Origin of the sequence: Nostoc paludosum FACHB-159, from assembly GCF_014698835.1 — a bacterium.
GTDB lineage: Bacteria > Cyanobacteriota > Cyanobacteriia > Cyanobacteriales > Nostocaceae > Nostoc > Nostoc paludosum.
Genome location: NZ_JACJTU010000011.1, coordinates 115,344 through 173,014, shown reverse-complemented (window position 1 = coordinate 173,014; position 57,671 = coordinate 115,344). Strand labels below are relative to the sequence as shown.

The window sequence follows — 57,671 nt, the reverse complement described above, 5'->3', positions numbered from 1 at the left end:
GGAGGTGAATAAGGCTTAGCACCCAAGTTCTCAACTCTAATGTTGCAGCCGTTTTTATGCTTTGAAACAGGTAGCATTAAAGCTATAGATGAAAAGCTACTTTATAGATATTAGCAAACAAGGCATTTGAAAATTGCTATAATCTATTGTTCCATCTAAATTCATTTATATTATTAGGTGTAAATTTGTATGGGTTCTCCAATGAATCGTCTGTCTATTTTTGTAGACGGAAACAATATGTTCTATGCTCAACAAAAAAATGGGTGGTTTTTTGACCCGCGACGAGTCTTAGAATACTTTAAACACGAGCAGTCAGAAACAACATTAATTAATGCATTCTGGTACACTGGCTTAAAAGACCCACAAGATCAACGAGGTTTTAGAGATGCTCTAATTAGTCTGGGATATACAGTTAGAACTAAAATTCTTAAAGAATACTATGATGATACTTCTGGTCGTTACTCACAAAAAGCTAATTTAGATATTGAAATTGTTGTCGATATGTTCAATACAGTAGACCAGTACGATCGAGTGGTATTATTTAGTGGTGATGGTGATTTTGAAAGAGCAATAGAACTATTACGTTCCAAAAATACACATATTACAGTAGTATCAACAGAAGGAATGATTGCTAGAGAACTACGGAATGCTACGGATAGATATATAGATTTAAATGATATCAGAGATCAAATAGAAAAAACCGATGGCTAATAGATTTAACAATTATTTACAAAGGTAAAAGTAAAAATTAAGTTTGAAGATATTTTGCTCGATAACTAAAAACTAAACAAGAAAGTGCAAATGACAACTAAAACTGATAAAATCCTGATTTTTGATACCACATTGCGAGATGGAGAGCAGTGTCCGGGAGCAACCCTGAATATAGACGAAAAATTAGTCATTGCCAAGCAATTGGCAAGGCTGGGCGTGGATATAATTGAGGCGGGGTTTGCCTTCGCCAGTCCGGGAGATTTTGAAGCCGTTAGCAAGATTGCAGAAATTGTAGGAACAGAAAATGGGCCTGTAATTTGCAGTTTGGCAAGGGCAATTAAGGCGGATATTGAAGCTGCTGCCCAAGCATTAAAACCAGCAGCTAAAGGTAGAATTCACACATTTATTTCGACTTCAGATATTCATTTAGAATATCAGTTGCGGAAGTCACGGGCAGAAGTTTTAGCGATCGCCCAAGACATGGTAGCTTATGCTAAATCCTTCATGGCAGATGTGGAATTTTCGCCAATGGATGCAGCTCGTTCCGATCCGGAATTTCTGTATCAAGTTTTAGAAGCTACCATCGCCGCTGGTGCAACAACAATTAATATCCCCGATACAGTTGGTTACATCACCCCCAGTGAATTTGGAGCGATTATTAAAGGCATTAAAGAAAATGTCCCCAACATCGACCAAGCGATTATTTCAGTTCACGGTCATAACGATTTAGGCTTAGCAGTTGCTAACTTTTTAGAAGCCGTAAAAAATGGCGCACGCCAACTAGAATGCACGATTAATGGCATTGGCGAACGCGCTGGAAATGCATCACTAGAAGAATTAGTGATGGCGTTGCATGTGCGGCGACAATATTTTAATCCTTATTTGGGAAGACCAGAAGAATCTCAAGAATCCCTGACAAATATTGACACCCGTGAAATTTACAGAACTTCACGCCTAGTTTCTAATTTGACAGGAATGCTAGTGCAACCAAATAAAGCGATCGTTGGGACAAATGCCTTCGCCCATGAATCAGGCATTCACCAAGATGGCGTATTAAAAAATAAACTCACCTACGAAATTATGGATGCCCAATTGATTGGCTTAACAGACAATCAAATAGTTTTGGGCAAACATTCAGGCAGAAATGCTTTTCGTACCCGGTTAAAAGAATTGGGTTTTGAATTGTCGGATAGCGAATTAAATAAAGCATTCGTCAGATTCAAAGAAGTTGCAGATAAAAAGAAAGAAATATCCGATCGCGACTTAGAAGCGATCGTTAACGATGAAATCCAACAAGCGCCAGATTTGTTCCGTGTAGAACTGGTGCAAGTTTCCTGTGGTAGCAACGCCCGTCCCACCGCTACAGTTACTCTGCGTACCCCAGAAGGGCAAGAATTAACCGATGCAGCGATCGGTACTGGGCCAGTGGATGCAGTCTACAAAGCAATCAACCGTGTAGTAAACGTGCCCAACGAATTGATAGAGTTTTCTGTGCAGTCAGTAACAGCAGGTATTGACGCTATTGGGGAAGTAACAATTCGTTTGCGTTATGAATCCAGAGTGTTTTCTGGTCATGCAGCGAACACAGATATCATCGTGGCATCAGCGCAAGCTTATGTAAATGCCCTAAATAGGTTGTATGCAGCATTGCAAACTCAACAAAAACCAGAAGGTGTATCTGCACAGAAAGTGTAAAAACACTTGTGTTTTAATTTGCAGTTAATTGAAAAGCGTAAATAGGGTAGCACAGTTAGCTGTGCTACCCTAGTTATTTTATGTATCCTGAATTACTAGCTATTATGAATATTTTTTAATTTATATATTTTCTGATTTGTTTAATATCGAGAAAATTTTATTCTTAAAAGCGATGTTTATTATCAATCAAATTGTATGGTTAGCGAGAAAACGACAGAATTGCCACTTTGGGTACAAGATAGAGAGATAGTCATTGCTCATGATGAAGAAGTACAGTGGCGGGAAGGAAAACGTCCAGATTATTCAGGCACCAATGAAGTTCTTCATCAAGAGAGAAAATTTCATCATCCCGAAGGTTCTTTAGAAGCGATCGCTCAAAATTTAGTCCGCACTTTTGAAATGGAAGCTTCTCATAAATCTAATCCCCAACAATGGCTTTCCATTGTTACTGATAAATTTAAAATGAGTAGCAATGGTGGAGAACAATATACTGCCCAAGAAGTTGCAGAACAAGGAACTTATAACTTATTTATTGGTGAAACAGAGCAGTATAGCTCCAAATCTGAAACCTTTGAATCTTCATTTGAACTTTTTCACACAGCTTTTCCTAATGGCTTTCTTTGGGAATTAACAGAAGTGCTTTCGGGGCCACCTAGTGTCACCTTTAAATGGCGACATTGGGGAACATTTAGTGGTTCCTATAAAAACTATGCACCTACTGGCGAAACAGTAGAAATAGTAGGAGTTAGTATTGCTCGTGTCACTGATGATTTGAAAATTGAGTCTTTAGAACATTATTTTGATAATAATGTTTTTCTGCAAAAATTAACGAGTGGTGGTTGTCCCTTCCATTCCTAAAATTAGAATCATTCCTAATTTTGATTTAGATGCCTTTGCTCTGGGGGCAAACCCCCCTCCAACAAAACTTGTATACTAAGAACATAAGTGTAAAAAGCATCGATTTACTTCACTAATAGCAATAGCACGATGACAGTAGCTTAATGCATCTTTACGTCGCCCAAGTTTAATCAAAGTCTCAATTAAAACTGGAAGTACAATTTCAATCCCTCTTTGGTTTCTAATTTTTTCTTCAATTTCAAAGCCTCTACCTAGTTCTTTAATTGCATCATCAAGGCGCTTTTGTTTCAAAAAAGCCTTACCAAGAGTAGTATGAACTATGGCAGAACTTCGTTCATCATGCAAAGTTTCCTCAAAGATACTTATACTGTCTTTTAAATACTTCAAAGCTAAATTAAATTGATTTTGCTGTAATAACAATCTGCCAAAGCTATGGAGTTGAATTGCTTTTCCTTTAACATCTCCAACTTCTTCTTTAATACTCAAACTAAGTTGAAAATTTTGTTTTCCTTCTTCTATATTGTTTAATTTTATTTGAACTTCTGCCAAGCTGTTTAATACCATCCCCTCACCTTTTCGATTTTTCCTTTCTTTTTCAAGATTTAAACTTTCTTTGAAGATATTCTCTGAGTCAGAGTATTTCTGTTGTTGATAAAAAACTCCACCCAAAGTAGTTAATGCTTTTGCTAAGTGCGCTTTATTGTTTAAACGCTTACCAATTTCAACACTACGGCTAATATTAGCTATACCATCATCCCACCTTTTTTGTTCAATCTGTAAAACCCCCAAGCTATTATATGTAATACCTAATCCCAATAAATCATTTAATTCTTCTTTAAGGTGGATACTGTCTAAAAACTTCTGCTCTGCATTATGAAATTCACCTTGTCTGTGCAATGACACTCCCAAAATTTGAAAAATTTTTGCCTTAGCATGATTACGAAAATCTAAATCATCAACATCATCTAAAAGATTCTCAGCAAGCTGTAGTATATTTTGAGCAGTTTTATGGTCGCCATCAAGGCTCAAATATTTTGCCTGCTGCATCAAAAGATTAACAGCAATTTTATCGTGCTTCAAAAATCTTGCTAATATCTGGAATCCTTCTATAAGCTTTACGGCTCGTTTCCAATAGCCACGTTTTTCAAAATACGGTAAAAGAGCATCAATAAGCTTATATTCTGGGATTTTATATTTGAGAAACCACTCAGCAGCTTCCAGAAAAGACTCAAAATTCGTTTCTATATTGCTCTGACTGCTATGAGTGCTAAGATGTTTATATTTTTTTAACTGGGTTAAAAATTGTAAATATCTTTTTTTAGAAGATTCAATAATAGTAGGTTCAATATTTAATTCATACAAATTAGGATATCTTGCAATATCTTGAGTAAATTTGTGAATTAGTGGTTGAAAAACATAATAATTACGTCTTCTTGATGAAGTTTTAATCAATGAAAGCTGTTCCAAGTATTCCAAATAATTCCCTGTTATTTCTTGGTCACAACCAATTGCTGCTTGTGCTTCATACGGTGAAAATTCTTCATGTTGACAAACGCTTAGTCCTACTAAAAAGTTGACTTCTTCGGTGGTTAAGAATCGCAAGCTCAAAGAAAATGAAGAGCGAATATCAAGATAATGGACTCCTGAAACACGAATTCGTAACTTTTCAATTAGTTTAGCTTGCTCCTGAGCGAGTAAATCTGCATATTCAATTAATAAGTTTATTTTTATATCTTGAGTTAGTAACACTGCATTACTATCGCGATAACGTACAAATCTTGCGTTGAGTTGTCTACCAGCAATCTCTAGAGCTAATGGTAAATTATTCAGTAACTTAACAACTTTTTTGATAGGTTCATCATCTGATAAATCTTCTTCTAAAAGCTGCTTGAAAAATTGAATAGCTTCCTCTTCAGAGAATTCCTCAATTCGAGGTAAGATACCTCTCCACGGCTGAGGAATAATTGAATTGAGTAGTTCTCGCTCACGAGTTGTTACTATAATTGCACATTGATTTCCGTCAGGAAATAAATCTTTAATTTCTGTGTTTTCTGCATTGTCAAATATGAGTAACATTCGGCGTTCTCTAAATATGTCTCGCATCATACGAACAACATTACGTTGCTCGCTTAAAGTAAATTGAACATTAGGACATTCTGCGATAAAAGCTTTGGCAATTTCATTCAATTTATCTCGACCTTTGTAATCGTTGTAAAGTCTTAAGTCAATTGCAATCACTCCCTCTGGAAAAAGTTCTTGCTGATAGTGTTGAGCAAAAAAACAAGCCAGTGCAGACTTTCCAGAACCAGGGGAGCCATATAGTCCAGCAATTCTACACCAACCTGGGTATTTTCTCAGCATTTTGCTAAGGGATTCTAAAGAGCCTTTTTTACCTACAAAGTTTGGTGTAATTTGTGTGAGCTTATAAGGTATATTCTTGTTTGCTTCAATTTGTTGCTGAAGTATTAATCTTTCTTCTTTATAATTTTGAACTCTTTGTTTAATTTCCTGAATTTGATTTTCATACTCTGTCAGTAGATGAGGCAGTCGCTCCGTTCGTCTAGCATCTTCACATCGTTTAAGTAGTTCTTGGTCTTTATGAATATTATCTTCTATATCCCTTAATCTTTGTTGTATGTGCGATGGCGGACGATCTAATTCTTCAATTAGGCTGTGCATCAACCCATATTCTCGATCCTGCTGTTTATTCATTAGTTACGATCGCCCTACTTTTAACATTACCCAATCCCAAGCATTTTTTTCATTACTGCTACTTCTAAATTCAAATTCACCGTCATATCCAATAATACCTGGAATAAACGGTATTGTTAGCATTAATTTATCCTTAATATCAATTCTTTGGTTTTGAATTACTTCCTGACTTAAGGTTGTTTGAGACAAGGAAACAGCCGGAAATTTATCCTTTAATAAAGCTAGTATTTGCTGCATTTTGAGGAGAGATTGCTCCTCCAATTCCTCAACTAGAATTTGCGCCATGTATACTTGGTTTTGATTTAACTGTTGAATTATGCTAGAAACTATTGTCCGTTGAGTAGTATCATAGTATGCTAGCAATGCTTCTCTACATTGCTCTAGCCGATTCAGAATGTCTGTTTGCCCTTTCTGTAAGATTTTAATATTTTCAGAAATATCATCTAATCGGTTATTGATGCTATTTTGTTCTTCAAAAGCTAATTTTCCTGATACTCGTACTATTTGTTCACGCACCTCATCAGCTTCCTGTTTATGTTTAATAGCAGAGGATTTCAAATCCTCAATATTTTTTTCGTAGTTTAATTGAAGAACCGGACTACGTTCTAACCTTAGAGCATCCTCGTATCTTTTGAGCAATTGAAAATCTTTATAAATATTATCTTCAAGGTCATTCAATCTTTGAGTTAAATAAGAAGGAATCATAAAATTCAATCTTAGGGTGTATATTTTGTTGTCTCAGTATAGCTTACTTATTTAGTTTCAATACAGTTGCCTTAAGCTCTAAGGAGTATTGAATCTAATATTACTCATAACTAATGCAATGAGCTACTAGCCGTGTACCAAAGCTAAAATAATCCATCAGATATTAGGTTAGCTAGGTAGTGGGTTGGACAAGTTTCCCGGCTTATACATTAGGATTGAAACGTATCATGATTCTTTCCGGCTCAGTCAAATTTTTAAACCCATAACGCCGATAAAGTCCATGAGCATCTCTTGTGCCTAACATCCACCTTTGAACATCTTGTAATTCTGGATATTGTAAAATATATTCTACAAACCATTTGCCTAAACCCTGTCCTCGGTAAGGCTGCAAAATAAAAACATCTTTTAATAACGCAGAAGTCGCATAATCAGTAATGACTCTTGCAAAGCCAACTTGTTGTTCGCCTTCATACAACCCAAAACATAAAGAATTTTTGATTGACTTTTCTACAATCGCTAACGGGATATTTTCAGCCCAATAAGAAGTTTGTAAAAAATTATGAATCATTTCAATATCTAATTTAGACTTATCGGTATTGATATAAAATCTATGTTTTAACTCTTCGTTCATATTATGATTTAATACTTGCAAACTTAATAATTAATTATATAACAATCTTAAATCATTCGTAAAAACAACCTATTGCCTATTGCCTATTGCCTATTGCCTGTAGGTTGCAATATTCAGATGATGAAACTACTGAACCATTAGCTGCAAAGCAAAAGCTATATTCAGTGTTCAAAGATATGGGTGCATATATTGATTATGAATCAGCCAACCACAAAATCTTGGCAAGAAGTTCTCGCTGCTTTTAAAAAAATTTGGGGTTATGAAGATTTTCGACCGCCACAGGGAGAAATTGTCAGCAGTTTGTTAGCACAAAAAGATGCGCTGATTATTATGCCCACAGGTGGAGGTAAGTCAATTTGTTTTCAACTTCCCGCACTACTACAAACAGGGTTAACTTTGGTTGTTTCGCCCTTAGTGGCGTTGATGGAAAATCAAGTACAGGAACTACGAGAAAACCACCAAAAGGCAGCACTTTTGCATAGTGAATTACCTTCATCTCAACGCCGTGCAACTCTGCAAGCTTTGGAACGCCAGCAGCTAAGATTACTGTATTTATCGCCAGAAACTTTGTTGAGTGCGCCAGTGTGGGAAAGATTATCTCAGCCGCAATTGCAAATTAATGGTTTGATTTTGGATGAAGCCCATTGTTTAGTGCAGTGGGGTGATACTTTTCGCCCAGCTTACCGCAGATTAGGGGCGGTACGTCCGGCGTTGCTAAAATCAAAACCACCAGGAACGAAAATCTGCATTGCAGCTTTTACCGCTACTGCTGACCCCCTAGCGCAAAAAATTATTCAAACAGTTTTACAATTACAGCAACCAGAGATTTTTCGATTGAATCCCTACCGTTCTAATTTGCATCCCAGCGTTCGCATTGCTTGGACGCCACGAGGTAGAAAACAACAATTATTAAAGTTTATTCAAAACAGACCGCAACAATCAGGCTTAGTTTATGTTCGCACTCGGCGAGATAGTGAAGATTTAGCTCAATGGTTAGCAGACATGGGTTATGCCACAGCGAGTTATCATGCAGGATTAGGTGCAACAGAACGCCGTGCAGTGGAAGCTAGCTGGCTAAGTGGAAAAATGCCCTTTGTGGTTTGCACCTGTGCGTTTGGAATGGGGATTAATAAAAGTAATGTTAGGTGGGTTGTCCATTTTCAGCCGCCACATTTGCTTTCAGAATATGTGCAAGAAATCGGCCGCGCTGGAAGAGATGGAAAACCAGCCGAAGCGTTAACCCTGGTGAGTGAACCTACGGGGTGGTTAGATCCTGAAGATAAGCAAAGACAGCAGTTTTTTGAACAACAAATGCGATCGCAACAACAAATAGCGCAGCAACTTGTGAAAAAATTACCAAAGCAGGGAGAAGTGAACCAAGTAACTCGACAATTTCCCGAAGCTGCTACAGCCTTAGCTTTACTCCATAGCAACGGTCAGCTAAACTGGCTTGACCCTTTTCACTATACCATTGAGGAAAAAGCGAAACATCAGTCAGCGACGCAATTACACGCCGCCAAACAAATGCAACAATATCTCACAAGCAAACAGTGTCGTTGGCAGTTTTTGTTAAACGCCTTTGGTTTTGGCAAAGAAGCAGCCAGCTGGCGTTGCGGACATTGTGATAATTGTCGCTAACCTTAGTTTGGTGTCACCTGTCGGAATATTTCCCAATACACTTGGGTTAATGACACTTGTCAGAAATTTCGTGTTTGTACAGATATTGCAATGCAACCTCTCTACTTTGGGAGTATTGCGTATTTTTGAGTATCAAAGACTCGTCGCCGAGTATTAAAGACTCGTTGACGAGTATTAAAGACTCGTCGCCGAGTATTAAAGACTCGTCGCCGAGTATTAAAGACTCGTCGCCGAGTATCAAAGACTCGTCGCCGAGTATCAAAGACTCGTCGCCGAGTATTAAAGACTCGTCGCCGAGTATTAAAGACTCGTCGCCGAGTATCAAAGACTCGTTGACGAGTATCAAAGACTCGTTGACGAGTATCAAAGACTCGTTGACGAGTATCAAAGACTCGTTCGCGAGTATTAAAGACTCGTCGCCGAGTATCAAAGACTCGTTCGCGAGTATTAAAGACTCATTCACTAGTAAACGACTACGCTAGACTGGACATTATAATGCCCACCTTAAAAACAACTCATCTAAATTAAAGATACAAATCATTTTTCCGTCTTTGTTTGCCTCTTTTATTTCCCTGCTAGTTTCACCCAATAGGATGAATTGTCATTTTCAGCAGCAAGTAACAATGGGGTAGTTAGCATAATTCGTAATTGCTACCTCACTGATAAATCCGTTTCCTCGAAACTAGGAAAAATATTTGTCTTTTTCTCTAAATTTATTTAGAGGCATGAAACCTGAATAAATTAATTACGAATTATTCACTCAAGTAGAGGATAAAATATGTCATCTGCAACAGCAACCTCACTGCCACCGCTGATTCCGCGTGAAATTCTCTTTGGAAATCCCGAAAAAACTAGCCCAAGACTCTCGCCTGATGGCAAATATTTGGCATATATCGCCCCTGATGACAAAAATGTCTTGCAGGTATGGCTGCGTACTGTGGGACAAGAAGACGATCGAATACTAACTGCCGACAAAAAACGCGGTATTCGCGTTTTCTTTTGGACTTATAACACCAATGAGTTGATTTACATGCAGGACTCAGACGGTGATGAAAACTTTCACCTCTACTTAGTTAATATTGAGTCAAAGATTGTCCGCGATTTAACACCATTTCAGGGTGTAAAAGTAGGCTTTGTAGATATAGACCCTAAATTTCCAGACCAAGTACTGGTAGGTTTGAACTTAAACAATCCGCAAAAGTTCGATGTTTACCGGATCGACTTAAAAAATGGTGCAGTAGAATTCGACACTGACAATCCAGGTAATATTATCAGTTGGACAGCGGATGCTGATTTCCAAGTACGTGCAGCAATAGCTAGTACTCCTGATGGTGGTTACGATTTGTTATTACGGGAAACCACGGATAAAGAGTGGGATGTTCTCCGTCACTGGGGACTAGAAGAACAAGGGAATTCTGTTAGCTTCTCGGCTGATGGCAAAACACTTTATATTGAAGGCAGTCACGATGCTAACGCCCAACGTCTGCTAGCTGTTGACTTAGATACCCGTGAAGAAACAGCGATCGCCCAAGATGAGCAGTATGATGTTATGGGGATAGTCATTCAGCCTGTAACACGAGTTATCCAAGCAGTTTCTTTCTACAAAGATAAACAGGAGTGGCAGGTAATTGACGAAAGTATCGCCGCTGATTTTGAAGAAATTGCCAAGGTACGTTCTGGGGAGTTTTCTTTAATTAGCCGCGATTTGGAAGATAAAAACTGGCTATTAGCTTATAACACAGACGATGGTCCAGTTTATTACTATGCCTATAACCGAGAATCAAAAACTAGCACTTTCCTCTTTAGCAATCAACCCAAACTCGAAGGGTTGCAGTTAGCTTCAATGCAACCGATTTCCTACGAGGCGCGGGATGGTTTGACTATCCACGGTTACCTCACAACCCCTGTGGGAATACCTAGCCAAAATTTACCAACAGTACTGCTGGTTCACGGCGGCCCTTGGGTGCGCGATACCTGGGGTTTAGATCCGGAGGCGCAATGGCTAGCTAACCGTGGTTACGCTGTTTTGCAAGTCAATTATCGGGGTTCCACTGGTTATGGTAAAGCATTCTTGAATGCCGGAAACCGGGAATGGGCTGGCACAATGCACGATGATTTGATTGATGGTGTTAATTGGCTAGTGGAAAAAGGTATTTCTGACCCGCAAAAGATTGCAATTATGGGCGGTTCTTATGGCGGTTATGCGACCTTGGTGGGGTTGACTTTTACACCAGAAATTTTTGCTGCTGGTGTGGATATTGTCGGCCCTAGTAACTTGATTACTTTAATCCAAACTATACCGCCTTATTGGGAACCACTCAAGGCAATGTTTTATCACCGTGTTGGTAATTTAGAAACAGAAGAAGAGTTTTTGAAATCGCGATCGCCTTTATTTTTCGCTGACAAAATTCAAAAACCTTTACTCATCGGTCAAGGTGCAAACGATCCGCGAGTCAAACAAGCAGAAAGCGACCAAATTGTCAACGCAATGCAACAAGCTGGTTTACCAGTGAAATATGTACTTTATCCTGATGAAGGACATGGTTTTGCCAGACCAGAAAATCGGTTGCATTTTTTTGCGATCGCTGAAGAATTTCTCGCTAAATATTTAGGCGGCAGATTTGAACCTTTGACAGAGATTCCAGGTCATTCAGGAATAGTTAATTAAGCTCATCCCACCCGTAAAAAGGTATGGGGTTTTAGGTTGACTGTTGACCGTCAACATTCAACCTGAAATACAATTAACTTTGAGCAAGAAACTCAGTGGGGTCAACGCCCCAATTGACCCAGCAAATTGCCTCGCGGGCAGAAGTAATCTGTGGTGGTACGCGCAACACATGGATAAAGCCAGTACTGGGGCAAGTCATTTTCAACAAGTGTATAGGTTCGACATCAACCTCAGACTCAACTTGCATTAACGTGTACTCTTGCCAGCGATCGCATTCTTTGGCTTGCAACTCTTGAGAAATGCGATCGTAACCAATGCCTTGAATCAATATGCGGCGCAATTCAGCATTCCGTTCTGTTAGCAGCCACTCAGATTGCCAGTTGCGTGGATGTACTCTGCCATACTTTTCACTCAGTAAGACTCCTTGATAAACGTAAATGTTGAAGTCATCAACAAAATGAATTGCAGGAATTCCTTCGGCATGAATTCGCCCTGTACTACTCCAGCTAATTTGAGGACGGTGAATAGCGATCGCCATGCCTTCATAGGGAAACATCCAACCAACGTGTCGCATATAGCTGCAAAACAAACTGTATCGCTCTTGTTGCAGCGTCACTCCTAGCCGATGCGCTGCTTCAAACACCGCACCCGGATTTCTCACAAACTCTGAGAAAAATGGTGTAATAAATTGTTAGAATGTATATATGGTAAGTATTTCAGCAGTTATAAAGCATGACCCAACAAGCTTCGCGATCGCTCCCAAAACAGTTCAGATTTGAACAGCCAAAATCACCCCCAGTCGTAGTTAATTTCAACGGGGGACAGGTAACATCTGATGCGGGGTTAAGCTTAATTGCGGAACTAGACCGAAAACTGCAAATAACATCACGATTAGCAGGATGTTTCCAAGATTACCGTCAAGCAAACCGAATGTTGCATCCAATAAAAAGCTTAATTGCACAACGGATATACGGGTTAATCATGGGATATGAAGATTTAAACGACCATGAAGAGTTACGTCATGATCCGATGTTTGCTTTAGCATTAAAAAAAAGAATTGGATTAGAGAATGAGCCAGCAAAATTGGCCGGGAAAAGTACATTAAATCGGCTGGAACATTGTCCTGAAGATGTAGAACAAGGAGCAGATAGCCGTTACCATAAAATTGGACATTGTTCATCAGAAATTGAAAGTCTATTTGTGAAAATATTTCTAGAATCTTACGACAAAGAACCACGAAAAATTATTTTAGACTTGGATGTAACTGATGATTTAGTACATGGTAATCAGGAGCAAGTTTTCTTCAATACTTATTACGCAGGATACTGTTACGCTCCACTTTATATTTTTTGTGGTAAACATTTATTGGCAGCCAAACTACGTCCTTCTAATGTAGACCCAGCATTTGGGGCGTTAGAAGAATTGCAGAGGGTCATTAAACAAATACGTCAACAATGGCAGAATGTCGAAATTTTAGTACGAGCAGATAGTGCCTATTCCAGAGACGATATCATGACATGGTGTGAGTCACAGACTGGGGTTGACTACGTTTTTGGATTGGCGCAAAATAGTCGTCGAGGTAGATGACTACCACGACTAAAAATAGAGCCTCGCTTGAGTATGAGCAGAAATTATCAACAGTAGTTTCATTTTTAGAAACTGTATTTAAGGCAGATGAACAACTTCCGTCTCTTGGTTCTGACTTGATTGATAACTCAATTTGGTATAAGTCGTTAGACTATCAAACCCGTGAATCTTGGAGTCGTAGTCGTCGTGTTGTTTGTAAGGTTGAGTATGGAGTAAAGGGGACTAATATTCGTTTTATTGTCACTTCAATTCCTACGAATAAGATAGCTCCAGGTGAACTTTATACCCAGAAATATTGTCCGAGAGGTGAGATGGAAAATCGCTTTAAGGAACAACAACTGGAACTTTTTAGTGATAGAACCAGTACCCACACATTCGCGGGGAATCAATTACGTTTATGGTTCTCTTCTATAGCTTACGTTTTGATGAATGCATTGCGGTCACAATGTTTAGCAAAGACGGAATTAGAAACCGCTCAAGTCGGAACTATTCGTACCAAATTATTAAAACTCGGAGCGCTGATTACTGTCAGCGCACGGCGAATTTTAATTGCGATTAGTAGCTCAAGTCCTTCCAAACATATTTTTGCTGCTGCTTACAGATGCTTAAAAATGCTCCCGAATACTGCTTAATATAAACTCAAATTGTATTGAATTTCTCATAATTAATAATACTTTGGACTTGGTTTGATCTAAGTCTGGTAAAAAAAATGCTTATTTTTCTGAACAAAGCATTTTGTTTTCAGTATAAAGATAAATATAGTGATTATTCTAGCTTCATAAGTACTGGCTTATACTTAATTTTTACACCACATAAATTTGAATTCATGATGTATCAAAAAAATGTCTTATATCAGGTCATGTAAATTGATTTTTTATTGTTTGTGAGAAATGCGGGCGCAGCCCAACAGATACCCCATTCTGGTAACAAACACTCTGCAACGAAATCTTCCAAAACCTCAGACAATGCATTCAACATTAAGGTTTGAAACGAGCCTTCCAATGCCTGAGACAGAGGATTTCTCAAGCTATGGGTTAATTGATTTTGTAAACTTCCTAAGCTGTTATATAGCGATCGCCATAAGTCATCTCGTAACACATCCCATAACTCAGGTAGCAGACAGTCAGATTGCATATGTTCTTGCTCAACCTGCTCCCTAGCTGCTGCTGGACTCTCAAAAAAGCGAATCTCTGGTTGCGCCAGTCCCGCAAACTTATACAATGCTCGAATTGCGATTGTTGCTTGTTCCAAATCTAGGGGAGTACCGCTGACATCCCGCCATTGATTTTGAGTCTGAGAGATAATAAGTTCTGTTTCTGACGATGACAAGTTTTCAGTCACACTGTCTCCTTATGCGTTCAGGAAGAACTTTGCAGCCAGCCAGGTAAAGATAGCCGCACAAAACGGACTAATTATCAATGCTGCAACCAACCATATACCAAGCCATGCCACGCCACCCATCGACCCTGCCCCAGCAGGTGGTGTGTTGAGATTACTTAGCCACTCAAGTACCCCAACAAGATACATTGCAGCGATCGCCCCGAATATCGCGCCAGTTAACCAGGCGATCGGTAGCAACAGCAACATCCACGCCCAGCCCACTTTCGCCCATGCTTGATAGCCGATCCATAAAGATGGCCCCAAAAATAGCACAAGCAATACAGCTATTAGACCTAAATGCATAGTTCTTTATCTCTTAAGTAACTATCATGAACTGCGTACACCAGAACGCATGAAAAAACTTCCTTCCCTTAGAGCCTCCTGACCTCTGCCAACGCTCGCGGATTCGCTAACGCTGCGCTATCCTGCCTTCTGCCGCCTGCCTTCTGCCTTCTGCCTTCTACTTAAAATGCGCTGTCATGGACGTTAAATTCATCTTTATGCTCGGCACACTGAAACAGCAGCACAACATCATCAACCGAATATTCCAATCCCCTATTGCCTTCGTACTCAATACCCATACCTAATTGGTAGAAAAACTGCATAGGTTGAGCGCAGATGTGACAGTATTTATACTCGACGTGTTGTCCCCAGTAGCCCCACCCCGAAAGCTTATCTGCTTTTCTATTCCAAGCTAATTGAATATCTGTTTGCGTTGGTCTGTCTGGGTCGTCTTCATCATAGTAGTCAAAATCTTCCTGAGTAACATGGAAGACCAGCAGATCTTCATATTCACTGTATTCAGTGCCATAGGTTTCTTCTGCGTCTTCAGGAAAAGGGTAGTCATCAAAGGGTTGCCATCCCATAATTTGCAGCATATAGCGACCATTAAATTCATCAAAGCCATTGGTTTTAATGACATCGGCTGCCCATTTACTTAAATTGGCGGCATCATCTGTACTAATTTCTGGCTGTGATGGTGTTGGCTGACTTAGTTCATCAAGCTTCACAATTTGAGGGAAGTGTTTGAAGCAATCCCAACAAGTAAACAGTTGAAATAGCCCAGTCCCAAACTTGCCTTCTAAGCTTTCAGGGAGTTCTTGCAGATTTAGCTGAAAATGATACTTTAGGGGCTTTCCACAGTCATAACAGATAGGATGAGTTGCACCAGGACTGAACCAAGGTTTACCAAGATACTTAGATGCTAATGGAGTATCAATAGTAGGTTTAATGATGGGTTGCCAACTAGTGCGCCGGAGATGATTTAGCCCAGCGATGCGGCGATCGCCTCTAGAAATCGGTTGCTTAACGCGGTTACCCATTTCTGCACGCTCATAGCCCTTCTTGAGCTTAGAATTAACGAGCTTAGTAACTTCTGCTTCCGCTTCTTTGGCAGTATCATACAACGTGACAGTCGTTTTGCCTTTATCCCCAATTCGGCCGTAGCGTACAGTTACTTCTACATCACTAATTGTCACTTCATAGAACTTGTGCGACTTAGTATCTGAAAACTCCAGATATGTCGTTTCTTTTACCATCTGATTGCTTCTCTTTGGAGAAAAGATGAGGGTGAACTGGTTGAAAAAACTGTTTGTAAGCATGAATACCTAAGTGTAAGTATTGCACTTAGGGTTTACAAGCAATTTCTATACAGTTCTGTTATAACCAGCCCAAACAATTTTTACTAAAACCTGTTTCAGTAATCTGGGACACTGGCATAATCCGCATTGCTTTCTCCAGCGTTGAGTACTTGATCTGCGGTTAGCTGTAATTTTATTAAGGTAGTAGAAGCGATCGCTAAAGAATTTCTCGCTCAATATTTAGGTGGAAGATTTGGACCTTTGGCAGCTATTCCAGGTCATTCAGGAATAGTTAAATAAAAGTCTCAAAAGGGTGGTTAGTGTAATTCACCGACCACCCAATAACTTTCAATCTTAATACAATTGATAGTTGCATATAACTGAGTTTTATTAGGGTTAAATGATATTTAAAATATTTTATATCCCCTAATACTAATATACTACAATTACACTTATAGTTCATACTAACTTACATGTTTAAAATAAATATTAGGGATTATTCAAAGATGGACTTTGGCAATAATGTTTTGTAGCTGCACAGTTATCTATTTGATTCCGGAAATCGTCCATTATTTGTATTACTTGAGTATGTAATTCATCGTATTGCTGCTCATCTATATCAAGATAGTTACCATGAGCAATCATATTCCTTTTTTCAAGCAATTTTTTATCAATTAAAACTTCTTTTGATTGATAAAAACCGTAGTTTAGACCAAGTGTACATACTATTTCCCTAAAAACTGATGATGATAAATTAGATGTAGTAATTCTATTTTCATATTTAATTATGCTTCGTTCACTAAGCTTCGTTATAAAAAATTCAGCAATCTCACTATATATTGTTGCTTTATTTGTTTCCCTTGCTTGGTCTAATTTATCTTTCATTGCTAAAGCTATAAAATTTTTAGAAAGTTGGTTGTAAGGTAGACTCTGCATTGCAACAAATTCTAAATAACTATTAGCTGCTACTTTAATAAATCCCTCCCAATGGGCATAAAGCATAGTAATTCCACTACGAAGTAATGCTTTTTGTTTACCTGATGAAAATGATTTTGCATCAATTAAGGCTTTCAATGCTGAGAGTTCTATCTTTCGCCATGCAAGTTCTTCTGCTAGCTTATCACTTAACTGCTCTAAAGTACGTATTTTCATTCTTGGAACATTTCACGACCAAAGGGAACTAGTTTTGGAACTCTTCGTTGTGCAGTAGTACCTGAACCCGACCAATTTGTATATTCAGGACTTACCCAAATTTTCTTTACTCTCTCTTTTACATCAAAAGATAAGTGCGATATATTTTCGTAGTTATAACCAATTCCTAAAGCAATTACTTCATAAGCAGAAACTAGAAATCCTCCTAAAAACTTGTCTTTAGTAGGAGAGTATCTCCGAAAACTATCGCTTCCCATTTGCTCATACAAAATTTCAAATGTTTTGTTAAATGCAGCTTCTTCTTCAAGATAATTATAACTTTCGTTCTTTGCCATTTCTACCATTTTATCAGTCAAAAACCCACTTAAATCATTACCTATCTTCCTCATATCTTTTTCTTCAATAGTACGGAATACTAAAAACCTTAGTAGTAACTCCATATCATATTGTTCTTCAATAGGTCGTTCACTAAGAGCTATACACTCTCTAAACATTTCATTTTGGCTCAAACTTTTCATCCAATGAAACATATCTCTATTAAACATTACTAATATGCAGTTTCTTACTTCCTGCGGAGTAGCTATTGAACCACCAGTATTTAATCTTTGAAATAGTTCGTACTTTGCAATTTCGTCACTTTCTTTCAAAAGAATAGTTGCATCAATCTTTGCTCTTTTGATTAACAAACGTTGAGCTTGTGTTAAAGAATTTGGTATATCATACGGATCTTCCCATTTTTTACCTTCTAGATTGGGCAAATATTTAGTTTTTTCAAGAACCAATGGATCTAAAGTTTTTTGGTTTTCATCTTTTAGTTTGCCAATAAATTCATATATTGTAGATAACCTTTGAAGACCGTCTACAACATCCCAAACACCATCCTGACGTTGAGAAACAAAAATCGGGGGAATAGGTATACCAAGTAAAATAGATTCTATTAATCTTGTTTTTTGACTGGGCTGCCAACGAAAAAACCTTTGAAATTCAGGGTGTATGTCGATTTCCTGGTTTTCGTAGAGGCTGATCCATTCACCGATAGACATTGAATAATTATCAGCTCTGATCTCTTGCCTCATTTTGTCAATTTCTTCCTGAAGTGCCATATCATTTACTCCCAATACTTTTAGATTTGAACGTTTCAGCCAGTTAACCCAGTGAGTAATTTCCGCCCTCGAAATTGAGCATGTTGAACTTTATTATTAGTAGCTAGAGCAAACAAGGCTAACCATTGGAGCTAAATAAAAAAATTTCCAAAGCCTGCTTTCACAGGCTTTGTGAGTAGAATTCCAAGTTTCAAATCTCAAGACAATTAGTAACTTAGGCCGCAAACCTACTTTTTTGAAACCAAAACTTTAAAATTGCTGCAAAAATCGCAAATCGCTGGCATACAAACGACGAATATCATCGATTTGATGTAATACCATTGCAAAGCGTTCTACACCAAAACCAGCAGCAAATCCAGTGTAAACTTCTGGGTCATAACCCACCGATTTAAGTACATTTGGATCGACCATACCGCAGCCCATTACTTCCAACCAGCGACCATTCCACTGCAAATCGACTTCAGCCGAAGGTTCAGTAAACGGGAAATAACTGGCGCGGAAGCGAATAGGTAAATCGCCAAATATTGCTTGTAAAAATATTTTAATTGTGCCTTTGAGGTCTGTAAAAGTTAATCCTTCGTCAATGGCTAAAAGTTCTATTTGATGGAAAACTGCTGAGTGAGTGGCATCTACATTATCTCGCCGATAAACTCGCCCTGGAGCTACAACCCGAATTGGTGGTTCCTCTCTTTCCATGTAGCGAATTTGCACTGACGAAGTGTGAGTCCGCAGCAGATTGCCGTCTGGCAGGTAAAAAGTATCCTGCATATCACGCGCTGGATGGTCGGGCGGGGTATTAAGCGCCTCGAAATTGTAGTAATCTGTTTCCATCTCTGGCCCTTGAGCCACGGTGTAGCCCATACCGACAAAGATATCCAACGCCCGGTCAATAATGCCATTCAGGGGATGAATCCGACCTTGGGGGCGGTAAATTCCCGGCATACTGACATCAAGAGTTTCAGCCTCTAGCTGGGAACGAATTTGCGCGGCTTCCAAGGCGGCACGTTGTTGGTCTAGACTAGTTTGCAGGGACTCTTTGACTGTATTGGCGATCGCCCCAATTATCGGTCGTTCCTCTGCACTCAGCTGCCCCATACTTCGCAACAGCGCCCCCAGTTCCCCTTTCTTGCCCAGATAACTAACTCTGAGTTCTTCTAGACGTTCTAGGGTATCAGCGGCGGCGATCGCTTGTTCTCCTTGGTGCCGCAGTGCTAAAAGTTGAGCTTCTAAATTGCTAGTCATTAGTTATTAGTCATTAACCTATAGTCATTAGTCTATAGTCCAGTGCTTCTGGACTGCTTACAAAATAATTCTAGTGAAGATGCCGTCGATAAACCAAAGGCAACAGTCAGAATTACGCTTGTTTTACCAGTTTAGATGCCATTGGGCAGGTGAGTACATTGTTTTTGCTAATACTTGTGACGAGTGTCATTGACAAATAATAAATGACACATGACAAATAACTAAATAATTCCCAACGCCTATGAAATTACTAATTAGCAACGATGATGGTATTTCTGCTATGGGTATTCGTACCCTAGCTAACTATTTAGCACAAGCTGGTCATGATGTGACAGTAGTTTGCCCAGACCGAGAGCGATCGGCAACTGGGCATGGATTAACTATGCACCAGCCAATTCGCGCCGAAATTGTGGAGTCATTTTTCGATCCGGCTGTAAAAGCTTGGGCTTGCGATGGTACGCCTTCAGATTGCGTCAAATTGGCACTGTGGGCTTTGCTAGATACTCCCCCGGATTTTGTTCTCTCTGGCATCAATCAAGGTGCCAATTTGGGAACTGAAATTTTATATTCTGGTACTGTTTCTGCGGCAATGGAAGGTTTAATTGAAGGCATTCCCAGTGTAGCGATGAGTCTTACCAGTCATACCTCAAAAAACTTTCAACCTGCTGCTAAGTTTGCCAAAATTCTCTTAGACCAGTTAGCCCAAAAACCACTACCAGATTTGATGTTGCTTAATGTCAATATTCCTGCTGTTGAGTGGGAAGAAATAGCTGGCGTGACTCTCAGCCGTCAAGGAGTACGGCGTTACATAGATGTATTCGATAAACGAGTCGATCCTCGTGGAAAAACTTACTACTGGTTAACTGGAGAAGTGATTGAAGATGTTGAACCGCCAATGGGGTTAAATTTACCGCAAAATGTACCGATAGACGTGCATGTTGTCCGTAATAACTACATCAGTATAACTCCCTTGCAGTACAATCTTACCTACGCAACTGGATTAGATAAATTATCTCAATGGGAATTCAAATTTCCCTGAATCATTGAATTATTAGGAAAGAATTGGAATTAATTAAATGCATCACATGAAAATGTAGGCTATAACTTAGGGGCACCCTAGAGATAACGGATACACATACATCTGAAAAAGTTAAAAATGATAGCTTAGAGTACCTCATCGATATTTACACAATCCGCCGGAAACAGGGTATGCTGTTTTACCAAGAAATATTCCCTTTTATCGTCTCCCTAACAAATTCGGCCAGACAGCATAAACTCAAACCAAACACGTAACAATTTTTTCATTTATCGCCCGCTCAGTCCAGCAAGCAACACCCATGTCTAGGATAGAGAATCAATTTACCGTGCAATTTTGGGGGGTTCGCGGCAGCATCCCCAGTCCAGGGCCACACACCGTTCGCTACGGCGGTAATACCCCTTGCGTTGAGATGCAAGTGGGCGGTAAACGCTTAATTTTCGATGGTGGCACGGGACTACATGTATTGGGGCAATCTTTATTGCGCCAGATGCCGTTAGAAGCTCATATATTTTTCACCCACTCCCACTGGGATCACATGCAAGGTTTTCCCTTCTTTGTTCCAGGGTTTGTGAGGGGGAATAACTTTCATATTTACGGCGCGATCGCTCCTGATGGTTCTACCATAGAACAGCGCCTCAACGACCAAATGCTCCACCCGAATTTTCCCGTGCCTTTACAAATCATGCAGGCCAATTTAAGTTTCCACGACATTCGACCGGGGCAACCAATAGATATCGATGATATTACCGTGGAAACAGCACCTTTAAATCACCCAGGTGAAGCTGTAGGCTACCGCGTCAACTGGCGCGATGGTGCTGCTGTTTATATTACTGATACCGAACATTTTCCCGACCGACTCGACGACAATGTGCTTTGGCTAGCTCGTAATGCCGACATTCTAATTTACGATTCCACTTACACTGACGAAGAATATCACTCACCAACATCCCCGAAAATCGGCTGGGGACATTCAACCTGGCAAGAAGCTGTGAAAGTGGCACAAGCAGCTAATGTCAAAACCTTGGTGATTTATCACCACGACCCAGCCCACAATGATGACTTTTTGGATCGTGTAGGAAAACAAGCAGCTGCGAAATTCCCTGGTGCTATCATGGCACGGGAAGGAATCGTACTTCAAGTTTCCACCTCAGCTTCCTTATCAGAATCTTTTCCTGTTAGCAAATTTTCTGTGTAAAGGTTGCGATTGCAGCAATAGTAGATTTTAGATTAGATTGGCGATCAGAAGCTTTCAGCGTGAGAGCGTACCTGTTGGCTATAAATTGGTCATTGGCCAAACAGGGCATAGGGCATTGGTTATTCACTAACGATCAATGACCAATGACTGATGACTGATAGCTAAAATAAACCTAAAATCTCAAAATCCACGTGCTAAATTTGTCTCAAAATGGGTGTTCTGTGTGGGTTGCTTCTTCCAGCGAAGGGCTACTAACGCCGACTGCTGTTGCACTTGGCAAATTTGATGGCGTACATCTTGGTCATCAAAAGGTAATTGAGCCAGTATTGCACGCTGGTGGTCAGTTGTTGGTAGCTGGTAGTCCACAGTCTAATGAAAATGAACAACTGGCAAATCAACAATATATTTACTCGACAGTTGTCACCTTTCATCCCCACCCACAGGAATTTTTTACGGGGCAACCCCGGACTTTGCTAACACCACTCGATGAAAAAGTCCAGCAATTGCGATCGCTTGGAGTAGAACAACTGGTATTATTACCCTTCGACAAAGAATTATCTGCTTTGACACCTGAAGAATTTGTCGAAAAAATTCTCGTCCAACAACTCCAATGCCAGCGAATTAGTATTGGGGAAGATTTTTGTTTTGGCAAAAAACGCAGTGGTACTGCTAAAGATTTGCAATTCTTTGCCGCCAAATACAATATTCCTGTCACCATCGTTCCCTTACAAACTTATACAGGTGACTCACCTACCCAAAGCAGTTGTACCAATGATGCTTCAAGTCAGGATGCCCGCATTAGCACTTCATTCATCCGGCAAACCCTTGAGTGCGGGGATATCGAAAATGCAAATCTCTTACTAGGACGCCCCTACACCCTCCTTGGTTTAGTCGTTCAAGGACAGCAACTAGGCAGAACCATTGGCTTTCCTACCGCTAACCTCCAGCTACCAAAAGAAAAGTTTTTACCCCGCCAAGGAGTTTATGCTGTGCGAGTTTTCACTCTCAGTGAAACGCCAGATGTATCCCCCAGTAAGAACTTAGGCGTCATGAATATCGGTAACCGCCCAACTGTCAACGGTGTTTGTGCAACTGTGGAAGTACACTTGTTCGATTGGTCTGGTGATTTGTATGGTAAAAAACTGGCTGTAGAACTAGTCAAATTTTTACGTCCCGAACAAAAATTTCCCTCTCTCGAAGCCCTGAAAACACAAATTCAACTCGACTGCATAGCAGCTAGACAAGTTCTGAGTGTTGAGTGGGAACAATAGATAGGGCATTGGACATAGGGCATAGGGCATTGGGCATTGGGCATGGGTTATTAATTCATCTCTTCCACTCCCTTATCTTGCCCACTTCTCATTTCCTATTCGCTATGCCCGATGCCCCATTCACCATTCCCCACACTCCATGAGAGAAAAAATTGACGCTTTAACACAAAATCTGACTCTTACCATTGTTGGTAAAAGTGAGGCAATACGCTTAGTGCTAGTAGCGCTGTTAGGTGGCGGTCATGCCCTTTTAGAAGATGTCCCTGGCGTTGGTAAAACCCTGCTTGCTAAATCTCTAGCTCGTTCAGTTGATGGCAAGTTTCAACGGTTACAATGCACTCCCGATTTATTGCCAACTGACATCACTGGTACGAACATCTGGAACCCAAAAAGCGGTGAATTTACTTTTCTTCCTGGGCCAGTCTTTGCTAATGTGGTACTTGCTGACGAAATCAACCGCGCTACACCCCGCACTCAGTCGGCTTTGCTGGAAGTTATGGAAGAACATCAAGTAACAGTCGATGGTGTCTCTCGTGCAGTTCCCCAACCGTTTTTTGTCATCGCTACTCAAAACCCTATCGAGTATCAAGGTACTTTTCCTCTGCCGGAAGCGCAAATGGACAGGTTTATGCTGTCCTTGAGTTTGGGCTATCCTTCCGAATCAGAAGAACTCCAGATGCTGCAAAATCTCCAAAATGGCGTCAAGGTAGCTGATTTGCAGCCTTGTATTACTTTGGCAGAAGTACAGGAATTGCGTTACCTCTGTTCTCAAGTCAAAGTGGCAACCTCCTTGCAACAGTACATCCTCGAATTAGTGCGGGCGACACGCCAAGATGAGGAAATCGCCCTTGGCGTCAGTCCACGTGGCACCGTAGCATTACAACGAGCTGCCCAAGCACTAGCTTTTCTATTAGGGCGTGATTATGCTATTCCCGATGATGTGAAATTTCTCGTACCTTATGTTATTTGCCATCGCCTCATTCCCAGAGGAGGACGCAACGCTAGAACTGTTGTTGAGCGATTATTGCGCTCAGTTCCTATTCCTTAAAAATAATTTTACAGATATAGCAGGCAATAGGCTTAAAGTCCATTGGTGTTGGGATTTAACCATCGTTTTATGTCCTAACGTAGCTAGCAACTGCTATATCTTTGTAACTTTTTTCAACGCAAAGGTACGCTGAGGTTGGCGCAAAGGTACGCTGAGGTTTTCTAAAGATAATTCGCTATATCCTAAAATAATTAGCCGCATCTTCATACAGAATTGGTTAGTTAAAAACCCGATAGAAATTTTGGTTGTTGGTTTTGCGAACCTCCTGAGATTTAGCCGTGTTAAAATATCCTACAAATTCAGGTGGATAACAGATGAAAGCGATCGAAGTTACTGGCAAAATTGACTCTCAAGGAAACTTAATTTTAGATGAGCCGATTCAAGGAACTAATTATCCTCATCAGGTTCGGGTAATTGTGTTGGTTCCAGAAGCAACAAACGTAGAAGAAGTTGATCCTGACGATACACCTATTGAAGAGATTAAAGCTAGTTTGAGAAGAGCTTTGCAGCAAGCAAAAGCAGGACAAACTAGACCAATTAGTGAGCTATGGGACAGGATTGATGCAGAGTAATAATCCGGTTTCGATTCGATTTGCTGATGAATTTGAAGAAGAACTTTACAGACTATCCAAGAGATTTCGCAATATTCGCACTGATGTTCAGGCGATTATTGAGCAATTACAACAGGGAAATATTCTTGGAGATAGAATTGCTGGCATTGGTGAAGAGTATGTTGTTTATAAGGTGAGAGTTCGCAATAGTAATATCCAAAAAGGTAAAAGTGCTGGTTATCGATTGATTTATCAAGTTGAGTCAACTACAAGTATTTTGCTATTAACGATTTATTCCAAGTCTGACAGAGAAGATATTGGTGTAAATGAAATTATAGATATTTTGGCTGATTTTTCTAGTGAGTCAGGTTAAAACTGCCAAGAGATTTTTTCTGGGATAATCAGCAGTAGTATGCTGTAAAAATATTTATATTAAATTTGATGTACCCTGGAAATGCGATCGCTATATTTATTCCTGAGCAAAACTACTTAGACGTAATTTGAAACACTTCTAATACTCCGTAAGTCCTATGATTAACACAAGCGCCACTTCTAAAAATCTGGGAATGTGAGGAATGTCAATTTTTGTTAAGCGGAAATCTCGTGATGGCGAAAAGCGATCGCCCTTTAGCGATAGTCAAGTGCTACGACAAAGCGCCGATCGCGAATTCAAACGCCAATTTTTCGGTTTACTCTTGGTAATTATCACCTGGAGTCTAGCTATGGGCTGGCTTTTAGCATTGGTAACTAACGCCCAAAGTGCCACTCCTCCAGCCGAAATTGGCACAGTTGATGTCATACCTCCACAATATCAACTAGGACAAGAACTGTATTTAGAAAATTGCTCCACATGCCACATCGCCTTACCACCAGGCATTTTTCCCACCCAAACTTGGAAAAATCTTCTAGAAGACTCCCAGCACTACGGCGCACAACTCAAGCCTTTAGTCGATCCGCCCCGCATTCTAGTGTGGAAATATCTTTCGACTTTCTCCCGCGTCAAACTCAACGACGAAGAAATACCCTATCGCCTGAATAATTCCCGTTATTTCAAAGCTTTGCATCCTGGTGTTAAGCTACCACGTCCTCTCGAAATTGGTAGCTGCGTGAGTTGTCATCCCAGTGCTAGCGACTACAATTTCCGCCGCCTTAGCCCAGAGTGGGAGAAATGAGGGGGATGAAGGGAGATGGGGAAGTGTGGGGAGTGTGGGGAGAGAGGGGAGAAAGATTTTTTCACCATCCTCCCACACCTCCCACACCTCCCACACCTCCCACACCTCCCACACCTCCCACACCTTCCACACCTCCCACACCTCCCACACCTCCTGCTTCCCTCATGCCCAATGCCCCATGCCTTGGCCCCATCTGGAGGCAAAATGATACTATGAAGAAAGAGTAAATATAAGATAAGAGTTAAAACCAATCATTTAAGAAACTGATTGACTAGTTTTTCTCCTGTTTTTGAGCGAATTCTCATTTTATACCCATCCACAACTAAGACTGTTGAGTGGGTTAAATGTTTATAATCAATGCCAAATCTTTAATTGCCATCCCCCTTGATTCAGTTCGATAACCTGCCATGCTAAAACTTTTGTTGGGCGATCCCAACGCTCGTAAGCTGAAAAAGTACCAACCTTACGTTACTGAAATTAACCTTTTAGAGGAAGAAATTAATACTCTTTCTGACGAGGAGTTAAAAGGTAAAACCGCAGAATTTAAACAAAGACTCGCAAAAGGCGAAGCTCTGGATGATATTTTGCCAGAAGCTTACGCCGTTGTCCGAGAAGCAGGACGCCGAGTCTTAGGCTTACGGCATTTTGATGTCCAACTACTTGGCGGTATCATTTTGCACGTAGGGCAAATTGCTGAAATGAAAACGGGTGAGGGTAAAACATTAGTAGCCACCTTGCCAAGTTATTTGAATGCCCTTACTGGTAAAGGTGTACACGTTATTACTGTGAACGATTACCTGGCTCGTCGGGACGCTGAGTGGATGGGACAGGTGCATCGCTTCTTGGGGTTGAGTGTGGGGCTAATTCAGGCAAGCATGACTCCCACTGAACGCCAGAAAAACTATAACTGTGATATCACTTATGTGACGAACAGTGAAGTCGGCTTTGACTATCTGCGGGACAACATGGCCACAGATATGAAAGATGTGGTACAACGCCCGTTTAATTACTGCGTCATTGACGAGGTAGATTCGATTTTAATTGATGAGGCGCGGACACCCCTGATTATTTCAGGACAGGTGGAAAGACCTACAGAAAAATATCTGCAAGCTGCTGAAATAGCACTGACTCTTAAAAAAGATGAGCATTACGAGGTAGATGAAAAAGCCCGTAACGTCTTATTGACAGATGAAGGATTTGCAGAAGCAGAAAATCTTTTGGGAGTAACAGATTTATTTGACCCAGAAGATCCTTGGGCGCACTTTGTTTTTAATGCCATCAAAGCCAAAGAACTTTTTCTCAAAGACACAACCTACATTGTCCGCAATGGAGAAGTGGTGATTGTGGATGAATTTACCGGTCGGGTACTACCCGGACGGCGTTGGAGTGATGGACTACACCAGGCCATTGAAGCCAAAGAACATGTAGAAATTCAGCCAGAAACTCAAACTCTAGCGACAATTACTTATCAAAACTTGTTCTTGCTGTATCCTAAATTGGGTGGAATGACAGGAACGGCAAAAACTGAAGAACCAGAGTTTGAAAAAATTTACAAACTTGAAGTTACAGTAATTCCTACTAACCGTGAAAGAAGACGCCAAGACTTGTCTGATATGGTCTTTAAGAAAGAAACAGGCAAGTGGGGAGCGATCGCCAGAGAATGTGCCGAAATGCACGAACTCGGTAGGCCAGTACTAGTAGGAACCACGAGTGTAGAAAAGTCTGAGTATCTCAGTAGATTACTCAAACAGCTAGAAATTCCCCACGAATTACTCAATGCCCGACCGGAAAACGTGGAACGGGAAGCAGAAATCGTCGCCCAGGCAGGGCGCAGAGGTGCTGTGACCATTGCGACGAACATGGCGGGAAGAGGTACAGATATTATCCTTGGTGGGAACTCCGAATACATGGCGCGTCTGAAGCTGCGGGAATATTTCATGCCCCGCATTGTGATGCCAGAAGATGAAGATGCCTTTGGCGTTCAAAGACCTGCGGGATTGCCTACAGGACATGGCGGCGGTCAAGGTTTTGTCCCTGGCAAGAAAGTTAAAACTTGGCGGGCTTCACCAGAAATTTTCCCCACCCAGTTGACAAAAGAAACAGAACAGCTCCTTAAAGACGCAGTAGAAGTTGCAGTGCGGGAGTATGGCGATCGCAGTTTACCGGAACTCGAAGCTGAAGAAAAGGTAGCTGTAGCCGCCGAAAAAGCTCCCATCGATGACCCTGTAATTCAGAAATTGCGGGAAGCTTATAAACGCGTGAAGCAGGAGTACGAACAATTCACCGAGCGAGAACATAATGAAGTAGTAGAACTCGGTGGCTTGCACGTCATTGGTACAGAACGCCACGAATCGCGGCGGATTGATAACCAGCTGCGGGGACGCGCCGGTAGACAAGGCGACCCCGGAACCACAAGATTCTTCCTCAGCTTAGAAGATAACTTACTGCGGATTTTTGGTGGCGAACGTGTTGCTGGTTTAATGGAAGCCTTCAACGTCGAAGACGATATGCCCATCGAATCGGGGATGCTAACTCGCAGCTTGGAAGGCGCACAGAAAAAAGTCGAAACCTACTACTATGACATCCGCAAGCAGGTGTTTGAGTATGACGAGGTGATGAATAATCAACGTCGTGCTATTTACGCCGAACGCCGTCGGGTGTTAGAAGGTCAAGACTTGAAAGAACAGGTAATCAAGTACGCTGAAAAAACGATGGATGACATCGTTGACTATTACATCAACATAGACTTACCTTCCGAAGAGTGGGAGTTAGAAAAGTTAGTTGAGAAAGTCAAAGAATTCGTCTACTTGTTATCGGATTTGCAGGCTAGTCAACTAGAAGATATGTCTGTGACTGAGATTAAAGCCTTCCTCCACGAACAGGTACGAATTGCTTACGACCTCAAGGAAGCACAAATTGACCAAGTTCAACCAGGACTCATGCGTCAAGCGGAACGTTTCTTTATCCTGCAACGCATCGATACTCTGTGGCGAGAACACCTGCAACAAATGGATGCTTTGCGTGAATCGGTGGGATTACGCGGTTATGGTCAAAAAGACCCATTGATTGAATACAAGAGCGAAGGCTACGAGCTGTTCTTGGATATGATGGTGAATATTCGCCGAGATGTAGTGTATTCGTTGTTCATGTTTCAGCCGCAGCCGCAACCCGTGGTACAAGCGTCCTCAGAGATGGTGTAATCAACATTGTAGAGACGGCGATTCATCGCGTCTCTCGCTTTACATAAGTAGTGAAAACATTTCATGCACAAAAGACGCAGAAGCAGTAAAAGAGCTTTTGCGTCTTTGTTTTTTATTATTTTGGATTTTGGAACAAATCTAAAATCCAAAATTGTTAGACTAAACCGCCAGCAGCTTGAAAACGAGCGCGGGCACGTTTGAAGGCTTGATTTGCTTGGATTTGTGCTTGGCGATCGTCTGCTGACACTTGACTAAGACGAGCTTCTGCTTGGTTATAAGCAGCACGGGCTTCTTCAAGGTTAATTTTGTCACCACGCTCAGCACCGTTAACGAGAATTGTGACTTCATTCTCTTCTACTTCGGCAAAGCCACCCAAAAGAGCGATCGCTTGCCAACTTTGATTTTTAGCGGCACGGACTCGCATCACACCTGTATCCAGGGCGGTTAACAGAGGCGCGTGTCCAGTTAAAATACCTAACTGACCGGTAGTGCTAGGCAAAACTACTTCTTCCGCTGGGGCATCCCAGACTGTTTTATCTGGGGAAATTACACGAACGGTTAATGTCATTTGTCTTTTGTCCTTTGTCCGTTGTCTTTTGCAATTGCCATTAGTCATTAGAATTTGCACTAATGACTAATGACTAATGACTAATGACTAACCTTTGATTTTTTGAGCTTTGGCGATCGCTTCGTTAATATCGCCCACCAAGTAGAAAGCCTGTTCTGGCAGGTCATCCAACTCACCAGACAGAATCTTTTGGAATCCTTTAATGGTGTCTTCCAACTTCACGTATTTACCAGGAGAACCGGTGAATACTTCTGCCACAAAGAACGGCTGAGACAAGAAGCGCTCAACTTTCCGCGCCCGTGCTACTACTAGACGGTCTTCTTCAGACAATTCATCTAGACCAAGAATAGCAATAATGTCTTGCAGTTCTTTATAACGTTGCAGAGTTGATTGCACAGCGCGGGCAGTATTGTAGTGTTCGTCACCTACAATGTTGGGCTGTAGCATGGTGGAAGTTGAACCCAGGGGATCTACCGCTGGATAAATTCCCTTAGCTGCCAAACCGCGAGACAGTACTGTTGTTCCGTCCAAGTGAGCGAAGGTAGTTGCAGGCGCGGGGTCGGTGAGGTCGTCCGCAGGTACGTACACCGCTTGAATTGAGGTAATGGAACCCTCTGTAGTGGAGGTAATCCGCTCTTGCAGTTCGCCCACGTCAGTACCCAATGTGGGCTGATATCCTACCGCTGAAGGCATCCGACCAAGGAGGGCTGATACTTCTGAACCTGCTTGCACAAACCGGAAGATGTTGTCAATAAACAGCAACACGTCTTGTTTGTTGACATCGCGGAAGTACTCTGCTACTGTCAATCCCGACAGACCAACCCGCATTCTTGCTCCGGGTGGCTCGTTCATCTGACCGTAAACTAGAGCAATCTTCGATTCGTTGAGGTTGTCTTTGTTGATAACCCCAGATTCAATCATTTCGTTGTAGAGGTCATTGCCTTCACGGGTACGTTCGCCCACACCAGCAAAAACAGATACTCCACCGTGCTGAGTAGCGATGTTGTTGATCAACTCCATCATGATCACGGTCTTACCAACACCAGCGCCGCCGAACAGACCAATCTTACCGCCGCGTCGATAGGGAGTCAGGAGGTCAACAACTTTAATCCCAGTTTCAAATACTGAAGGTTTGGTTTCCAACTCAGTGAATTTGGGAGCAGAGCGGTGGATGGGTAAGGTGGCCTCAGCATTTACAGGCCCTCTATTGTCCACGGGTTCGCCAAGGACGTTGAAAATCCGACCCAAGGTCGCTTTACCAACTGGCACGCTGATGGGAGCGCCTGTATCGACGACTTCCAGCCCACGCACTAAGCCATCGGTGGAACTCATAGCAACAGTCCGCACTTGGTTGTCGCCCAGCAATTGCTGTACTTCAACAGTGAGGTTGATTTCCTGTCCAGCTTCGTTAGTGCCTTTGATGGTCAAAGCGTTGTAGATTTGAGGCAATTTCCCGCCGGGAAATTTAACGTCTACAACTGGACCAATGATTTGGGTAATGTAGCCTATGTTTGTTTTTTCTGCGGTTGTGACCATGCTGCGCCTAATGATTGAAGCTATATTTCAGATAAGGTCGTTGAAGACATAAGATTAAGCAATGTCATCTTTCAGGTTAGCACTGAACGCCCCCCCTCTACGCCATAAATTGATTCTTAAGACTGAGGTTGGGGATCAAAAATTCGCCTCGCTTGTAAAAATGGCTTGGAGGGAACAGAAAATACTTGAAATTGCAACTTTTTTAAGTATCAGAATTAAAACTGCCATGCCAACTCAGTATTGACATGGCTGTGATTGAATTAAATTAAAACTTTTTCTTCCCTTCTGCCCTCTGCTCTGGAGCCTTCTGTCTGCCCCAAGGACAGATAAAAAATTACTTTGTCAGGCGATCGCTGAGACGGCAGTAATATATAAATTTTTAGTAAATTTATATACAAGCAAATAATAATTACCTGCTTTGTGTAGGTGCAGTTCCTCGTAGACATTGCCAACACAGCAGTCCATAAAGTGAAGTTGGCATCAAATACTTATACAAAAAATCTGCTCTTTGTAGCGATCGCCACAAAGAGCAGTACGATGCCATTTCATTCAAATAGTTAATACAAATGCTCTCAATGAAGTTCCGCAATTGGGTAAAGCAATAATTATATAATTGTGGTTTTATAATATACATTTCTACTGGTATTAGCGAACCAAATTCTCGATACTATAAATATGTATTTAAGTCAATAACTAAAGAGCTATATTAGCTTATTTTCATACCTTGGATAGATCGATTTCATGAAATCTATGCATAAACTACATTTGCAAATTTCGTGAATATTCATAAGATAAAAATATGTACAAAAAGCGGAAAGTCCCAGCAGCTGGCTTTTGGCGAACATAACTTTTCAAGAAACTGTTTTTAGTTCAGCCAAGCCACTTTCGCTTTATCCTCACACCTCCACCGAGCAATAGCTTATGAATTTCTCGTTAGCGCGACAATATTTTTATCAGGAGATTCAGCAGTCTGACGAGGAGATTGATTTAGCAAAAGCAGCTTTATATATTGCCCAAGAGGAATATCCAGACTTAGATCCAGAAGAATATCTCAATGCTCTTGACACAATGGCATGGGAGTTGCAAGAACGCCTACCCCAACAGCGATATCCTCTGCGGATGATTCAAACTATTAATCAATATATCTACGATGATTTAGGATTTTCTGGTAATAAAATTGACTACTACGACCCACGCAATAGTTATTTGAATGATGTAATTGACAGACGATTGGGTATTCCCATTACTTTGGCGTTAGTTTACTTAGAAATTGCGCGACGGATTGATTTTCCGATGGTGGGTATAGGAATGCCAGGACATTTTCTGATCCGCCCCGATGTTCAAGATATGGAAATTTTTGTCGATGCTTTCAATGGTGGTGAAATAATATTTGCCCAAGATTGCCAAGAAAGACTATCTCAACTTTATCAGCAGCCGATGACGCTACAACCAGAATTTTTAGCTGTGATAAGTCATCGGCAATTTTTGGCAAGGATGCTAACAAATTTAAAATTTATTTATCTGAGACAACAAAAGTTAGAAAAAACACTAGGAGCAGTTGAACGAATTTTACTGCTGTTTCCTGATTTAACTTTAGAATTGCGCGATCGCGGTTTGATCTATTATCAACTAGGCCACTATCCCCAAGCCCTGAACGACTTACAAACTTATCTAGTAAAAGTTCCTGATGCCAAGGATGCACCCGTAATTAGGCGGCTACTGGCTGAGTTGGGAAAAGATGGATAGGGCACGGGAAGAGGACAAGGGGACAGGGGGACAAGGGGAAAGACTTACTCTAACTTCTCCTCTGCTCCCCTGCCCCCCTGCCCCTCTGCCCAATTCTATTTTTGTTCTTCTGCGACTCGTTTGAGTCGGCGCAGCTGGGCTTCCATGTCTTGTTTTGTCCAAGATGCGGCAAAGGTTTTGAAACCCCAACTTACTAAGGGGTTAGGAATATCGAACTCAAAGCGGTTGAGCAGGAGTGTTCCTTTTTGTGTTGGTTGACATTCCCAGCGATCGCGTCCTTGAAAAAATCCCTCAAATTTCCAGACTACCAAACCCGGTTGTCGTTCCACAACTACGCTTTTCAAAGTTGGTTGAAGTAGAGGAATTTGAATGATAAAACGACTTTGACTGCCTAAATCGGTACTCCAGACTTCGCCCACAGGTTCGCAACGAAGGACAGGATTCAGCCAACGGTGCATAAGTGCTAAATCGGTAATACAGCGTTCGACTACCGTGGCTGTAGCGTTAATTTGAATCGATTGTTCCAGTACTTGGGACATTCCAGATCTTTTAAGCTGTTGCTGCAATTAGGGTAACGCAAAATGGGGCATTGGGCATGGGGCATGGGCATTAGTTATGATTCTTCTGCCTCACTCCCTCATCTCCCTTGTCTCCCGACTCAGTTTTTGACATTTTTTTTGATAAAACGAAAAAATCTTGACTATATCAAACAGACAGTGAGTTTACAGGTAATTTGCTGGTAAATTGATAGGCAAAACACTAGTAAACTTACTGGGATGCAGAATTATGCAACAGGTGACGCCGATTTCGTCCCAATTTCAGTACAAGGAGTTGGGGAGGAGTGGGCGCTATGGGGCTGGGTAGTGGGTACTGGCGAAGAAATTATTTGACGGTAATTTTCAGTAAATAGACCCTGCTGTAGGGGTATAGTAATCCCTACTACAAATGTGGTTGAAATACATGAAAACTACTGTCAGGTTTGGTTCAGATATAAATCAACATACTTATTTTCCCAGTACCTAGTCCCCAGTCCCTAGTTCAAATCAAGCCACCGGATAAGTATTTCAAGTGTTTTTGGTGAATTAAAAGCTTAATACTGGAAAACCATGAACACAACTTGGCAAGGAATAACCCAGTTGATAGATATTGGTTTATCAATAAGGGGACAGCAATTTTTGGCACAATCGCCGAGTCTGCAAACAGGTCAAACAGCAGTAAACGAAGGTGTCGCTAATGTGCAAGGAATTGTTGAACAGTTGATTCTGTTTATGCCCCGTGTGCTGGGGGCTGTGGTAATTTTGTTTGTAGGTTGGCTAATTGCAGCGATCGCAGCCACAGTAATACAAAAAATCCTCAACCGCACAAACATAGATAACAGGATTGCAGCAGGCATAACAGGTCGTCAGGATGTTCCTCAGGTGGAGAAGTTAATCTCCGATTTGGTTTTTTGGAGCATTATCTTACTGACTGCGGTAGCTGTTCTACAAACACTGAATCTAGAGATCGCATCTCGACCGCTGAATAGTTTTCTTGAGCAACTTATTGGCTTTTTGCCAAAGTTAGTTGGTGCTGGAATCCTTTTAGCAACTGCCTGGGTATTAGCCACTATTGTCAAAATTGTTACTATACGTTTAGTGAGGACATTTAACCTAGATGAGCGTTTGAATCCAGAACCCGCAGATAGTGTGCCCAGTCTTAATCAATTGTCTCTCAGTGAAACCATTGGGAATGCTTTGTATTGGTTTATATTTTTACTGTTTCTCGCTCCGATTCTGGATACTCTCGGACTCAGGGAAGCTTTACAACCAGTACAAGCTTTAATTACAAAGATTCTGGTAATTCTGCCAAACATTTTAGCAGCGGTGCTAATTGCGGCAGTTGGCTGGTTTATAGCTAATGTGGTGCGGCGGATTGTGACAAACTTGCTAGCAAGTGCTGGTATTGATGGTTTAGGTAGTCGATTTGGATTATCTACGGCTGCGGGAGTGCAATCTTTATCGAGTATTCTCGGTACGATTGTCTATATTTTGATTTTGATTCCTGTGGCGATCGCAGCCCTTGATGCTTTACAAATTGCAGCAATATCAGTGCCTGCGATCGCTATGCTGCAACAGGTTCTCAACGCTGTACCTGCAATCTTTACAGCTATAGCAATTTTGATTATTGCCTATTTCTTGGGACAATTTGTAGCAGATTTAGTTACAAGTATCCTGACTAATTTAGGCTTTAATAACATTTTCACTGTATTGGGTCTGACAACACCTACTAGGCGAATTGTCATTTCCACGGAATCAACAGAACCAACACCCCCTCCAATTCCCACCCGTACACCGTCAGAAGTTGCAGGCATTGTTACCTTAGTGGGTATTATGCTATTTGCAACGGTAGCGGCGGTAAATATCCTGAATATTCCAGCCCTGACAGCATTAGTGTCTGGTATTTTGGTTATATTCGGGCGGATTTTGGCGGGTTTGGTAATATTCGCCATTGGTTTATTTTTGGCAAATCTGGCTTTCAACATTATTACCAGTTCTGGCGATCGCCAAGCACAGATTTTAGGACAAGTAGCGCGGATTTCTATCATTACTTTAGTCTCAGCAATGGCACTGCAACAAATTGGAGTTGCTAGTGATATTGTGAATTTAGCCTTTGGACTTTTATTAGGTGCGATCGCTGTTGCTATTGCCCTAGCTTTTGGCTTGGGAGGTCGTGATATTGCCCGCGAACAAGTTCAAGAATGGCTCAATTCTTTCAAAGGTAGAAACTAAAAGTTCATGAAGGCGAAATTTCGTCTGTAAATTTGAGAAAATGCACCCGTAAGTATCAATAGTGGAGAAAATCTATCGATAATTTTGGCTAAAAGGTTGAAATTTACAGTTTAAAAGCTCGGAGTTTGAGTGTAGAACTTGACATTTTAAGTTCTGTAGCTCAAGTTCCGAGTTTTAAATATAGCAGGGAACAGGCAATAAGCAACAGCCAACAGATTTACAAGAATCAATAAAATCAGGTGCAATTTTGATAGATGGCAGAATATGACAACCTTTGTAAAATACTCGCAGAAAAATATCCCCGTGATTTTATTCGTTGGTTATTAAATCAAGAACCCCGAACAATTGAAATTTTAAAAACTGAATTGAGCATCGAACCTATTCGTGCTGATTCTGTTACCTTTCTGCAAACAGAAAATCGGATTTTACACCTGGAATTTCAAACTAGAACGCAATCCCAAAAACCAATTTCTCTGCGGATGCTAGATTACTATGTTCGATTGACACGAAAATATCAAGTTCCTGTGACGCAGGTAGTAATTTTTCTGCAACAGACAAATGACGAAATCGCTTTTACTGAAGAATATATTAGCGAGGTTACAACCCACCGTTATCGAGTTATACGGATGTGGGAGCAAGATTCAGCACTATTTCTTAGCAATCTGGCGTTATTACCTTTCGCACCATTAACACAAACAGATTCACCCCAAGTGTTATTATCGCAAGTTGCCCAGGAAATTGCTAAAATTCCAGATGTTGAGACTAGACAAAATACAGCTGCATACACAGAAATATTAGCGGGGTTAAAGTTTAAGCAAGATTTGATTCTGCAATTATTACGGGAGGCAACTATGCAAGAATCAGTTATTTATCAGTATATTTTGCAAAAGGGAGAACAAAGAGGAGAGCAAAGAGGAGAGCAAAGAGGAGAGCAAAAAGAAGCTTTTCGCTTTTTAAACCGTCAATTAAATCGGCGATTTGGAGAAATCGATTCGTTAATTATTGATAAAATTCGAGTATTATCTACTGAACAATTGGAGCAATTGGGTGAAGCCTTTTTAGATTTTTCAAATATATCTGATGTAGTTGCTTGGCTGGAACAAAATACAAGCAGTTAAGTAAGCGGTGGCAAAAATTAAATGTATATTAACAAAAACAAATTGTCAGTAGGTATCTTGAATTGTTGGTGTGCGTTGCGCTTGGCGACAACGCACCCTACATTTATAGGCATCACTTTTTCAGTTTTACTTTGTGGAGCAATTCATCTTTAATGCGGTTGAGAATTGAAGTTTCATCAAGGTTTGTCAAAATCCGATTAATCACTGCTTTTGGTCCATCAGGCCCCCAAGTCGCGCCGTTGGCTAAATAAACTTTGGTAACTTGTCCAATACCGTAAGAAGAAACACCAGCAACTCCGGCTTGGGTCAGGGCTACGGATATATAAGGAGCAAAAGCAATACCAGCAGTAGCGGTTGCAGAGATACCAAGTAAAGTTTTTAATCCACTTAAACCTAAGTTTGCTAAGAGTTCGCTAGCTCCAATACCGCCCATACTCAGGGCAATTTTTTGTAGCAATTGTACGGCTCCTGCTTCGGTCATCGAGAAGCCATAGAGTTTAGATAAACCTAAAATTAGAGCAATATCAATTACGACACTACTAAGAATATCTACCACAGTTACGGGATTAAGAGCGATCGCCACTGCCTTAGCCATCACTGCTTTCCAAATCAACTGATTAGCATTTTCCTCACGAATCATCAATTTTCGCTCTATCAATTGCTCATTTACAATGTCAGCATAAAGCATAGTATTGAGAGCAACTAAGGCTTTGCCTTCGCGGTGCAAAATCTCCAAAATTTTCAGCTTCAGTTCTTCGACTTGGGCATTACCTGGACGCAACTGTAGGCCTCTAGTACCATCAGGGCGAAAAACCGCCGTCTTTACCAATGGCGATGCAGCGGCCATGACAATTTCTAAAGGTGTGAGTAATTCCCGTACCCTTTCATCGCGGATTTTGTGATAAATTGCCATGCGATCGGCTTCTGGATATTGGTCTACTTTGTTAAACACCAGAATTATCGGTTTACCAGCTTCCCGCAATTGAGAAAGGGCAGCATGTTCTATCTTCGTCATATCACCAGATATGACAAACAAAATCAAATCCGCTTGTTTAGCAATCTGTTCAGCCAGTGCAGCGCGGGTTGCACCATCTACTTCATCTAACCCTGGAGTATCAATTAATTCCACCTGCGATTGACCAACACCAGGGAGGGTGACTCGCAAAGCACGTTCAGTTTCCCCAACTGCTTCTTCGCTAATACTCCAATTGACTCTTTGTGCAGCACGGGTAACACCATGCAGCGGCCCGGTTTCAAATACTGTTTGTCCAACCAAAGCATTGAGTAGCGAAGACTTACCACGTCCCACCATCCCAAAAGCCGCAATCTGCACCACCATCCGGTCTAACTTGCCCAGCATGGTTTCCAAATCAGTAATCTGGGCCTCCAGTCCCGCTTTTTCTTGAGAACTGAGGTCAAGATTAGTCACCAAATTTCGTAGTGCCGTTTGTGCTTGTTTATAGTTCAGTTCCGTTTGAATATCTTCAAAACTGAAAATGGCACTATCTAGTTCTTCCTCCCAACTTGGTGAGTTGCTGTGATGAGGTTCGGGTAATGTGGAAGTCATAATTTAGATTCTCGGTTAACCTCGCTATTCGATCCTAGTTATTTTTAACAAGGAATGGGGAGTGGGGAGATGCTTTCAAGAGCTTGATGAGTTTTTGCCAATGTCCTTTCTAACTTCGTGATTCATTGGCTAGTACAACAGACCATACGATGGCAATTCCACATCCTGCTAAGGGTATATTCCGCCATCGGACTACGAACTTATTGCCAATCGTCGTTGCGTCCGGTGCTAAATCTACACCCGTCAGTTCGCTTCTAGTTCCATCCTATTCCCCATTCCTCATTTAATTACTTCTCCCCGTCGTGGATAGCCCTTCGACTATAAGAGATGGAGTATAACAAGAACCATTCCAATCAGCATCGTTGCCGAGTGTAACTAATTGCTTGAGAGCTGCGTAGACATTACCTGCAACCATCGTATCCTTAACGCGTCCAATTACATGACCATTTTGGACGCGGTAGCCTAAATCAACATTGATCGAAAAATCTCCAGAAATACTGCCGCCATTACCCAGCATTTGATCCACAATTAAGCCATCATCCAGCTGTTCAATCAACTCTTGTAGCGATAACGATCCTGGCTGGATGAGAAAATTAAATAAACCAGGGGTAGGATAACTGCCTAAACTAGGGCGAAAACCGTTTCCAGTAGTGTGAGTACTTAGTTGGCGACCGGTGGTGCGATCGCCATAGAAATGCTCTAAAGTTCCGTTTTGGACGAATACTAAAAATTGAGTCGGACTCCCTTCATCATCAAAAGGGCAACTGTAAGGGCCGGCTTGGGGATCTTGATAGAGGGTGAGGCTTGGTGCCATGACTAGGCTCCCTAAGCGTTCTGCCCAAGGGGAAGCTGCTTCTAAAACTCGTTTGCCATTTAAAGCTGCTTGCACAGTACCCCAAAGCATATCGGCGGCTTTAGAAGTAAACAAAACTGGGACGCGGCCATTGGGAGACGGAACATTTTCTCTTGCCCAAATTAACCGCTGTAAAATTTGGTTAGCTAATTTGTCTGGGTGGAGTTCGCCGCGCTGGGTTTGACCATCAGAAACACTCAAAAAATCATCGCCGCGCACCCATTCTGCCGATATGTAGCAACTGAGGGTAGTGTCAGTGTAGTGGCAATCTAAACCTTTAGTATTGACTAGCCTAGTGGTTTCAACATCACATTCCCAATCGCCATTGCAGACAACATCAGGATAGGCATCGCGGATGAGTGCGATCGCTTCCTTGCCCCAATCTACCAAAACCTCTATCGGCACACTTTCCCCTAAATTTGGGTAAGATGGCTGAAAATTAGAGCCTAATTCCACTGCTTCCGGCTGATTTAGTTGACTTAAAGCCAAAGCTTTTTCCACCATCACTGGGGCTGGGACAGAACCGTAAGCCACCGTCAGCCCTGGACGCCCATTTCGCCAAAGCCGCAGCGCTGTACCTTCAGATTGGCTGGTTTCTAGCTGCTTGAGTCGGTTTGCCTCAAAAAAAACTGGACGAGAAAGCGAATGCGACTGATACACCTCAGCGGCTTCTGCTCCAGATTTTATGGCTAGTTCCAGCAGTTCTTCTGCTAGTGTATCTTTTGACAAATTTTCAGAACCCATGACCCTTAGTGAATTGTGGATTTTGAACCGCATATCAACGCCAACAGACGCAGATAATTATCCAAAAAAATCATCAGCGCGTCTTTGCAATTGCAATTTTCAACCACAGATCGACGCTGATAGACGCAGATAATTATCCCAAATCATTGCCATGTCTCAACGTTTCTTGGGCGATCGCAATTTTCGATCGTTGGGCATTGGGTATTGGGCATTGGGCATGGGGCATTGAGAAGTGTGGGAGGTGTGGGAGGATGGGGAAGAAATCTTTCTCCCCACACTCCCCACACTTCCCTATCTCCCCATCCCCCCATCTCCCCATCTCCCCATGCCCCATGCCCTATGCCCTATGCCCCATTCGCTATTTTCAGAGATTAACCTCTTGCAACAGCCAAAAACCAGCAAATGATTCGGCTTGGGGGTTGGATTGTACGCCTAGAAAATGCACTCCATTAGCTTTTTGCTTGGCTTCTTCAAAACCTTTGGCTTCTGCTAGAGGTTGAGATTTTTTGATATTTGCCAAAATCCAGCTTTCAGTAACACCAGTTTCTAAAAGCAATCTTGTCTCTTGGTTGGTGTCAACTTTCAAAAAAGCCAACTCTAAACCAGACATCCAGCCCGCTAAAGGCAATGCTCTAGGTGAGAAAATCAAAACACCAGGAATACGAGTTTCAGGTGATACTTTTGCCAACTCTAGCGGGAAAGCTTCACCAAAGGCAATTTCCCACTCTGGCATCTCTGCCAAATCCTCAGCTGTTAAGCTCACAAATACCCACTGCTGTCCTTCCAAAGCATCTGGTAAACGTTGCGGCAAAGGTTTCTCCAACCGGACTGAGGGATTAGTACCCTCTTGATATCCTGCTTCTTGAGGATAGACTTCCTGCATCCGCTGTTCTAACCATTGGTTGAGAATTAAAGTACGGCGGCTGGGTTGGGCGGGAATTCCCAAGTCTTGGCAAGCTTTCGTAATCATATTGTTCATTTGGCGGCGGAAAAAGCGAATTTTAAGTGGTGCTTTTCCAGCTTGGTTAATAGCCTCTTGCAATGCAGTTCGCAACCAGCCCGAATTTACTTGGGTACTGGGGCAATATTGAGCATAGCGAAACAAAGAATCTGCTTTTGTGTTGGTATCCAACGGACTTTCACAGACTAAGACTTCCCAAACTTTTTTTTGATTGGTGTCTAAAATCGGACGAGAGTAAAAATCGATTTCCCAAATACTGCCCATTTTTTACGGTAAAAATCTGGTTGTTATATTTTTCTGACATCTCGATCATACGAGTGTTAGGGCAGCATTGGGCATTGGAAATTGGGCATTGGGCAAGCAGGGAGTGTGGAAGATGAGGAAAAATCTTTTCCCTCTCTTCCCACACTTCGCCATCTCCCTAGTCCCCTTCACTCAACCAACCGCCAAATTTTAATAGTATTGTCATCGCTGCTGCTGACAAGGGTCTTGCTATCAGGACTGAAGGTAACAGATGTTATGGTGTTAGTGTGGGCTGCCAATGTGAGAATTTCTTCTCCTGTAGCAATATTCCAGAGTTTAATGGTGCGATCGCGGCTACCACTAGCAAGAATTTGACCATCAGGACTGAAAGCTACAGTTGTGACTGTGTTGTCGTGTCCCGCCAAGGTGCGAATTTCTCTGCCGGTGGCTATGTTCCAGAGTTTGATAGTGCGATCGCGGCTACCACTGGCTAAAGTTTTACCATCTGGGCTAATAGCGACGTTTGTTATTGTTTGAGAATTTCCCGCTAGTGTACGGATGGAGTATCCTTTTGCCAAATTCCAGATTTTGATGGTTTTGTCAAAGCTGCCACTGGCAAGAATTACGCCATCGGGGCTGATGGCTACTGACCGCACCCAAAATGTATGCCCTGTCAGTGTCTTAATTTGCTCTCCGGTTGCTAAATCCCAGATTTTGATGGTGTTATCATCACTACCACTAATTAAGGTCTGGCTATCGGGGCTGATGGCTAGGGTATGAACTGAGTCAGAATGCCCTGTAAGAGTCCGAATTTGTCGTCCTGTTACCAGATTCCAGATTTTGATGCTGCTGTCATCATTACCACTTACCAGAGTTTTGCCATCTGGGCTAATAATCACGACATTCACATGTCCAGAATAGGTGTTGAGTGAAGAGATTTGCGTTCCTGTTGCTATATTCCAAAGTTGAATTTTGCGGAGGCGTAGCCCCTCGTAGCCATCGTCGCCACTGCTGGCGATGGTTTTGCCATCGGGGCTGATGGCGATGGATAAAACTGAGTTTTCGTGTCCTTGGAGGGTTTTAAATAAGGAAACTTTGCTTAAGTTAATTTTTAGGGCTTGACCCAAAATAGGGTTATTTTTGCTCGGACTATTATGAATTAGCCTAGAAGACAAAGTAGTTTGAATGCGGCGAAAATGTTTATACCAAGATTCGCTAAATCCAAACAACATAATAAAAGCACTTCCCAAGACTAGAATTCTCAGTAAGCCATAACTTTTTGGTAAATTTGATGCTTTAGTTACCGGGATTGTAGCAGTTGATTTTCCAGCTGGTGGCAATGCTAGTGGTTGTTTTGGCATCAAGTCTCTGAGAACTTCATCGGCTGACTGATAACGTAGTTGAATGTCTTTTTTCAAAAGCTTGTCAATTACCCAATCCAATTCAGCATTTAATGGAGTGCGTAAATATTGTCGCCAATTACTCACCCAGGCATAGCCGCATTCCATCCACAGTTGAAAGGGAGAAGTTCCTGTCAGCAGGTGAAAGCAGGTAGCACCTAAACCGAACAAGTCACTTGCCGCGAAAGCTTTACCATCTCTGATTTGTTCTAGGGGAGAATAGCCGTGGGAACCAATGGATGTACCAGATTTATTTTGAACTCTGGCTGTGAATTGCTTCGAGGAACCAAAATCAATCAAGCTTAACCGTCCATCGCTTTTATGCCGGATAATATTTTCTGGCTTGATGTCTCGATGAATGACATTGCGATCGTGGATAAACTTGAGTACAGGCAGTAAATCCAGCAAAATCGCTTGAATTTCCCTAGCAGTATGCGGCTTCTTGCGCTGTTGCAACTCCTTTAATAAATTGTCCCCATTGATAAACTGCTGCACTAAGTACAAACAGCCCTCTTGCTCAAAGTAAGCCAACAAAGTCGGAATTTGCGGATGTTCTCCAAGTTCTTGTAGTCGCTGCGCTTCTTGGGCAAACAACTCCATCGCTTTTTTTTGCGACCAAGTTCCTTGGAATTTTGGAGCTAATTGCTTGATGACGCAGCGTTCATTGAGTTTATCTATGTCTTCTGATAGATAAGTTCTGCCAAATCCCCCTTCATCTGAAAGGACTCGGATAACACGGAAGCGATTTCTCAAAAGCGACACCAGCGGGGTGCCGCAACTTTGGCAAAACTTCTTTCCATTGGGATTCAGGGGGTTTGGGCAATCGGGATTTAAGCAGCAGATCATGATCTGACAGGCGCGACTGCATGACAACTTAAGCTAAGTTTGCCCCGTATTTACCCTTAAAATAATTGACTCTCGCTTACTGTGGTAGAAAAACCCTGTTATGGGGATTGGGGAATTACTTAATATATATGGTTAGCCTTTGTAAATAGCATATTTGGTCATTAGTCATTAGTCATTAGCCATTAACCAATGCCCCATGCCCAATGCAAATTTATGCTATTTTCTAGGGCACTAGTTTAGTCAGTCTTCCTCATTTGTGGAAAACTACGAGAGCCATAGAATTAATTATTCTTTCGATTATATAATAATCTGAAAAAAAATTTTTGGAACTCCTAGCTTTAGTACTTTTTCTTGTATATTTGCAATCAATAAATGACTAAGTATTAAAGCCTGAGCCAGATTAATTAATTATCACTGACTCTCGAATCTAGTCAAAATGCTTACTAAATTTGTTTTTGATATTTTCTATTTTCCCCGATTAATTATTCATTTGATACTTTGTCAACTCAAGTGTGTGACCTTGTTTATTTTAGCCTTGCTCTCCATTTGCGAATGGCAGTGGCAGTTCTCACTACAGGAGGCACGTATACATCAGAATTTTCCTGTTGTGTAATTTGCGGATGCTTAATTTGGCAATCAGTAATTTCCCAATCTGGAATTTCGTGATGTATAAGATTTTTCTTTTTCAACTTTTGGTTAGTTAGGCAGTTCGCCAAGTTAGGTAAAAAGTTTTCCTTACCTAAAGCTTTTATTACTTCATCCGCAGTTTTAAAGCGATCGCGTAAAGAAAATTTCAACATTTTTTCTAAAACTTGGGCAAAATCATCGCTGATATTTACCTCTTTTTGCCAAGAAATTTCACCAGTAATCGGATCTCGGTCGAATTCTAAAGGACTTTTGCCAGTCAACATATAAATACAAGTAACACCGACTGCATAAATATCACTGGCATAAACTGGACGTAAAGAAAACTGTTCTGGTGGTGCAAATCCCATAGTCCCGACAAAATTAGTGTTTGCAGATAAATTGGCTGAGTTTTCACAACTATCAATTAATTGTTCTTTGACTGCACCAAAATCTATCAGTACTACCCGTTTATCATGTTCACGCCGCAATAAATTTTGTGGTTTAATATCTCGATGAATTACGCCATTTTGATGAAGATACTGTAATACTGGCAACAATTCTTGTAAAAATTGTTTAACTGAGGCTTCACTTTTAGGCCCAGTTCGGCGCACTTCCCGTGCCAAAGTCAAGCCGGGTATGTATTCTTGAACTAAATAAAATTCCTTATTGACTTGGAAATAGTCTAATAACATGGGAATTTGAGAATGGCTACCGAGTAAAGCCAAAGTTTGTGCTTCTTTTTCAAAGCGTGTAGATGCCTTTTGCCAGCTTTGAGAACTAGTCACTTTTGGCGATAGCTGTTTAATTACGCATAGAGGATTTCCCGGCAATAGGGCATTTTTGGCTAAAAATGTGATGCCAAAACCACCTCTACCCAAAACTTGGAGTATTTTATAGCGATCGCGAAGTAACTGCTTACAACCAGACACCTGGCTTAACTCAACCTGTTGTGAAATACTATCGTAAGAATCCGTAATTTTTTGAGAAAAGCGATTCATTAGTGGAGAATATCTGCTCTGAAGTGTTTTTAATTCTACGACGAATCTTCTATGGCAACAGTAACATTACTGATTCTTTGTCAAATCATTACTACTCTATAAGCAAAAATTTAAAAAGCAAAATTCAAACAGTTACATAGATTTTCAAAACGTGATAAATCGCTATAAATCCCTGTCTCTATGAAAAATTGACTTTTACAAAGAGTTTTGACCTTAACTGAACCGTATTGGGCTATGTAACCCTACTTAGTTATAAAAAACAAGATCCCCGACTTCTTACTAGAAGTCGGGGATCTAAGACTTGCAATTTGCACAAATCAAAAAAGTTCTAAGGTACCTCAATGGGAATCAAAGCATTTTCTGGGAAGTAGTTACAAAAACGCCCTTCATCGGCAAGCACCAAAATTAGGCGTAGGGGATAATCTGGCGGAACTTGCAAATCTGCCCAGGGTACTGCCAACTCTAAACAACTATTTAAAGCTGCTTGGGCACGACTAGTGCGGGGATGCCATTGATAATTGTCTCCAGCTTCCCGAAAATAAATCGATTGCGTCAGCAAATTTATTTCCAGCAGATGGTGAAAATGATAATTCGCTGGGGCTGTATCTGGGACATCTGCCAAGGGAACTGGGCTGTTGACCATTGTTTTGTCTGGATAGTACCACAGCAAATTCAACTCTGTCGGCAAATCTCGCCCTGGCACAACACCACTTTTAAAGTCCACTCGCAAATAGAAATTGAGGTGATCCACCCCATACCAAAGTCGCTGGACGAGGCTGGTGTTGTGCATTGTTCCCCGCGCCCCGCCAATTTCTATGCGTCCGGCTTTGTCCCAATCTTGTTCATCACCTTTGCCATCAATGACTGGATGAATAAAACCTTGTGGGCGGTGGTCTGCTTGTGCTTGGTGAACCTCTACTGGTTGTTTGAGATAAGGTGGTGCAGGTTCATTTAAGGCTTTGTAAATACCAAGCAGATGTTCTCGAAACAACTGGTCAAAGACGGCATCTTGATTTGAAGAGTGTCCTGCACCAAACCACCAGAACCAATCGGAACCTTCGGCAGCATACAAGGCTTCCCAAGCTTCTGGGTTATTTTCTTCTGTTGCTTCTGGATGACTCGCCAACATATTCCTGGCTTGTGTGAGGTAATCCCAAGCACGATTTTTAGCAGGATCGCCGATCCAGGTGGTGAAACTGCCATCGACCCAAGAACCGCTATGTAGTTGTCCTCCAGGGATGGTGGCTGTGGGTGGAAATTGTTCGAGAAATTCCGAGACAGTGACGAGTTTGAGGTGGGGTTCGTTGCTGAAAGATTGATACAAAGCTTCTAGGAAGGGTTTGCCGTCTTGGGGGTAATATTCCCAACAATTCTCGCCATCCAAAGCGATGGTAACTAGCCAAGGTTGTTGACTTTGGCTGTCTCTTTGCATTTTCGCGATCGCTTGCAAATGTCCCACTAAGTCTGCTGCTGCCTGTTTTGCTGGCATGGCGCTGTAGGTAAAGCCAATCAAATCTGATAATCTGTGGTCGCGAAATACAATTGACAAGTCACCTGTTGCGGTTTGTAGGCGATACGGTCGGTACAGAAGTTCTGGTTGCTCTACATTCCCTGCCCCATCCCGGTGGAAAAAGTGTTTCAGCGTCCATCCCAAAACTGCTTCATCTGAGCATATCCACTTAAATCCTTGGTCAATAATATAAGGAAGTATCTCTGGGCTGACTGACTGTTCCGAAGGCCACAAACCGCGGGGTTTCTGCCCAAAGCGGTCTTTATAAAAGTTCCAAGCTTTCTGTAAGTGACGCGGGATATCTTCTGCCCACTGAAAACGCTGTTTTGGTAGTGTCATATTTGGCACAGCTACCCTACCAGAGTTAGTATCAGCCAGCAAAGGTAAAATCGGGTGAGTGTAGGGCGTAGTTGTAATTTCTAACTGTCCCGCCTCCTGCATTTTCCGATGTTGGGGGATAATGCGACTGAGGATTTCTCGCTGTTTGGAATAAATGCGCTGGCGATCGCTTAAAGTAAAATTCCGACCCTGCTTTAACCAAGTAGCAATTTGCGGGTCATCCCAAAACAGCGGATCGATCCAAGCCAAATTGTGCCAAGCAAGTAAATCACCATAATCTGACAATTGCCAATTTGCCAAACACCAACTTGCCCCTTTTTCCTGCCTTTGGTGATACAACTCGGCATACCGAGGATGAGGATCGATTAGGGTATGGTGGTTAGCATCAAAAAAGTGTTGAATAATGAATTCCCGCTGTTGCTGGCTGAGTTGTTCATCCGGTGTCAGACTAGCTGTGAGGTAAGGGTCAAAAGCAGTGCCAGCAATATAATCTTCTAGTTGTAATATCAGCGATGGTACTAAATTCACCGTTTGGTGTAACTTAGGATACCGTTCTAGGATTAATATCAAATCCAAATAATCTTTAGTGCCATGCAAACGTACCCAAGGTAAGCGGTACTGCTGGCTAGGAGATAGCGAAACGCCGCTGCCAGGAGATTTGTACAGCGGCTGATGTTGATGCCAGATAAAAGCGACGTAGAGGGGATGGGACATAAGGAGTGATTGGGGATTGGGGATTGGGGATTGGGAACTAGGTATTAATGATAAATTATGAATGAATAAATTCATTCTTCTCCATTCAGTACCAATCGTTAATTATTCCTAATACCCAGTCCCTAGCCCCCAGTCCCCAGTTCCTAAATAACTTGTTCAACTTCTGCAATTTCGGGAATCATTTCCCGCAGGCGGCGCTCAATACCCATTCTCAAAGTCATTGTAGAACTTGGGCAAGAACCACAAGCGCCTTGCAACCGCAGTCTGACAATAGGGCCATCGAGTTCTACAAGTTCCACATTACCGCCATCAGATATGAGATAAGGGCGCATTTCATCTAAGACTGTTTCAACGTTGTCAGTTGTTAGTTCCATAGTTTTAGACCTACTCAGTTAGGGATGGGTATAGGGGATGAGGCATGGGGCATGGGGGAGCCACTGCGGTCTTGGGGTCTCCCCAAGTGGAGCAAGTGGCGTCATGGGGCATTATAAGCGCCCACTGCGAAGTGAGGAGTTAGGAGTTAGTATATTCCTCTGTCCCTCTGCTCATGGGTTTCCCACTCCATGTACGCTAAGAATCGCCACTCATTACCCATTATCCAAAATTTTATTTTCCAGTTTGTTAAATCGATCCTAAATCTAATTGCGCCTAGATTGTTAGTTGTCAATTTTTAATGACTGGAGACTGGGGACTGGGAAGTGGGAGGAGAAAGAGAATTTATGCTTCTGGCTTCTCCCACACCTCTCAATGCCCAATGACGGCAGTTGCTTCAAGTCGGGCATTGCCCGCCCAACGCACTGGCTCCCCAATGCCCAATGCCCATTCCTAACTTAACACTTCTTAGCACTAGACATTTTTTATAGAGCTATTATCACTAGATGAAACTATCACTGGTTGTTGATATAGTGGCACAGTGAATGTAACTGTGGAACCGAGTCCTTCGCCGAGACTGTAGAAATGTACTTCACCACCCATTGCTTCCACTAGCTTCTGGGAAATTGCTAGTCCTAAACCGGTGCCGCCGTATTGGCGAGTACGGGAACCATCCACCTGGGAGAATAATTGAAAGAGTTTATCTTGCTTGTCCAAGGAAACACCGATACCAGTGTCGGCTACGCGCACTCTCACCATCCCTGGAAATTGCTGTCCTTGAAATTGCGGCTTTGACTTTTTGAGTACTAAATCGGCACTGACTGTGATACCGCCTTCGTGAGTAAATTTGATGGCATTGTTCACCAAATTCAGCATTACCTGTAGCAGCCGTTGGTAGTTACTTTGGACGATGATTTCATCGGAGGTAGCTGGCATTTGCATCTGGAAGCTGAGGTTTTTCATCTCTGCTTGCGGACGCATGAAATTTTCTACATCAGTAAACAGTTCACCTAGCTTGACTGGAGCGTAAGCTAGTTCCATTTTGCCAGCTTCAATTTTAGCGATGTCTAAAATATCATTAATAATATTTAATAGATGTATTGATAAGTGGTGAGCTTCTTGTAAAAACTGGTTTTGTTCTTCTGGGTCGTCTGCCATGCCTTCCAAAATCAGCTTTAAAAAGCCAATCATCCCGTTGAGGGGGGTACGAATTTCGTGGGATACATTGGCAAGAAATTCGCTTTTGAGGCGGGAAGCTTCTTCAGCTTTTTGACGTGCTTCTTCTAATTCTTTATATAAAGTAGCATGAGCGATCGCTGTTCCTAATTGATCCGCTGCTTCTTTAGCTAATTCTAGTTCCGATTCTGTTAACGTGTAGCATTCATCTTGCCAACTCAAAATAACCAATCCATTGGCTTGGTCTTGATAGCAAGTGGCAACTACCAAAGTTTTATGCTGCCTGGAATCATTGTATCCAGACACATTCATCACAACGGGTTCTAAGGTTGTTAATGCCTGAGTAAAGGCTGGTTCAGAAGCTATATCTATTTCTGAGCCAATCATTGAGCGAAGTTCTGGCTGGTGATACTCAGCCTTAACTTCTATTTTTGTACTACAAGGTTGATAAGGACAAATAATGCACCGCTCTAACCGCAGTGCTTTTCCCAAACTATCAACTGTTTGCTGCCAAATAATGTCTAAATCCAATGTCCGCCGAATATTTCTCGTAATCCGATTTACCAGTTTTTGGTGTTGCTGCGAACGTAAAGCCGACTCTATTTGCGCCGGCGTTTTTGCTCCCACACCCACTTGTTTTTTGTTAAGCGTGGCTTGCAATAACCGTCCCATCACTAACACTGTAGTGGCAGCCGTTCCTAAACTTGGCATAATCGGACTGATTATTAAGTCCAACTCAAATAATTCCTGATGATGACTAAACCAGCACTGAAACCTTTCTGGCACCAAACTTGTCAAAATTCGGTGTAATCGTTCCAAATAGGCAACCTTATCCACAGGAGCAAAGATTTGAGCCTGGTTGAGTTCATCAACTATTTTTTCGGTCTTTAACCCCAGGAGTTCGCCGTGCTGCCAACAAAAGGTCAGATAGCGCCCTGCCCCATCTTGCGTATACACTAACTCGGCACCGAGAGTTGGCAATGAGCCATCAGTCTTACTGGTACTGGTAATAGATTCCAGATTTTGAGAAAAAATATTCGGCAATTGGGATTTGGCAGTAATAGTCATTAATTGAGTTGGATAGACAAAGGGTATCCGACCGGGATTTTACCAAAGCTGTTCAAATTTTGGCATAAATTTTTACAGCTTTTACATTTTTGATTGGGTATTTCTTGGTGTTTTGAAATTCAAGTTGGCAAACTTTACTTTTGTTAAGTAAGATTGACAGCTAATTGATGATGTCAATCGTTCCATTCACCGCGAGGAGGAACGGGAGTACGCACGGGGGTGCGAGTCAGTTCATCATCTCTTAGTATTTCGCCCCTTAACCACTGGCGAATTGCCACCTCAATCACTTTACTAGGATCGTTAGTGAGATGTTGAATTTGTTCTAGTAATTCTGAATCTAAGCGGACGGCAATTTCTACCTTATCGGCTCGTGTGTTATCCGCGTCGGTAGGTTTGTGTTGCATATTCATAGGTTTATATACTCTGAATTGGTTTTGTTTAAAGCTTTGTAAAGTAGTTATATTCATAATTTGGGCCGATCCACTTAAGAATCTTCGAGGGTATAGTTACATAGTTCCCCGAAACAGCACCAAAATAACAGCTTTAAATTTTAGGTCGCATTTTTCATATAACTGACTAGACAAGAGCTTTCTAGAAGTTTTGCCGATGAATCAGTGACTCCGGACAATTACGGGTGGCAATTGCCCACGATCCCTACATGTACTTATTTACATTTATTGTACGCTTCCAGCTGATGAATACTAGCACCGACAAATAGACTTTCATAATATTCTTAAATGTCCACCTATTTATCTGCAAAGTTAAAGATGGGGTGAAGAGGGGACTGGGGAGATGGGGGAGTGTGGGAGGTGTGGGAGGTGTGGGAGATGGGGGAGTGTGGGAGGTGTGGGAGGTGTGGGAGGTGTGGGAGGATGGAAAGAAATCTTTCCCCTTTCTCTCCCCACACTTTTTGATTTCCCACACTTTCCAGTCTCCACAAAAGCAGGAGCGTCTTGGCTAAGAAAGCATTAAAATACATTAAGTAAATTGGTCTTTTAACTTTGGTTGCTGCTAAGGCAAAGATAGTATATGACTGACGTTCCCGCAGTTCGCATTCGCAATTTCTGTATTATTGCTCACATTGACCACGGGAAATCAACCCTCGCCGATCGCTTGCTACAAGCTACTGGCACTGTTGAAGACCGACAGATGAAGGAACAGTTTCTCGACAATATGGATTTGGAACGGGAGCGCGGCATTACCATTAAGCTGCAAGCTGCCCGGATGAATTACACAGCTAAAGATGGTCAGCAATATGTTCTGAACTTAATTGATACTCCAGGGCATGTGGATTTCTCTTATGAGGTCTCCCGTTCTCTTGTTGCTTGTGAAGGCGCATTATTGGTAGTAGATGCGTCCCAAGGTGTCGAGGCGCAAACTTTGGCAAATGTATATTTGGCATTAGAAAATAATCTGGAAATTATCCCGGTTCTGAATAAAATCGATTTACCAGGGGCAGAACCAGAAAGGGTAATTGGCGAAATTGAAGAAATTATCGGTCTAGATTGTAGTGGCGCGATTCTCGCTTCTGCTAAAGAAGGAATTGGTATTGATGAGATTTTAGAAGCAGTTGTCGATCGCATACCACCACCGCCCAATACGATAAATGAACGCTTACGGGCGTTAATTTTTGATAGTTATTACGACAGCTATCGGGGAGTAATTGTCTATTTCCGGGTGATGGATGGCACATTGAAAAAAGGCGATCGCATCCATTTAATGGCATCCGGGAAAGAATTTGACATTGACGAGTTGGGCGTCCTTTCTCCGACTCAAAAGCAAGTTGATGAACTCCACGCTGGAGAAGTAGGCTATTTGGCAGCGGCGATTAAAGCTGTAGCTGATGCACGGGTAGGAGACACAATTACCCTAAGTAAAGCAAAAGCAGAGACACCCTTACCAGGCTACGCAGAAGCCAACCCGATGGTTTTTTGCGGCATGTTCCCCATTGATGCTGACCAATTTGAAGACTTGCGGGAAGCCTTAGAAAAGCTAGAACTCAATGACGCAGCACTGCATTACGAACCAGAAACTTCTAGTGCGATGGGGTTTGGTTTTCGTTGCGGCTTCTTGGGCTTGCTACACATGGAAATTGTCCAAGAACGTCTAGAGCGAGAGTATAACCTAGATTTAATTATTACAGCGCCCTCGGTGGTTTATAAAGTCATAACCGTCAAAGGAGAGGAACTGTACATCGATAATCCCAGCCGTTTACCTTCTCCCAACGAACGCGAAAAAATTGAGGAACCCTACGTTCAGGTAGAAATGATTACACCAGAAACCTACGTTGGTACGTTGATGGAGTTATCACAAAACAGACGTGGCATTTTTAAAGATATGAAATATCTTACCCAAGGGCGAACTACACTTACGTATGAGTTACCCTTGGCGGAAGTTGTCACGGACTTTTTTGATCAGATGAAATCGCGATCGCGCGGTTATGCCAGTATGGAATATCACCTAATTGGTTACCGCGAAAATCCGCTGGTGAAGTTAGACATTATGATCAACGGCGATCCTGTGGATTCTTTGGCGATGATTGTCCATCGAGATAAAGCTTACAACGTTGGGCGATCGATGGCAGAAAAACTCAAAGAACTGATTCCCCGCCATCAATTTAAAGTGCCAATTCAAGCTTCTATTGGAAGTAAAGTAATTGCCAGCGAACACATTCCTGCTTTGCGGAAAGATGTGTTAGCAAAATGCTACGGTGGTGATATTAGCCGTAAGAAAAAACTTTTACAGAAGCAGGCAAAAGGTAAAAAGCGAATGAAATCTGTAGGTACGGTAGATGTACCTCAAGAAGCCTTTATGGCAGTACTGCGCCTCGATCAAGGCTAATTCAATTGTGCTTAATCTTCAAAGATGATTGGCTGCTTGCGGCTACATCTAAACAGCCAACAGCAAGCTAAAGTTTAGGTTTTTTGGCTTGTTGTTGGCATTTATTTTTAGAACTTAGAGTTTTTAGAAGATACCCACCATCACCCTGAGACTGACTTACTGTTAGCTGGGCGCTTATTAAAAGTGCTTTTAATGCAGGATTTCTAACATTGCCAATTATACTTTATTGTAGAAATTCAAAACATTATGAGTCACAAGCAGGCGGAAGAAAAAGTCTCTGAGGCAGAGCAAAAGTACCGCACCCTAGTAGAACAAATTCCGGGCGTTGTTTACATTTCACCGCTCAATACTACTGCCAAAGTTGCTTATATAAGTCCGCAACTGCAAGAATTATTAGGCGTAGCTCCCAAAGATTGGAATCCTGCTTTCTTCAATAGTTGGCTAGATTATACTCATCCAGACGATCGCCATCGCCTTTGGCAAGCTGTAAATACTACAATCTCCACCGGAGAACCCTTGAGCATTGAGTATCGAATGATTAGGCACGATGGTAGAATAATTTGGGTACGAAATCAAGCCAATCTCATTCTCTGTGTTGATGGGCAAACTCAACTACTTCAGGGTTTAGTGTTTGATATTAGCGAACGCAAACAAATAGAAGCAGCGCTACAGCAAAGCGAAGCTCGTTATCGTGCTATTCTCGAAGACCAAACCGAACTGATTGCTAGAGGCTTACCTGATGGTACTGTTACCTTCGTTAACGAAGCTTTCTGTCGATTTTTTGGAATCAAGCGAGAAGAAATTATCGGGCAGCACTACGAACCGGTTGTATTTCAAGAAGATAAAGAATATGTGTTTAATTTAGTCAATTCCATTAGCTTAGAAAATCCCGTTGTCACTTTTGAAAATCGGGTTATGGCTTGCCAAGAAGTGCGTTGGGCGCAGTGGAATGTTAGAGGTATATTTGATAATCAAAATAATCTTGTAGAACTGCAATCAGTAGGACGAGATATTACCGATCGCAAATCCGCAGAACAGGCTTTAAGTAAAAATGAGCAAAAATTCCGTGCTATCTTCAATCAAACTATTCAGTTTATGGGATTGCTTCAGACCAATGGAATTGTCTTAGAAGCCAATCAAACAGCACTGGATTTTGCTGGAATTACACGAGAAGAAGTCGTCGGTAAATTATTTTGGGAAGCAAAATGGTGGACAATTTCTCCAGATACACAAACACACTTAAAAAGTGCGATCGCCACCGCTGCTAATGGTGAATTTATTCGCTATGAAGTTGATATTTTGGGTCGAGACGATCGAGTTATAACTATTGATTTTTCGCTACGTCCCATAGTTGATGAAACAGGGCGCGTTACAGTGATAATTTCAGAAGGACGAGATATTAGTGAATGGCAAGCTGCCCTGCGCGAACGCTACAAAGCTGAAGAGGCATTGCGCTCAAGTCAGGACTTTCTCGAAAAGGTTGCTAATACTGTACCGCATATTTTATATTTATTTGACTTGTTACAAGGAACAAGCATTTATCTTAATCAGCAAAGTTTGAAAATTTTAGGCTATTCTCCAGAAGAATTTTGTCAAGCAGATCCGCAATGGTTCGTCAATTGTTTTCATCCAGATGACCAACATCTATGCTATGACATACCAAGTCGCTTCGTTAACTTGAAAGACAATGAAGTTCTCTCCACCGAATACCGATTTCGGCACAAAAATGGCGAGTGGCGTTGGCTGAATACACGAGAAGTTGTATTTGCCAGAGATGGTAACGGTACTCCAACGCAGATTCTTGGTTCGGTAGAAGATATTAGCACTCGCAAGCAAGCCGAAGAAGTCCTGCGACAACAAGCAACAGGAGAGAGGCTAATTACTGAAGTAACTCAACAAATTCGGCGATCGCTAAATTTAGAAGATGTTTTAAATACAACTGTAAATAGTATTCGAGAATGTTTGCGTTCAGATTGTGTAGCTATTTACCAGTTAGCAGCTGACGACAGTGGTTATTTTGCAGCGGCATCTCTGGCTGATGGCTATCCTCAGCAATTAAGACATAAAATTTTGCCATTTTGCATTAGAGAAAATTTTAGCCATTATTACCAGGGATTACCCACAATTTTAAATGAGATTCAGCAATCTGATTTTTCAGCTGAAGTTTTTGAGTTATTGCAACTTTATCAGGTGAAGGCTGCAATGGTGGTGCCGATTTTGAATGGGCAGCATTTGTGGGGTTTGCTGATTACTTATCAGTCTGCCACATCTCGTAACTGGCAGCCATTTGAAGTTAATTTGTTGCAGCAATTAGCTTCTCAAGTTGCGATCGCTATTCATCAATCAGTACTTTACCAGCAGCTACAAGCCGCCAACGAAGAATTACAAAGATTAGCTACCTTAGATGGCTTGACTCAAATAGCCAATCGCCGCCGATTTGATGAATATCTCGAAACTGAATGGCATCGACTCAAACGCGAGAAAGTACCCTTGTCGTTAATTTTGTTTGATGTTGATTTTTTTAAACCCTACAACGACACCTATGGTCATTTAGCAGGAGATAATTGTTTACAAAAAGTTGCCAGTGCGGTCTTAAGTATTGTTAAGCGCCCAGCGGATTTAGTAGCCCGTTATGGTGGAGAAGAATTTGCTGTGATTTTGCCGAATACAGAGATTAAAGGCGCAATTCATGTAGCCCAAGCAATTCGACAAGCAGTACGCAACTTAGCGATTCCCCATACTCAATCTAGCGTGTGTAACCATGTAACCGTCAGTCTCGGCGTTGTCAGCACTGTGCCAAATAGCGAAATGTCGCCCCAAGAGTTGATTAATGCAGCCGACAAAGCACTTTATATAGCCAAACAAGAGGGACGCGATCGGGTTCGTGCTGTTTGCTGTTCACATCTTTAGTGGGCATGGGGCATGGGGGAGCCACTGCGGTCTTGGGGTCTCCCCAAGTGGAGCAAGTGGCGTCATGGGGCATGGGGGAGATAAGCTTGAACGCTGAACCTCTGAGCTTGAAACTTCCAGTTTTAACTCTCCTTCATCATTTCCATTCCCAATGCCCAATGCCCAATGCCCAATGCCCCATACCCCATACTTGCTATCCTTTGATAAGCTTTAACAAAATAACTGTTAAAAAATCTAAAAATATGAGTAAATGCACTCAATAAGATTGGCAGACTTGTATTTTTAGATAAATCTAGTTTTTTAGATATTTGTAAAGTCTCAGGGAATCTAGCAGATGAAGATATTGGTACTCAGTTGGGAGTTTCCACCCAGGATAGTTGGAGGAATTGCACGTCATGTAGCTGAGTTGTACCCGGAACTAGTCAAATTAGGGCATGAAGTTCATTTGATTACAGTGGAGTTCGGTCAGGCATCGATGTACGAGGTGGTGGAGGGAGTAAATATACATCGCGTACCGGTAGGACATAGCAATGACTTTTTCCACTGGGTGGTGAATCTCAACGAAAGTATGGGAGATCATGGCGGAAAGTTAATCTTGGAAGAAGGACCGTTTGATTTAATTCATGCCCATGATTGGTTAGTCGGAGATGCAGCGATCGCTCTCAAGCATACTTTTAAAATACCACTAATTGCCACAATTCACGCTACGGAATACGGTCGTTATAACGGTATCCATACCGATACGCAACGTTATATTAACGGAAAAGAAACATTACTGGCTTACAACGCTTGGCGGATTATTGTTTGTAGCGACTATATGCGACGGGAAGTAGAACGAGCGCTACACAGTCCTTTGGACAAAATCGATGTTATTTATAATGGTATCCGAGCGGAAAAAAAACGACACCACGAAGATTTCCACGCTCTGGATTTTCGCCGCCAATTTGCCAGCGACGATGAGAAAATCGTTTACTACCTCGGTCGCATGACCTATGAAAAGGGTGTACCTATATTACTAAATGCTGCACCCAAAATTCTTTGGGAAATGGGAGGTAAAGTGAAATTTGTCATCGTTGGTGGTGGAAATACTGACCATCTCAAACGCCAAGCCTGGGATTTGGGAATTTGGCAGCATTGCTATTTTACTGGTTTTCTCTCCGATGAATACTTAGATAAATTTCAAACTGTTGCTGATTGTGCCGTATTTCCCAGTCTTTACGAACCCTTTGGAATTGTGGCTTTAGAAAGCTTTGCTTCTCGTGTCCCCGTAGTTGTTTCTGATACAGGCGGTTTTCCTGAAGTAGTGCAGCATACCAAAACAGGTATTGTAACTTGGGTAAATAACGCCGATTCATTAGCCTGGGGAATTTTGGAAGTATTGAAAAATCCAGATTATCGGCAATGGCTGGTGGATAATGCTTATGAAGATTTAGAGCGACGCTTTAGCTGGCCGAAACTAGCCAAGCAAACCGAAGATGTATATGCGCGAGTTGTGCAAGAGCGATCGCAAATTCCCTGGTAAGGGGGATTGGGCATTGGGCACTTGTACTGAGCGTACCCCTACGGGGAAGCAAGCTACGCGTAGCGTCTCGTAGAGAAGCCGAAGTATTGGGCATGGGGTATGGGGC

The 57,671-nt window shown here is 41.8% G+C and carries 47 protein-coding genes and 1 pseudogene (1 of these 48 only partly in view); 24 read left to right on the top strand and 24 right to left on the bottom strand.

Features of this window, described 5'->3' with window-relative positions; genetic code table 11:
• Positions 1-189: 189 nt before the first annotated feature.
• From H6H03_RS14015 to H6H03_RS14005, 3 genes are all read left to right on the top strand, one after another.
• Positions 190-711 (top strand): LabA-like NYN domain-containing protein, encoded by a 522-nt coding sequence (locus H6H03_RS14015; protein ID WP_096535107.1) that lies wholly within the window; start codon positions 190-192, stop codon positions 709-711.
• A 90-nt stretch (positions 712-801) separates the two neighbouring features.
• Complete coding sequence (locus H6H03_RS14010; RefSeq protein ID WP_190955698.1) at positions 802-2,406, top strand: 2-isopropylmalate synthase; 1,605 nt, start codon at positions 802-804, stop codon at positions 2,404-2,406.
• 195 nt (positions 2,407-2,601) lie between these two features.
• On the top strand, positions 2,602-3,264 hold the full coding sequence (locus H6H03_RS14005; RefSeq protein WP_190955697.1) for a SnoaL-like polyketide cyclase: 663 nt from the start codon (positions 2,602-2,604) through the stop codon (positions 3,262-3,264).
• A gap of 75 nt (positions 3,265-3,339) precedes the next feature.
• On the opposite strand, the gene H6H03_RS14000 is transcribed toward H6H03_RS14005, so the two are convergent.
• The 3 genes from H6H03_RS14000 to H6H03_RS13990 all read right to left on the bottom strand — a co-directional run bounded on the left by H6H03_RS14000 (position 3,340) and on the right by H6H03_RS13990 (position 7,312).
• A complete protein-coding gene (locus tag H6H03_RS14000; RefSeq protein WP_190955696.1) occupies positions 3,340-5,976 on the bottom strand; it encodes a tetratricopeptide repeat protein in 2,637 nt (878 codons plus the stop codon).
• A gap of 3 nt (positions 5,977-5,979) precedes the next feature.
• Positions 5,980-6,681 carry a hypothetical protein gene (locus H6H03_RS13995; protein ID WP_190955695.1) on the bottom strand — a complete coding sequence of 234 codons (702 nt, stop codon included), beginning with the start codon at positions 6,679-6,681 and terminating at the stop codon, positions 5,980-5,982.
• A gap of 202 nt (positions 6,682-6,883) precedes the next feature.
• Entirely contained in the window at positions 6,884-7,312 is a 429-nt protein-coding gene (locus H6H03_RS13990; RefSeq protein ID WP_190955694.1) for a GNAT family N-acetyltransferase, read from the bottom strand.
• Between the two features lie 195 nt (positions 7,313-7,507).
• Between H6H03_RS13990 and H6H03_RS13985 the strand changes: the two genes are divergently transcribed.
• On the top strand, positions 7,508-8,950 hold the full coding sequence (locus tag H6H03_RS13985) for a RecQ family ATP-dependent DNA helicase (protein WP_190955693.1): 1,443 nt from the start codon (positions 7,508-7,510) through the stop codon (positions 8,948-8,950).
• 46 nt (positions 8,951-8,996) lie between these two features.
• On the opposite strand, the gene H6H03_RS13980 is transcribed toward H6H03_RS13985, so the two are convergent.
• Entirely contained in the window at positions 8,997-9,413 is a 417-nt protein-coding gene (locus H6H03_RS13980) for a hypothetical protein (protein ID WP_313931842.1), read from the bottom strand.
• 315 nt (positions 9,414-9,728) lie between these two features.
• Between H6H03_RS13980 and H6H03_RS13975 the strand changes: the two genes are divergently transcribed.
• On the top strand, positions 9,729-11,618 hold the full coding sequence (locus tag H6H03_RS13975) for a S9 family peptidase (protein ID WP_190955692.1): 1,890 nt from the start codon (positions 9,729-9,731) through the stop codon (positions 11,616-11,618).
• A gap of 73 nt (positions 11,619-11,691) precedes the next feature.
• Here the strand turns inward: H6H03_RS13975 and H6H03_RS13970 are convergent, their stop codons facing one another.
• Entirely contained in the window at positions 11,692-12,279 is a 588-nt protein-coding gene (locus tag H6H03_RS13970; RefSeq protein WP_190955691.1) for a DUF6745 domain-containing protein, read from the bottom strand.
• Between the two features lie 71 nt (positions 12,280-12,350).
• Between H6H03_RS13970 and H6H03_RS42015 the strand changes: the two are divergent.
• Positions 12,351-13,837: pseudogene (locus tag H6H03_RS42015) on the top strand (IS1380 family transposase).
• A 220-nt stretch (positions 13,838-14,057) separates the two neighbouring features.
• On the opposite strand, the gene H6H03_RS13960 reads toward H6H03_RS42015, so the two are convergent.
• The 6 genes from H6H03_RS13960 to pheS all read right to left on the bottom strand — a co-directional run bounded on the left by H6H03_RS13960 (position 14,058) and on the right by pheS (position 19,662).
• Entirely contained in the window at positions 14,058-14,546 is a 489-nt protein-coding gene (locus H6H03_RS13960; RefSeq protein WP_190955690.1) for a hypothetical protein, read from the bottom strand.
• Positions 14,547-14,555: 9 nt separating this feature from the next.
• Positions 14,556-14,888, bottom strand: coding sequence for a hypothetical protein (locus H6H03_RS13955; protein ID WP_190955689.1), 333 nt, complete (start codon positions 14,886-14,888; stop codon positions 14,556-14,558).
• A 161-nt stretch (positions 14,889-15,049) separates the two neighbouring features.
• On the bottom strand, positions 15,050-16,123 hold the full coding sequence (locus tag H6H03_RS13950; protein WP_190955688.1) for a WGR domain-containing protein: 1,074 nt from the start codon (positions 16,121-16,123) through the stop codon (positions 15,050-15,052).
• A 531-nt stretch (positions 16,124-16,654) separates the two neighbouring features.
• Positions 16,655-17,317, bottom strand: a complete 663-nt coding sequence (locus H6H03_RS13945; RefSeq protein WP_190955687.1) for an MAE_28990/MAE_18760 family HEPN-like nuclease — start codon at positions 17,315-17,317, stop codon at positions 16,655-16,657.
• Positions 17,314-18,420 (bottom strand): DUF262 domain-containing protein, encoded by a 1,107-nt coding sequence (locus tag H6H03_RS13940; protein WP_190955686.1) that lies wholly within the window; start codon positions 18,418-18,420, stop codon positions 17,314-17,316. Before H6H03_RS13940 ends, H6H03_RS13945 begins: the two co-directional genes overlap by 4 nt.
• A gap of 249 nt (positions 18,421-18,669) precedes the next feature.
• Entirely contained in the window at positions 18,670-19,662 is a 993-nt protein-coding gene (gene pheS / locus H6H03_RS13935; protein WP_190955685.1) for a phenylalanine--tRNA ligase subunit alpha, read from the bottom strand.
• A 241-nt stretch (positions 19,663-19,903) separates the two neighbouring features.
• Here pheS and surE point away from each other — a divergent pair, with 241 nt between their 5' ends.
• The 7 genes from surE to H6H03_RS13900 all read left to right on the top strand — a co-directional run bounded on the left by surE (position 19,904) and on the right by H6H03_RS13900 (position 25,938).
• Positions 19,904-20,701 (top strand): 5'/3'-nucleotidase SurE, encoded by a 798-nt coding sequence (surE, locus tag H6H03_RS13930; RefSeq protein WP_190955684.1) that lies wholly within the window; start codon positions 19,904-19,906, stop codon positions 20,699-20,701.
• 298 nt (positions 20,702-20,999) lie between these two features.
• The gene (locus tag H6H03_RS13925) at positions 21,000-21,896 is read left to right on the top strand and encodes an MBL fold metallo-hydrolase (protein WP_190955683.1); all 897 of its coding nucleotides are present in this window, start codon (positions 21,000-21,002) and stop codon (positions 21,894-21,896) included.
• Between the two features lie 191 nt (positions 21,897-22,087).
• A complete protein-coding gene (locus H6H03_RS13920) occupies positions 22,088-23,167 on the top strand; it encodes a bifunctional riboflavin kinase/FAD synthetase (protein WP_190955682.1) in 1,080 nt (359 codons plus the stop codon).
• 139 nt (positions 23,168-23,306) lie between these two features.
• A complete protein-coding gene (locus tag H6H03_RS13915) occupies positions 23,307-24,215 on the top strand; it encodes an AAA family ATPase (protein WP_190955681.1) in 909 nt (302 codons plus the stop codon).
• Between the two features lie 314 nt (positions 24,216-24,529).
• Positions 24,530-24,787, top strand: coding sequence for a type II toxin-antitoxin system RelN family antitoxin (locus H6H03_RS13910; RefSeq protein ID WP_190955680.1), 258 nt, complete (start codon positions 24,530-24,532; stop codon positions 24,785-24,787).
• A complete protein-coding gene (locus tag H6H03_RS13905; protein WP_190955679.1) occupies positions 24,777-25,139 on the top strand; it encodes a type II toxin-antitoxin system RelE/ParE family toxin in 363 nt (120 codons plus the stop codon). The genes H6H03_RS13910 and H6H03_RS13905 overlap by 11 nt, the downstream gene beginning before the upstream one ends.
• Positions 25,140-25,341: 202 nt before the next feature.
• On the top strand, positions 25,342-25,938 hold the full coding sequence (locus tag H6H03_RS13900; RefSeq protein WP_190955678.1) for a cytochrome C: 597 nt from the start codon (positions 25,342-25,344) through the stop codon (positions 25,936-25,938).
• 61 nt (positions 25,939-25,999) lie between these two features.
• Here the strand turns inward: H6H03_RS13900 and H6H03_RS41295 are convergent, their stop codons facing one another.
• Entirely contained in the window at positions 26,000-26,131 is a 132-nt protein-coding gene (locus H6H03_RS41295; RefSeq protein WP_277926123.1) for a hypothetical protein, read from the bottom strand.
• Positions 26,132-26,345: 214 nt separating this feature from the next.
• Here H6H03_RS41295 and secA point away from each other — a divergent pair, with 214 nt between their 5' ends.
• Positions 26,346-29,138: a preprotein translocase subunit SecA gene (secA, locus tag H6H03_RS13895; protein ID WP_190955677.1), complete on the top strand. Its 2,793-nt coding sequence runs from the start codon at positions 26,346-26,348 to the stop codon at positions 29,136-29,138.
• Between the two features lie 154 nt (positions 29,139-29,292).
• Here secA and atpC read toward each other — a convergent pair whose 3' ends face one another.
• Positions 29,293-29,706, bottom strand: a complete 414-nt coding sequence (gene atpC, locus H6H03_RS13890) for an ATP synthase F1 subunit epsilon (protein WP_190955676.1) — start codon at positions 29,704-29,706, stop codon at positions 29,293-29,295.
• An 87-nt stretch (positions 29,707-29,793) separates the two neighbouring features.
• Positions 29,794-31,242 (bottom strand): F0F1 ATP synthase subunit beta, encoded by a 1,449-nt coding sequence (gene atpD, locus H6H03_RS13885; RefSeq protein WP_190955675.1) that lies wholly within the window; start codon positions 31,240-31,242, stop codon positions 29,794-29,796.
• Between the two features lie 921 nt (positions 31,243-32,163).
• Here atpD and H6H03_RS13880 point away from each other — a divergent pair.
• Complete coding sequence (locus H6H03_RS13880; RefSeq protein WP_190955674.1) at positions 32,164-32,988, top strand: SirB1 family protein; 825 nt, start codon at positions 32,164-32,166, stop codon at positions 32,986-32,988.
• Between the two features lie 95 nt (positions 32,989-33,083).
• On the opposite strand, the gene H6H03_RS13875 is transcribed toward H6H03_RS13880, so the two are convergent.
• Positions 33,084-33,527, bottom strand: coding sequence for an SRPBCC family protein (locus H6H03_RS13875; protein ID WP_190955673.1), 444 nt, complete (start codon positions 33,525-33,527; stop codon positions 33,084-33,086).
• A 567-nt stretch (positions 33,528-34,094) separates the two neighbouring features.
• Between H6H03_RS13875 and H6H03_RS13870 the strand changes: the two genes are divergently transcribed.
• Both H6H03_RS13870 and H6H03_RS13865 read left to right on the top strand, forming a co-directional pair.
• On the top strand, positions 34,095-35,756 hold the full coding sequence (locus tag H6H03_RS13870) for a mechanosensitive ion channel (protein ID WP_190955672.1): 1,662 nt from the start codon (positions 34,095-34,097) through the stop codon (positions 35,754-35,756).
• A gap of 254 nt (positions 35,757-36,010) precedes the next feature.
• Complete coding sequence (locus H6H03_RS13865) at positions 36,011-36,874, top strand: DUF4351 domain-containing protein (RefSeq protein ID WP_190955671.1); 864 nt, start codon at positions 36,011-36,013, stop codon at positions 36,872-36,874.
• Between the two features lie 112 nt (positions 36,875-36,986).
• Here the strand turns inward: H6H03_RS13865 and H6H03_RS13860 are convergent, their stop codons facing one another.
• A complete protein-coding gene (locus H6H03_RS13860; protein ID WP_190955670.1) occupies positions 36,987-38,441 on the bottom strand; it encodes a GTP-binding protein in 1,455 nt (484 codons plus the stop codon).
• Between the two features lie 283 nt (positions 38,442-38,724).
• Positions 38,725-40,038, bottom strand: a complete 1,314-nt coding sequence (locus tag H6H03_RS13855; RefSeq protein ID WP_190955669.1) for a TldD/PmbA family protein — start codon at positions 40,036-40,038, stop codon at positions 38,725-38,727.
• 204 nt (positions 40,039-40,242) lie between these two features.
• On the opposite strand from H6H03_RS13855, the gene H6H03_RS13850 reads away from it, so the two are divergent.
• On the top strand, positions 40,243-40,413 hold the full coding sequence (locus tag H6H03_RS13850; protein WP_199338936.1) for a hypothetical protein: 171 nt from the start codon (positions 40,243-40,245) through the stop codon (positions 40,411-40,413).
• Here the strand turns inward: H6H03_RS13850 and H6H03_RS13845 are convergent.
• The 5 genes from H6H03_RS13845 to H6H03_RS13825 all read right to left on the bottom strand — a co-directional run bounded on the left by H6H03_RS13845 (position 40,403) and on the right by H6H03_RS13825 (position 48,050).
• Positions 40,403-41,263 carry a Tab2/Atab2 family RNA-binding protein gene (locus H6H03_RS13845; protein WP_190955668.1) on the bottom strand — a complete coding sequence of 287 codons (861 nt, stop codon included), beginning with the start codon at positions 41,261-41,263 and terminating at the stop codon, positions 40,403-40,405. The genes H6H03_RS13850 and H6H03_RS13845 overlap by 11 nt on opposite strands.
• Before the next feature lie 167 nt (positions 41,264-41,430).
• Positions 41,431-43,488: a serine/threonine-protein kinase gene (locus H6H03_RS13840; protein WP_190955667.1), complete on the bottom strand. Its 2,058-nt coding sequence runs from the start codon at positions 43,486-43,488 to the stop codon at positions 41,431-41,433.
• 524 nt (positions 43,489-44,012) lie between these two features.
• Positions 44,013-45,113, bottom strand: a complete 1,101-nt coding sequence (locus H6H03_RS13835; protein ID WP_190955666.1) for a serine/threonine-protein kinase — start codon at positions 45,111-45,113, stop codon at positions 44,013-44,015.
• Positions 45,114-45,441: 328 nt separating this feature from the next.
• Positions 45,442-47,676: a glycoside hydrolase gene (locus tag H6H03_RS13830; RefSeq protein WP_190955729.1), complete on the bottom strand. Its 2,235-nt coding sequence runs from the start codon at positions 47,674-47,676 to the stop codon at positions 45,442-45,444.
• Between the two features lie 143 nt (positions 47,677-47,819).
• Positions 47,820-48,050: a NifU family protein gene (locus H6H03_RS13825; protein WP_190955665.1), complete on the bottom strand. Its 231-nt coding sequence runs from the start codon at positions 48,048-48,050 to the stop codon at positions 47,820-47,822.
• A gap of 299 nt (positions 48,051-48,349) precedes the next feature.
• Here H6H03_RS13825 and H6H03_RS13820 point away from each other — a divergent pair, with 299 nt between their 5' ends.
• A complete protein-coding gene (locus H6H03_RS13820; protein WP_190955664.1) occupies positions 48,350-48,505 on the top strand; it encodes a hypothetical protein in 156 nt (51 codons plus the stop codon).
• A gap of 17 nt (positions 48,506-48,522) precedes the next feature.
• On the opposite strand, the gene H6H03_RS13815 is transcribed toward H6H03_RS13820, so the two are convergent.
• Both H6H03_RS13815 and H6H03_RS13810 read right to left on the bottom strand, forming a co-directional pair.
• Entirely contained in the window at positions 48,523-50,292 is a 1,770-nt protein-coding gene (locus H6H03_RS13815) for an ATP-binding protein (RefSeq protein WP_190955663.1), read from the bottom strand.
• A 173-nt stretch (positions 50,293-50,465) separates the two neighbouring features.
• Complete coding sequence (locus H6H03_RS13810; RefSeq protein WP_190955662.1) at positions 50,466-50,702, bottom strand: hypothetical protein; 237 nt, start codon at positions 50,700-50,702, stop codon at positions 50,466-50,468.
• A gap of 362 nt (positions 50,703-51,064) precedes the next feature.
• Here H6H03_RS13810 and H6H03_RS13805 point away from each other — a divergent pair, with 362 nt between their 5' ends.
• From H6H03_RS13805 to H6H03_RS13785, 5 genes are all read left to right on the top strand, one after another.
• Positions 51,065-51,253: a hypothetical protein gene (locus tag H6H03_RS13805; protein WP_190955661.1), complete on the top strand. Its 189-nt coding sequence runs from the start codon at positions 51,065-51,067 to the stop codon at positions 51,251-51,253.
• Between the two features lie 68 nt (positions 51,254-51,321).
• Positions 51,322-53,133 carry a translation elongation factor 4 gene (lepA, locus tag H6H03_RS13800; protein ID WP_190955660.1) on the top strand — a complete coding sequence of 604 codons (1,812 nt, stop codon included), beginning with the start codon at positions 51,322-51,324 and terminating at the stop codon, positions 53,131-53,133.
• A gap of 246 nt (positions 53,134-53,379) precedes the next feature.
• Entirely contained in the window at positions 53,380-56,043 is a 2,664-nt protein-coding gene (locus H6H03_RS13795) for a PAS domain S-box protein (protein WP_190955659.1), read from the top strand.
• Between the two features lie 334 nt (positions 56,044-56,377).
• A complete protein-coding gene (locus tag H6H03_RS13790; RefSeq protein ID WP_190955658.1) occupies positions 56,378-57,565 on the top strand; it encodes a glycosyltransferase family 4 protein in 1,188 nt (395 codons plus the stop codon).
• A gap of 92 nt (positions 57,566-57,657) precedes the next feature.
• Positions 57,658-57,671, top strand: partial view of a hypothetical protein gene (locus tag H6H03_RS13785; RefSeq protein WP_190955657.1) — the start only. 124 nt of this gene lie beyond the right edge of the window; only the first 14 of its 138 coding nucleotides appear in the window; its start codon is at positions 57,658-57,660; its stop codon lies beyond the right edge, outside the window.

Bases quoted from the DNA above. Each gene is read 5' to 3' on its own strand.
- H6H03_RS14015 (WP_096535107.1), top strand. From the start codon at position 190: ATGGGTTCTCCAATGAATCGTCTGTCTATTTTTGTAGACGGAAACAAT.
- H6H03_RS14010 (WP_190955698.1), top strand. From the start codon at position 802: ATGACAACTAAAACTGATAAAATCCTGATTTTTGATACCACATTGCGA.
- H6H03_RS14005 (WP_190955697.1), top strand. From the start codon at position 2,602: ATGGTTAGCGAGAAAACGACAGAATTGCCACTTTGGGTACAAGATAGA.
- H6H03_RS14000 (WP_190955696.1), bottom strand. From the start codon at position 5,976: ATGAATAAACAGCAGGATCGAGAATATGGGTTGATGCACAGCCTAATT.
- H6H03_RS13995 (WP_190955695.1), bottom strand. From the start codon at position 6,681: ATGATTCCTTCTTATTTAACTCAAAGATTGAATGACCTTGAAGATAAT.
- H6H03_RS13990 (WP_190955694.1), bottom strand. From the start codon at position 7,312: ATGAACGAAGAGTTAAAACATAGATTTTATATCAATACCGATAAGTCT.
- H6H03_RS13985 (WP_190955693.1), top strand. From the start codon at position 7,508: ATGAATCAGCCAACCACAAAATCTTGGCAAGAAGTTCTCGCTGCTTTT.
- H6H03_RS13975 (WP_190955692.1), top strand. From the start codon at position 9,729: ATGTCATCTGCAACAGCAACCTCACTGCCACCGCTGATTCCGCGTGAA.
- H6H03_RS13955 (WP_190955689.1), bottom strand. From the start codon at position 14,888: ATGCATTTAGGTCTAATAGCTGTATTGCTTGTGCTATTTTTGGGGCCA.
- H6H03_RS13950 (WP_190955688.1), bottom strand. From the start codon at position 16,123: ATGGTAAAAGAAACGACATATCTGGAGTTTTCAGATACTAAGTCGCAC.
- H6H03_RS13945 (WP_190955687.1), bottom strand. From the start codon at position 17,317: ATGAAAATACGTACTTTAGAGCAGTTAAGTGATAAGCTAGCAGAAGAA.
- H6H03_RS13940 (WP_190955686.1), bottom strand. From the start codon at position 18,420: ATGGCACTTCAGGAAGAAATTGACAAAATGAGGCAAGAGATCAGAGCT.
- pheS (WP_190955685.1), bottom strand. From the start codon at position 19,662: ATGACTAGCAATTTAGAAGCTCAACTTTTAGCACTGCGGCACCAAGGA.
- surE (WP_190955684.1), top strand. From the start codon at position 19,904: ATGAAATTACTAATTAGCAACGATGATGGTATTTCTGCTATGGGTATT.
- H6H03_RS13925 (WP_190955683.1), top strand. From the start codon at position 21,000: ATGTCTAGGATAGAGAATCAATTTACCGTGCAATTTTGGGGGGTTCGC.
- H6H03_RS13915 (WP_190955681.1), top strand. From the start codon at position 23,307: ATGAGAGAAAAAATTGACGCTTTAACACAAAATCTGACTCTTACCATT.
- H6H03_RS13910 (WP_190955680.1), top strand. From the start codon at position 24,530: ATGAAAGCGATCGAAGTTACTGGCAAAATTGACTCTCAAGGAAACTTA.
- H6H03_RS13905 (WP_190955679.1), top strand. From the start codon at position 24,777: ATGCAGAGTAATAATCCGGTTTCGATTCGATTTGCTGATGAATTTGAA.
- H6H03_RS13900 (WP_190955678.1), top strand. From the start codon at position 25,342: ATGTCAATTTTTGTTAAGCGGAAATCTCGTGATGGCGAAAAGCGATCG.
- H6H03_RS41295 (WP_277926123.1), bottom strand. From the start codon at position 26,131: ATGGGGCCAAGGCATGGGGCATTGGGCATGAGGGAAGCAGGAGGTGTG.
- secA (WP_190955677.1), top strand. From the start codon at position 26,346: ATGCTAAAACTTTTGTTGGGCGATCCCAACGCTCGTAAGCTGAAAAAG.
- atpC (WP_190955676.1), bottom strand. From the start codon at position 29,706: ATGACATTAACCGTTCGTGTAATTTCCCCAGATAAAACAGTCTGGGAT.
- atpD (WP_190955675.1), bottom strand. From the start codon at position 31,242: ATGGTCACAACCGCAGAAAAAACAAACATAGGCTACATTACCCAAATC.
- H6H03_RS13880 (WP_190955674.1), top strand. From the start codon at position 32,164: ATGAATTTCTCGTTAGCGCGACAATATTTTTATCAGGAGATTCAGCAG.
- H6H03_RS13875 (WP_190955673.1), bottom strand. From the start codon at position 33,527: ATGTCCCAAGTACTGGAACAATCGATTCAAATTAACGCTACAGCCACG.
- H6H03_RS13870 (WP_190955672.1), top strand. From the start codon at position 34,095: ATGAACACAACTTGGCAAGGAATAACCCAGTTGATAGATATTGGTTTA.
- H6H03_RS13865 (WP_190955671.1), top strand. From the start codon at position 36,011: ATGGCAGAATATGACAACCTTTGTAAAATACTCGCAGAAAAATATCCC.
- H6H03_RS13860 (WP_190955670.1), bottom strand. From the start codon at position 38,441: ATGACTTCCACATTACCCGAACCTCATCACAGCAACTCACCAAGTTGG.
- H6H03_RS13855 (WP_190955669.1), bottom strand. From the start codon at position 40,038: ATGGGTTCTGAAAATTTGTCAAAAGATACACTAGCAGAAGAACTGCTG.
- H6H03_RS13845 (WP_190955668.1), bottom strand. From the start codon at position 41,263: ATGGGCAGTATTTGGGAAATCGATTTTTACTCTCGTCCGATTTTAGAC.
- H6H03_RS13840 (WP_190955667.1), bottom strand. From the start codon at position 43,488: ATGATCTGCTGCTTAAATCCCGATTGCCCAAACCCCCTGAATCCCAAT.
- H6H03_RS13835 (WP_190955666.1), bottom strand. From the start codon at position 45,113: ATGAATCGCTTTTCTCAAAAAATTACGGATTCTTACGATAGTATTTCA.
- H6H03_RS13830 (WP_190955729.1), bottom strand. From the start codon at position 47,676: ATGTCCCATCCCCTCTACGTCGCTTTTATCTGGCATCAACATCAGCCG.
- H6H03_RS13825 (WP_190955665.1), bottom strand. From the start codon at position 48,050: ATGGAACTAACAACTGACAACGTTGAAACAGTCTTAGATGAAATGCGC.
- H6H03_RS13820 (WP_190955664.1), top strand. From the start codon at position 48,350: ATGACTGGAGACTGGGGACTGGGAAGTGGGAGGAGAAAGAGAATTTAT.
- H6H03_RS13815 (WP_190955663.1), bottom strand. From the start codon at position 50,292: ATGACTATTACTGCCAAATCCCAATTGCCGAATATTTTTTCTCAAAAT.
- H6H03_RS13810 (WP_190955662.1), bottom strand. From the start codon at position 50,702: ATGAATATGCAACACAAACCTACCGACGCGGATAACACACGAGCCGAT.
- lepA (WP_190955660.1), top strand. From the start codon at position 51,322: ATGACTGACGTTCCCGCAGTTCGCATTCGCAATTTCTGTATTATTGCT.
- H6H03_RS13795 (WP_190955659.1), top strand. From the start codon at position 53,380: ATGAGTCACAAGCAGGCGGAAGAAAAAGTCTCTGAGGCAGAGCAAAAG.
- H6H03_RS13790 (WP_190955658.1), top strand. From the start codon at position 56,378: ATGAAGATATTGGTACTCAGTTGGGAGTTTCCACCCAGGATAGTTGGA.